Below are 55805 nucleotides of genomic sequence, written 5' to 3'. Positions count from 1 at the left end.
CCGGGGGCGGACCGCCGCTATCGAACCCGACGATCGGCCGAGCGTGGCCGTCCTCGACTGGCTCGACCCGGTGATGGTCGCCGGCCACTGGATGCCCGAAGTGGTCGAAGCGGCCGGCGGCACATACCCGCTGGCCGACACCGGCGACCGCTCGCGCCCGCGCGAGTGGTCGGAGATACAGGCCGCCGACCCGGACGTCCTCGTCGCCGCGCCCTGCGGGTTCGGCCTCGACCAGACGCTCGACACCCGCGACGACCTCACCGAGCGGCCGGGCTTCGCGGACCTGACCGCCGTCGAATCGGACCGGGTCTACGCGATGGACGGTCACCACTACGTCAACCGGCCCGGTCCCCGCCTGGTGGACACGCTGGAGTCTCTCGCCGGCCTGCTCCATCCCGACCGGTTCGAGGCCCCGCCCGCCGAAGTGGCCCGCGATCTGCTCGGCGACGAACCGGTGCGAGCGGGACCGAGCCCCTGACATCCGGCTACCGAGAACTACTTGGAGCCTCCGGGAGACGTTCGGCTGAATGCCCTCCGCAAAACCGTTCCTCGATCCGGCGACGGGCGACCCCGACACTGGCCGGATCCTCTCGGAAGCGGTCCCGCTCGCGAAGCTCATCGGCGTGTTCGTCGCGGTCAGCCTCGTCCCGTTCGGCTTCGCGTTCCTCGCGTTCGGGCACTCGGTCCTCGGCGTGATACTGACGCTGATCGGGTAGTTCGTCCTCGCGGTCGGGGCCGGGATCGTGCTCACGTACGTCGTCGCCCGCGGGATTCAGCTATCCGGCGAGGACGCACCGTGAACTGACCGCCGTCGAATCGGAGCGCGTCTACGCGACGGACGGTCACCACTACGTCGACCGGCCCGGCCCCCGCCTCGTGGACACGTTGGAGTCTCTCGCCGGCCCGCTCCATCCCGACCGGTTCGACGCGCCGCCGTCGCATTCGAAACTCCACGGTCACCGAAGGTACTCCCGTGTCACGAACCAACGAACGACCGGAGGACCAATGGCGACGACAGTCACACACCGCGACCGACGGGACTCGCAACCGGACGAACAGCCCTCCGATATCCGGACCACTGCCCGACGATACGGAGCTTTCAACCTCGTCGCGGGAGCGCTCGGGCTCGTCGGCCCGCTGGTCTGGGGGAACGACGACGACCTGATAAATCTCGGTGCGGGGCTGTTCCTGGGACGGATCGCGGTCAACAGCCCGCACGCTGCGCTCCACGCGGTCCACGGGCTCCACGGTATCCGCGCCGGCAGGGACGCCGAGTCGGCCCGGCGATACATGGGTGTGAGCGGCGCGTTCTTCGCGCTGTTCGCGGCGGTGGGAATCGGAAAGTTCGGCTTCGAACGCGGCGTCCACCACGTCGCGGGGCTCGCCGTCGACGGGTACGGGAATGCCGGGCACGCCGTACTCTCGGCGTTCAGCGTCCTCGCGCTGTCCCGCAACGACTGACCGCCGTCGCGGTCGTTCTAGCGGACGGCGGGACCGACGGCGACGCTCGCGAGCACGACGGGCCGTCCGGACCCGAGTCTGCTCTCGCCCCTGTCCGTCGTTGCTCCGGGGACGTAGGCCTCGGTCGAGACGTACCGTGAGCAGAGTGACGCGAACCGTCGGCGTCGACTGACCGCTCGGGTCGGCCCGGGCAGGAAACAGTGGAGGGGTGGTGGGTGGGGAGTGACCCCGAACGAAGTGGATGGCTTCGTTGACCCGTGTGTGCGGGCATGTTCTCGATTACCCGCAGTTGGTATCAAGATTGGGCCAATTTACTTAGGTAGTCCCGGCGGCTGCACGCCGTCGGCCGATTCTGAAGCGTCGAAGCGCGCCCTCTCAGGCGCCCGCGACGGCGGCCAGTCCGACGTAGACGTTCGTGAGGACGACGGCGGTACCGAGGGCGATGACGGCGAGGAACCACGCGCGCCAGCCGGGCACGCGCTCGACGGCCGACCGGCACTCCAGTAACACGACGCCGGCGTAGAGGACGACGGCGGCCTTCAGCGCGACCATCAGCATCGGGTCGTGGGCGAGCAGGAGGCGGATCCAGGGGTTCGCTTCCAGCGACGGCCCGGCGAACGCCGCCGCGACCAGCGTCGACGCGGCGTCGCCGAATCCCCAGACGACGACCAGCGAAAACACGAGTTCGACGTAGCCGGGCGCTTCGAGGCGTATCTCCGAGAGGTCCAGCGCGTCGGTGAGCGTCTCTGTCATGGTGTCGAAAGCGGGTGCCACTCCACGCACACCTCTCAGTTTGTCCGACATAAAACCTCGCGACGGAGTATCACCGCTGAGAGTCGCCTCGGCGGTGGAAACTGCCGCCCGTACCGATTCGGTTCAGTCCGCCCGTACCGAACCGGCTCAGTCCGCCCGCACGGCGCAGCTCTCGGCGTACTCCACGTCTCGCACGGACTCGATGGGGTCGTCGCCGCAGACGGGGCAGTCGGGGTTCCGGCGGACGGTCACCTCGTCGAAGGTCATCTCGGCGGCGTCGTAGACGACCATCCGACCGTCGAGCGACTCGCCGACTCCGACGAAGTGTTTGACCGTCTCAGTGGCCTGAATCGCGCCCACCGTTCCGGGCAGGACGCCCAGCACGCCGGTCGTCGCGCAGTCGGGCACGGCTCCCTCGGGAGGGGCCTCCGGGAAGAGACAGCGGTAGCACGGGCCGTCGCCGGTGAAGGTGGTCACCTGCCCCTCGAAGCGGTAGATGGCGCCGTGGGAGAACGGGACGCCGGCGAGTGTGCAGTAGTCGTTGAGCAGGAACCGCGTGGGGAAGTTGTCCGATGCGTCGACGACGAAGTCGTACCCGTCGACGAGGTCGGCGACCGTCTCGGGCGAGACGGCGGTCTCGTGGGTCTCGACGGTCACGTCGGGGTTGCGTTCGCGGACGAACTCGGCGGCGCTGTCGACTTTCGGGCGGCCCACGTCAGCGTCGCCGTGGACGACCTGCCGCTGGAGGTTCGAGCGTTCGACGACGTCGTGGTCGGCGATCCCGATGGTTCCCACGCCCGCGGCGGCGAGGTACTGGAGGACGGGCGAGCCGAGGCCGCCCGCGCCGACGACGAGGACGCTCGCGTCGAGGAGGTTCGCCTGCCCCTCGGGGCCCACGTCGTCCATGATGATGTGCCGGGAGTACCGATCGAGTTGCTCGGGGTCCAGGTCCGGCGCGCTCATACCCCCGAGTACCGGACCGAGCGGAATAAGCGGTCCGCTCCCGCTCGCGGCAGTGACGGAAAACTTATCGTCTCGTCGTCATCAATCTGGGTATGGCGCCCTCCACCCCGCTCGTCGACCCCGGTACCTACTTCCGCCGCCACGATCGCCCGTCGCTGGCCGTCGCGGCCGGCGTCGTCTCGGTCCAGGCCGCTGCGATATCCGTCGCGATGTGGTTGTTCCTCCAGCGCGTGATCGCACACGTCGAGGCGCCGCCCGAAGAGAAAGCGCAGGCCCAGGGCGCGCTCGTCGGTGCGACCGTCGGCGTCTTCGTCGCCGTCTTCTTCGGCTGGCTCGTCCTCGCCGCGATCCTGCACGCGTTCGTCTGGTTCGCGGGCGGCAGCCGCGGGTTCGGGACGACGCTCGCGGTCACCGGCGAGGCCGAACTGACCGGACTCGTCCTGCTGCCGCTGACCGCGGTCGGTCTGTTCACCCTGCTCGGACAGGCCCCGTCGGACCCCGCCGCGTTCACGGACTTCTTCGAGCGGGCGACCTCGTTCAGTTCCCCGGTGTTGCTCGTCTCGTCGCTCCTCGGGATGCTCTGGACGGCAGCCATCCAGGGGTTCGGGCTCGCCGAGGCCCACGACCTCCCCGTCGAGAAGATGCTCGCGCTGGCGTTCGTCGTCGGTGGCGTCGGGTTCCTGCTGAACCTGCTCTGAGGTGGCGCCCGGGCGGTCGAGAGCGCGAGCGCGTCCGGTCTCAGTCGTCGACGAGTTCTTCGACCGCCTCGTTGATGTCGGTCACCTGGTCGGTCTGGTCGTCGGCTTCCCGGGCGATCTCGGCGGTCGAGTCGGCGATCTCCTCGGCCGCGGTGGTCGACTGATCGACCATCGACGCGACCTCTTCGGTGGAGGCCGCCTGCTCGTCGGTGGCGGCGGCGACCTCCTGGATGCCGTCGTTGACCTCCTCGACGGCCCGGTGGATGTCTTCGAGCACGCCGATGGCCTCCTCGACCATCTCGATGCCCTCCTCGATCTGCTCGTTCGACTCCTCGATGGTCTCGACGGCGCTCGCCGTGTCGTTCTGGATGCCGGCCACCATCTCCTCGATCGTCCCGGCCTGGCTCTGGGACTCCTCGGCGAGGCTCTTGACCTCGTCGGCGACGACGGCGAAGCCCTCGCCGGCCTCGCCGGCGCGGGCGGCCTCGATGGAGGCGTTGAGGGCCAGCATGTTCGTCTGGTCGGCGATGTCGTTGATCACCTCGACGATGTCGTCGATCTCGCTGACGCCGTCCTGGATCGTCAACACGTCGTCGGCGACGCTCTCGGAGGCGCCCTGGATGTTCTCCATCGCCGCGGAGATGTCGGCCGCCGACTCCTGGCCCTCTTCGGCGAGGTCGCGAGCCGTCGTGCTCGCCGAGGAGACCTCCTCCGAGGAGGAAGCGATCTCCTCGACCGCGGCGCTCAGGTTCGACACCTCGTCGGCGACCTGGGACATGCCCTCGTACTGCTCGGCGGCGTGCTCGCGGATCGCGTCTATCTCCTGGGCGATCTCGACCGACGAGCCCTGCAACTCGGCCAGCGAGGTCTGGATCTCGCTCGCCGCCGCGGAGTCGTACCCCTCGTCGCGGTCGATCCCCTCCGCGATGTCGTCCTGGATGTCCCTGTCGATGTCCTCGTCGATACCGCCGTCGGAATCGAGCGCTACCTCCGCGGCGCTGGTGCCCGGATCTACCATAGTACTCGGACCGCAGGAGTACGCCCTCTAAAAAGTACGCACCCGATTATTGGGTGTGAAAACGACCGCCCCTCAGAGGTCGTACAGCGCGCCGAACTTCTCGTTCGCGTAGTCGAGGAAGTAGTCGGCGGTGAACGACTCGCCGGTGGCCTCGCGGACGAGATCGTCGGTCTCGTAGCGACAGCCGTGACGGTGGACGTTCTCGGTGAGCCACTCGTGCAGCGGGTCGAACTCGCCGGCGCGGACCTTCCCGCCGAGGTCCGCGATCTCGTCCTCGGCGCTGGCGTATAGCTGTGCGGCCATCACGCTGCCCAGCGAGTACGTGGGGAAGTACCCGAGCGAGCCGTGGGTCCAGTGGATGTCCTGCAGGCAGCCCTCGCTGTCGGTCTCGGGGCGCACGCCGAGGTACTCCTCCATCTTGTCGTTCCACACCTGGGGGACTTCCTCTACGTCGAGATCGCCGGCGATCAGGTCGCGCTCGATCTCGAACCGGAGGATGATGTGCATGTGGTAGGTCAGCTCGTCGGCCTCCACGCGGATGAGGTTGTCCGGGTAGATCTGGTTTGCGGCCTCGTAGTACTCCCGCGGCGAGGCGTCGACGCCCAGCTTCTCGTTCACGGTGTCGGCGAACAGGTCCCAGAAGGGCCGCGACCGGCCGACGTGGTTCTCCCACAGGCGCGACTGTGACTCGTGGACCGAGAGGTCGCGGGACTGGCCAAGCGGCGTCCCGTAGTGCTCGTCGGGGAGCCCGAGCGTGTAGGTGGCGTGGCCGAACTCGTGGATCGTCGAGCCGATGGCGCCCATCGGGTCCTCGGGGTCGAAGCGCGTCGTGACGCGCGCGTCGAACTGCGTCCCCGTCGAGAACGGGTGTGCTGCGGTGTCAAGCCGCCCGCGGTCCCAGTTATATCCGAGCGTGTCGAGCGCCGCCCGCACCGTCTCCTCCTGCGCCTCGGGGTCGTACTCGCCCTCCGCGAAGGGGTCGGCCAGCGCCGCGTCGCTGTCCTCGATCTCGTCGATGAGCGGGACGAGTTCGTCGCGCAGGCGCTCCAGCACCCGCTCGGCGGTGTCCAACCCCAGGTAGGGTTCGTACTCCTCGAACAGCACCTCGTAGGGGTCTCGGTCGGGGTCGATCGCCTCGGCGTACTCCCGCTTGAGGTCGATCATCTTCTCCAGCGTCGGCGCGAAGGCGTCGAAGTCGTCCTCGGCCCTGGCCTCCTCCCAGACGGGCAGGGCGTTCGAGGACGTCTCGGAGATCTCCGAGACCAGTTCCTCGGGCACCTCGACGGCGCGCTCGTGCTCGCGGCGGATCTCGCGGACCACCGCCGCTCTGCCCGCGTCGAGGTCGGCGTCGTCGAGTTCGTCGAGCCACTCGCCGACGCGGTCGTCGGTCAACCGCTCGTGGGTGACCGCCGACAGCGCCGAGGACTGCTTCGACCGCGCGGGCGTGCCGCCCTCGGGCATCGTCACCTGCTGGTCCCAGCCCAGCACCGACCCGGCGTCGCTGAGATAGGTGAGTTGCTCGACGTGCGCCTCGAACTCCTCGTAGGCCTCGGGTACTTCGGAGGATTCGGTCGCCATGGTCCACGATTAGACGCCGCGGCGTATCAAAGCCATCTTTCCGCGACCGCCTTTTCGGCCGGAGGTCGCCCACTGCGTTCGCGGCCCCCCAGCCAAAAACACGGTCTCGCCGAGTTCGCACGGAGGGCGAGTTCGGTGTCCAGAGCGGCCACGGTGACCGACTGCGCGCTCGTCAGATCGCCGCGCTGACGGTGAACAGGGGCCTTCGGCATCGGATGCTCGGCCGGGGATATAACAACCGGGCGTCCCATTGACACGTATGGATTGGGCCCCTAGAGTTCGGAAAGACGTCCCGCCTTGGGTAGTGACAGTCGTACTGGTCGTCGCGATCCTCACGATCGCCGGTCTACAGTATCTCGGTATTATATAGGGGCGCTGTCGGTGAGACGTATCGAGCGGTATCGGCGTGTCCCTTGCGGACTGAACGGACGAGGCCCGGTCGGGATCGCTGTCCTCGGACTTCGAATCGGCTTCGCTTCACGACGGTATCCGCCGAAACTGTGACTCGGGTCCCAGCGTAAAATTACGCGGCTCTCACAGCTCGAACTGCAACACGTCGCCTTCCTCGACGCCCCGCTCGGTCGTCCAGCCCTTGTTCACTTCCAGGACGTACTGGCCGCGGCCGGGGTAGGTCTGGTCCTCGCCGTCCTCGTTCGGGCCGGGTGCGGGCGCGTGGTGGATGCGCGTGATCGTCCCCTCGTCGTCCGCGTAGACGATGTCGAGGCCGAAGTCCATCTCGCGCATCACGTACGTGTGGTCGCCGACCTCGTCGTAGACGAACAGCATCCCCCGGTCCTCGGGCAGGCTCTCGGTGTCGCTCAGCCCCGTGTACCGCAGCGACTGCGTGTCGGCGATGGCCGCCGAAACTGAGCCCAACTCCTCGCCCTCGGGCGTCGTCACCCGGACGTCGGTGGTCTCGTACCCGGGGAACAGCGGCGTGCCCGTCTCCGTCGACGGGGTGGGCTCGGGCGTGGCCGTCGGCGATGGCGTCGCCGTCGACGTCTCCCTCTCCGTCGGCGTTTCGGTGGCTGTGGCCGTCTGCGTCGTCGCCCGCCCGGAAGGCTCGGTCGTCGTCGCGGCGCCGGGACCGGCGGTGCTGTCGGACTCGGTCCCGTTCCCCAGACAGCCCCCTACGCCGGTGACGGCACACGCCGCGAGAAACGCTCGACGTCGCATACCCGCCGGTACGAGTCATCGACTGATAAGGACGGCGGGAGAACCGTCCGGACGCCGTCCCCGCCGGCGGGGGAGGGGCGTCGCTCACCCGCTCCAGGACTCCGCCACGTCGCGGTAGATCTCGTAACACCGGTCGAGCGCGGCGAGCGAGACGCTCTCCGTGGCGGTGTGGGCCTCGCCGGGTTCCGCGGGGCCGCAGACCACGCACGTCGTCCCCGCGTCGGCGAGCCACCCGGCGTCGGTGGCGTGCGGTTTGACGACGTGCTCCGGCGTCCCGTCGCCCGGCGCGGCGGCGTCTTCCTCGGCCTGCGCGTCCCGAGCGGCGGTCAGCACGGCGTCGGCGAACGCGGCGTCGTCGCAGGCCATCGGCGGCAGGTCCTGGTCGACGGTCCAGGTGACGCCCGCGACCTCCTCGGTCCGTTCCAGCGGCGCGCGCTCGCCGGGCACCGTCCGCTCGTCGACGGTCACCTCGCAGCGCTCGGGGATCACGTTCCACGCGGATCCGCCCTCGATCTCGGTCACGGCGACGCTCCCCGACAGCTGGCGGCCCATGACCTCGGTCTCGGGGAATTCGAGGTCGCGCACGACGTCGACGGCGTCGCTGGCGCGGTAGATGGCGTTCGCGCCGGCCTCGGGTTCGCTGGCGTGAGCGGCGCTGCCCTCGGCGACGAGCGTCGACCCGCGGCGGCCCTTGTGCGCGACGGCCACGTCGGTGACGCCCGGCGCGGAGTAGCCCGTCGACCCCTCGCCGACGACGGCGAAGTCGGGGGCGAACCCGCGGTCGACGGCCGCCCGCGCGCCCACGCCGCCGACTTCCTCGCCGACGAACGACGCGAAGACCAGTTCCGCGCCGTCCGGGGGATCCGCGTCGCGGAACGCGCACAGCGCCGCGGCGACGGCCCCCTTCATGTCCGCGCTCCCGCGCCCGCGGAGCCGGCCGTCGGACTCCCGGACGACGTAGCCGCCGTCGTCGACCTGCGAGTCGTCCGGCGGGACCACGTCGTGGTGGCCGACGAGCGCGAGCGACGTCCCGCCCGCGCCCTTCCGGGCGACGACGTTCCCGCCCCGGCCCTCCTGGGCGCCCGCGCCGTCGCGCGTCACGGTCGCGTCTGTGTGCTCACGGAGCCACTCCTCGACGAAATCGCCCGCCGCGGCCTCGCGCTCGTGGCTCGGGATCGAGACGAGGTCGCGGGCGACGTCGGCCACCTCCATACACCGATCGTCGGACGGCGAGGACTTCAACCCTCCCGGCGGCCGAGGCCCGCGTCTCGACCCGTCCCGATTTCGGCCGGCATCGAAAAGACGCGTTCGTTTCATTGCACCAACTTATTACGGAAGTATTTCAGTAAGATTTACATTACCACGTGACTCAATCGCAGATGGGATGGTATCACACGAGTCCGAAGCGTCGCCCGGGACAACGCGGTCAGGGGGGTTCCGACGCGGTCGCTCCGTCGACGCGACGGGCGACAGCGCCGGTGACAGTATCCCGGTACCGTCGATCCGTGCGACGCGCGGGCTCCGAAGCCATTCCGAACCCACACCCATTCCGAACCCACTTCCGTTCCGAATCCGACCCACTCCGAATCCACACCCGCTCCGAACCTGACCCGTTCCGGACGCGGACGAGGTCCGGGCCCACCCCCCGGACCTGTCGGTCGCCGGATCGGTACGCGTACATCGATCGGCCGCGGCCGTCCGAGGCCGGCCGGGGCCATTCGACGCCAGACTCCACAAGAGACTTCCGGACCATAGACGAACGTATATTTCAATGACAACGGCCCCAGACAGGGCGCGCGACGAGGTGACGCTCCGCGAGTCGGTCCCGCCGCTCCACGAGTGGGCGAAGACGTTTCTCGTCGGCCTGTTCATGGGCACCGCCGACGGGGTCCCCGGCGTCTCCGGCGGCACCATCGCCCTCATTGCCGGCATCTACGAGCGCCTCATCGCGGCGATCAACGCGGTCACGCCCCGCCGCTTCTTCGACGGGGTCCGTGCGCTCACGCCGCTGGACGGCGGCGTCTCGCTCGACCGCGCCGCCGCCGTCCTCGAAGAGGTCGACGGCTGGTTCCTCCTCGCGCTCGTCGCCGGCGTGGGGACCGCCGTCGTGCTCGTCGGCCAGGCCGTCGAGTGGGCCGCGGCGGACTATCCGGTCCTGCTGTTCGGCCTCTTCTTCGGCCTCATTGGTGCCTCGGCGGTCATCCTCCTGCGAGCGGTCGCGATCCGGACCGTCCCAGAACTGGTCGCGGCCGTCGTCGGCGTCGTCCTCGCCTTCTTCGCCTCCGGACACTCCGAGTCGCTGCTTGGCACCGGGGGTCTCCCGACCGTCTTCCTCGCCGGGTCCGTCGCCGTCAGCGCGATGATACTCCCGGGCCTGTCCGGGTCGCTCCTGCTCGTGATCCTCGGCCAGTACACCTACATGTACAGACAGTTGGGGAACTTCCTCGAAGGGATCGCCTCGGTCGCGACCGGCGGATCGTTCGCCGACCTCGCCGGCCCCGCGAGCGTCGTGGTGACGTTCATCCTCGGTGGCCTCGTCGGACTGTTCACGATAGCGCGGGTCATCCGCAGGGCGCTCGACGTCAACCGCGAGGTGACCTACGCTTTCCTCGTCGCCCTCGTGCTGGGCGCGCTCCGGGCGCCGATCACGGCACTGAACGACGCCTCGGAGTACCCGTCGGTCGTCTGGAACACCCCGACCATTCAGGCGTTCGCCACCGCTGCCCTCGTCGGCGCAGTCATCGTCTTCGTCCTCGACTGGTACGCCGTCGACATCGATCTGGACGCGGTCTGATCGACCGAACCGGCGGCGCTGTCGAACGTCGTTCTCGCCCTCCGATCAAACGACCGTTTGATAGTCCGACAGGTTATCCCCTTCATCCGCTGACTTTCGGCCATGCGCACCGCATTCGCCGCCCTGGTGGCCCTCGTCCTCCTCGCCGGCTGTCAGGGGATCCTGGGTGAGCGACTCGTCGACGACCCGGCCGAACCAGCGTACCCCGACGACGCCGACACGGTGTCCGTCGAGTATCGAAACGGCCTCTGTGACGGCAACTGCCCGGCGTTCTCGGTCGAAATCTGCGGGAACGGGACGGTGTTCTACACCGGGTTCGCGAACGTGAACGCGACCGGCCTCCACCGCTACAGCGTTCCGCAGTCGAACGCGACCGCGATCCTCAACGCCTCCTACCGCGCCGATTTCTTCGCGCTGAACGAGAGCTACCCCGCGCAGGCGGACGGCGCCTCCTCGCAGTGGACGCGAGTCACCGTCGGGAACGAGTCCCACAGCGTCACCGACCACGGCTCGGCGTGGGGGACCGCCCCCGAGCGGCTCGGCGAGTTCCAGTCGACGCTCCTCGAACGCGCGGCAGTCGGGCCGCTGATCCGCGGCGGTGACGGCGATATCGACGACGAACGGTACGACGAGCTCGAAGCGCGTCGGCCGTTCTGCAGGTGACCGGCGCTCAGCTCAGGAACAGCCGCCGCTCGGCCCGCTCGTGCTCGGCCGAGCGCACGTCGACCAGCGGCGCGAACGGCGTCATGTCGTCGAGCGAGCGGTCGGCGCTCTCCTCGACGGCGTCGACCATCGCGGGCCGGAGGTCGTCGAGGACGCGCTGGACGTCGGTGTGTCCCAATCGGAGCAGCCGCTGGGCAGCGGCCAGCTGCGCCGTCGCGAACTCGTGGCAGGCCAGCAGGCACGCCTCGCGGACGGGCACGTCTGCGAGTGCGGTGACGGCGCCGAGCGCGACCGCGTAGTTTCCCGGCGCTTCGCCGGCGTCGACGGCCTCGCCGTAGGCTTCCAGCAGGTCCTCCTCGCGGAGCTCCCGCTGGAGGGCCAGCAGTCGGTTCCCCGTCCGCTCGGAGCTCTCGCGGAACTCCGCGGGGAGCGTGACGGCGGTGAGCCGCCGGTCCGCGCGCTCGACCGCGGCCAGATCCCCCTCGGTCGCCGCGTCGTGGGCTGCCCGTAGCGCGACCAGATCCGCCTGGCCGTGCTGGCGCCGGAGGACCGTCTCGCCGTGCGTCCGCAGATCGTCGGCGTCAGCGACGCTGTCGGCCGCGACGAACTGCTCCAGTGCGTAGGAGACGCTGTCGGTCCCCACCGGGAGGAACGAGTCGGCCAGTCGGAGCGATTCGAGGGTCGCCTCGTCGCTCACGGCTCCTCACCTCCGTGGGAGTCGGCCCCCGATTTCGGGTCGAGCGACCGCACGCCGTGGCCGTGACTGTGGGAATGGCTCTCGCCGCCGCCGTGAGAGTGGTCGGCCTCGCCGTGACTGTGCGAGTGGTCGGCAGCGTCGCCCTCGTCGAACAGCGTCGGCGGGACCTCGTCGTACTCGACCGTCGCGCCGTCCGGGAGATGGAGTTCGACGGTCGCTTCCATCCGCTCGCGGCTGTCGGCCAGCGGCAGGTAGGCGCGCTGGCCGTCGACCGCCAGATCCCAGTGGCGGTTCCCGACGGCGTGACCGAGTTCGAGCGCCGTCGTCACCGCCACCCTGTCGGGGTTCCCGACGCCGCCGAAGTCGAGCGCCATCGCCTCGACCGCTTCGAGGGAGACGACGACCAGTCGCTCGCCCGTCGAGAGGACGTCGCCGTCCCGTAACTCGCGGGCGACGACGACGCCCAGTTCGGTGCCGTCTGCGGCCGTCGTGCGGAACCGTGAACGGCGGCGCTCGGTCTCGTCGACGGCGACGGTGAGTGGGTCGCCGGACTCGACGCGCTCGGCGACTTCCTCGTCGTCCAGCGTTCCCACGAACTCCTCTGCGACCAGCATCAGGGCCTCCTGGAGTCGGGGGCGCCGACTCCGAGCAGTTCGATTCTCGCCTCGTCCCACGCCGCGCGGAGTGCGGCGGTCACCGTCTCCGCGCGGTGGCCGAGGGCGCGCACGGCGACGCCCGCGTCGTTCGGCAGGCGCGTCGCGCTCGCGCGGACCGTTTCGCCGTCCTCGTCGCCGCGACCGTCCGAGTCTGTTTCGGCGTTCGTGACCTCGTGAAGCCGGTCGCTCAGTTCGGCGTCGTCTGAGGTGTCACCGCTCGCGGGCGTCAGGACGTACAGCGTCCCGAGGACGGCGAACTCGCCCATGACGCCCGGTGCGGAGGGATCGGCGTCGGCGGGTCGGAGGTGGGTGGCGTCGTCGACGAGCAGTTCCCTCTCACGCCGGACGCGCAGGCGCGAGAGGTACCGCTCGAAGTCGAAGCGCTCGCCGCGGGCCAGTCGGCCGGGGACGACGACCTCGCCGACGACGGCGCTCGCGTCCGGGGCCAGTTCGAGCGTGACCGATTGGCAGAACCGGGAGTCCCCGTGGAGGATCGTCGGTTCGGGCACGTAGTCGAGGTGGCCACCGCTCCCGACGGAGAGCGAGACGTCGGCGGCGGCGTAGTTGCGCGCCATCGAGAGCACCTTCTGTGAGCTCTGGGTGGAGACGTGGGCGACGGCGTCGGCGCCGACTTCGATGTCGACCGCGTGACGGTCGCCCTGCGCGACGCCGCCGGTCGGCGACTGGACGTAGACCGTCTCCGCCTCGGGGAGCGGATCGTGGCCGAGCGTGCCGCTGACGTGGAACGGCGCCCGGACGAGGTCCCGGACGAGGTTCGTCTCGCCGTTCCCGTCGACCTCGAACCGGAGTTCGAGGCGGCCGTCCTTGCCGGGCGAACCGACCGCCGCGGCGGGGACCGACTCGGTCGCGTACTCGGCGAACGCCGGGTGCGGCGGTTCGTCGGCAGTCTCGTCGCGGCGGCTCGGTGGCGCCGGAGGTCCGTCGGGCGGCTCTTCTCCGGGATCCGGGCTGTCGGCCGCCATCTCAGGCGAACAGCACGCCGTCGCTGACGTGCTCCTGTACCTCGTCGATCCCCTCGCCGGCCTTGCAGTTCGTGAAGACGAACGGACCCTCCCGCACATCGTCGGCGTCGGCCTCCAGTACGTCCAGATCCACGTCGACGTGGGGGGCGAGGTCGGTCTTGTTGATCACGAGCAGGTCACAGTCGACGACGCCGGGGCCGCGCTTGCGCGGGATGTCCTCGCCCTCGGCCACGCTGATGACGTACAGCGAGTAGTCCGCGAGTTCGGGGTTGAAGGTCGCCGCGAGGTTGTCGCCGCCGCTCTCGACGATGACGATATCGAGGTCGGGGTGGTCGGCGAGGAAGTCGTCGATCTGCGCGAGGTTCATCGACGGGTCCTCGCGGATGCCGGTGTGTGGGCAGGCGCCGGTCTCGACGCCGGCCACGAGGTCCGCGGGGACGACGCCCGCGAAGCGCTCGCGCAGGGCGTCGGCGTCCTCCTGGGTGAGCACGTCGTTGGCGATGACGCCCACGTCCAGGCCCGCGTCGCGCAGTCGCGGGACGAGTTCCGTCACGAGCGCGGTCTTGCCGGAGCCGACGGGGCCGCCGATGCCGACCGTCGCCACGTCGCGGTGGGTGAGGCTCACGAGTCGGCCTCCTCCGGGGAGTCGCTGGACGAATCTGCCGCGTCCGTCGACCGGATGGGGTCGTGGACGGTCACGAGCTTCGTGCCGTCGGGGAAGACGGGTTCGACCTGGATCATGTCGACCATCTCGGGGACGCCGGGCATCACGTCCTCGGGGTCCAGCAACTGGGTGGCCTCGGCGCGGATATCTGCCACGTCCCAGCCGTCGCGGGCGCGCTCGACGCACCAGTCGGAGATGTACGCGACAGCCTCGGGGTGGTTCAGCCTGACGCCGCGCTCGCGGCGGCGCCGGGCGAGCTCTGCGGCCATGAAGACCGTCAACCGCTCCTCTTCTTTCGGTGTTACGTTCATGATAGGTGTCCGTTAGAGCATGTACCGCTGCGCGAGGGGGACCTCCTCGCTCGGTTCGCAGGCGACGACCTCGCCGTCGACCGTCACCTCGAACGTCTCGGGGTCGATCTCGATGTCGTCGGGACAGTAGTCGTTGTAGTGCATGTCGTCCTTCCCGGTCGTCCGAGCGCCCGAGACGGGGACGACGGGCGTGTCGAGCCCGTACTCCTCGCCGACCCCCGCCTCGGCGGCGACGGGGCTCACGAACGACAGCGAGAGGGCGTGTTTCGCGTTCCCGATGGCGCCGGCCCGGGGCCGCTGCTTGATCGGTTCGCAGGTCATCAGCGAGCCGTTGGCTTCGCCCATCTCGGAGTAGGCGGGGAACCCGCCCTTGAACGTCATCGCGGGCTTGATTCCGAAAAAGGCCGGATCCCACAGCACCACGTCGGCGAGCTTGCCGGGTTCGAGCGTGCCGACGTACTCGTCGATGCCCGCCGAGATGGCGGGGTTGACGGTGTACTTCGCCAGGTAGCGTTTGACGCGGAAGTTGTCGGCGTCGTCGTGCGTGTCCGCGGCCTCGTCCTCGGGGAGGGGGCCGCGCTGGGACTTCATCTTCGAGGCGGTCTGCCAGGTGCGGGAGATGACCTCCGCCTGCCGGCCCATCGCCTGGGAGTCCGACGTCATCATCGAGATGGCGCCCTCGTCGTGGAGCACGTCCTCGGCGCCGATGGTCTCCGCACGGACGCGGGATTCGGCGAAGGCCACGTCCTCCGGCACGTCCGGGTTGAGGTGGTGACAGACCATCACCATGTCCAGGTGCTCGTCGAAGGTGTTCACCGTGTACGGCATCGAGGGGTTCGTCGACGAGGGCAGCATGTTGGCCTGGCCGACCATCTCCATGATGTCCGGCGCGTGGCCGCCGCCCGCGCCCTCGATGTGGAACAGGTGCATCGTCCGCCCGTCGACGGCGGCGAAGGTGTTCTCGACGAACCCGGCCTCGTTGAGCGTGTCCGTGTGCATGCACACCTGCACGTCCTCTTCCTCGGCGACGTCGAGGCAGGTATCGATGGCCGCGGGCATCGACCCCCAGTCCTCGTGGAGCTTCAGCCCGCAGGCGCCGGCTTCGAGTTGCTCGCGGAGCGGGCCGGGCTTCGAGGCGTTGCCCTTCCCGTAGAAGCCGACGTTGACCGGCCACTCGTCGGCGGCCTGCAGGAACCGCTTCACGTTCTCCGGGCCCGTCGTGCAGGTCGTCGCGCCGCCGCCGTAGCCGCCGCCGAGCATCGTCGTGATCCCGGAGGCGAGGGCGTGTTCGGGCAGTTGCGCCGAGTTGAAGTGGACGTGGATGTCCAGCCCGCCCGCGGTCGCGATCTTCCCCTCCGCGGGGTAGACGTCGGTGGACGGGCCGACGACCATGTCGACGCCGTCCATCGTGTCGGGGTTGCCGGCCTTGCCGATCCCCGCGATCTCGCCGTCGCGGATGCCGACGTCGGCGGCGACGATGCCCAGCACGGGGTCCATGACGAGCGCGTTCGTCAGCACCCAGTCCAGGGCGCCCTCTTCCTGGGTGGTGCCCGGGGACTGCCCGAGGCCGTCACGGAGGGTCTTCCCGCCACCGAAGACCGCCTCGTCGCCCGGCGTCCGGAGGTCCTCCTCGACTTCGACGAACAGTTCGGTGTCGCCGAGGCGGACCCGGTCGCCCTCGGTCGGCCCGTACAGTTCGGCGTAGGCCTCGCGGTCGACCTCGCGGGTCACGGCTCGTCACCCCCGGTGGAACCGTCTCCGTCGTCCAGTTTCCCGGCCTGGCTCGGGATGCCTCCGAACCCCTGTCGCTCTGCGCGCTCGACCGCCGCGGCGGCGTCGCCGTCGACGCTGCCGTTCACGAGGCCGTTCATGCCGTGAGCGACGCGCTTGCCGCCGATGGCGACGAGTTCGACGGTCTGCTCGTCGCCGGGTTCGAACCGGACCGCCGTGCCGGCGGGGATGTTCAGGCGCTTGCCGAAGGCGGCCTCGCGGTCGAACTCCAGCGCGGCGTTGGCCTCGAAGAAGTGGAAGTGCGACCCGACCTGCACCGGGCGGTCACCCGCGTTGCCGACCGTCACCTCCGCCGTCTCGCGACCCTCGTTTATCGTCACGGGCTCCTCGCCGGGGATCACCTCCCCGGGGACGGCGTCGTCATCCATGCCGTACCACGTCCGTCGATAGTTGCGCCTGATAGTCGATCATCTGCGCGATTATTTGGCGACCCACCTCAAGCCGGTTCCCTTCGGTGCAAATAGCACCGGGCGATCTCGGATTCTACCCCGATCGTACGATTTTCCGAAAGACAATCCGAAGTTCGATCAGATACCGTCGTCGCCGAACCGCTCGCGGGCCGCCGCGACGGTCAGCGGCACGTCGTCGGCCAGCCCGTCGAACAGGCGGACGACCTGCGGGGGCCGCAGGTCGCAGTCGGTCAGCAACTCGACGTCGGTGAGGATCTCGCGGGTCGGGCCGGTCGCGGCGACCCGGCCGGCGGCGTCGAGCAGGACCACGCGGTCGGCGACGTGCGGGACGAGTTCCGTCTCGGGCGTCGAGACGACGAGCGTGACCCCTTCGGCGGACAGGTCGTCGAGCAGGTCGAGGATCGTCGCCCGGTTGGCGGCGTCGACGTTGCTCACCGGCTCGTCGAGCAACAGCGCGTCCGGTTCGACGGTCAGCGCGCTCGCGAGGGCCGCCCGCCGCTGTTCGCCGCCGCTGAGCCGGAAGGGCGGTTTCTCCAGCAGTTCCCCCAGGTCGAGCAGGTCGGCGACGCGCTCGACGCGCCGGTCGGCCTCGCCGTCGGGCAGGTCCTGCTGGGACGGGCCGTAGGCGAGGTCTTCGCGGACGGTCGGGTTGAAGAGGTAGTCCGCCGGGTCCTGCGTGAGGACGCTCAGCCGGTCGCGGACGGCGTCGGCGTCGTCGGTCCCTCCGAAGTACCGGACCGTCCCCGCGTCGGGCTCGATCAGTCCGCCGAGGATCTGGAGGAGCGTGCTCTTGCCGGCGCCGTTCGGCCCGAGCAGCGCGACGCGCTCGCCGTCACCGACGGTCACGTCCACGCCGTCGACCGCGGGCGTCCCGTCCGGGTAGGCGTAGCGGAGGCCGCTCGCCTCGATGGCCGGCGCCGGGTCGCCGTCCGCATCGGTCACGCGAGGACCACTCCCAGCACGGCGCCCGCGACGACCAGCGCGAAAGCGGCGTCGGGGGCGCCCGGCGTGGCTCGGGCGCGGACCGGCGTCGTGCCGCCACCGCCGCGAGCCCGCGCGGCGCGCTGGACTCGTTCGCCCCGCTCGACGCTCCGCAGGAGGAAGGTCCCGAGGAAGTTCCCCGAGTCGCGCCACGTCCGCCGCAGGTCCGGGTCGGTCACCGTCCGGCCCCGCCGCGCTCGAACCATCCGTTCGAGTTCGGCGAAAAAGAGGTGGAGGTAGCGGTAGGTGATCGCGAGCAGCGAGACGGCGATGGTCGGGGCGCGCAGCCGGCGGAGGCCCGCGAGCACGTCCGCGAACGGCGTCGTCAGCAGGAGCAGGGAGAGGAAGCCGACGCAGGCCGCGACGCGGACGGTGAAGACGGCGACGTACTCGACGCCGGCGGCCGACAGCGGAGTCGATCCGAGCGTCGGACCGCCCATCAGCAGCGCCTGCGGTGCCACGGCGACCAGCGCGAACGCCGGCGGGCCGACGAGCCGACCGGCGAAGGTCCGCGCGGGGACCCGAGAGACGGCGGCGAGCGCGACGGCGAGGCCGGCCATCGCCGCGACCGTCGGCAGGTCCCGGTGGGTGACTGTCAGCGCGACGAGTGCGAGGAGGCCGACGAGCTTGACGCTCGGTGCGACCGCCTGCAGGAAGCCCGGCCGCTGGGGGACGTCCTCGGCGAGCAGGAACCAGCGGGCGCTGTCGGCCAGCGCGGCGAGCGTCCGGTCGAGGGGGTCGACGCGGGCCATCGGGATCGAGCGTCAGCGCGTCCCGTCGGCGTCGGTCCCGAGCAGGCGGCCGAGACCGAGCGCGACCAGCAGCGTCAGTCCGGTCCCGACGACCGCGGAGACGAACGTGCCCGCGGCGCCCCCGAGCACGGGGACGCCGTAGTCCGGGAACGGCGCGGCGCCGACCGACTCGGCGCGGTCGGTCGCGCCGGTCGCCTCGGCGGCGTTTTCGAGGGGTTCGGCGTAGCCGACCTGTTCCGCCGCCCAGCCGAACACCGGCGCGAGCAGCGCGAGGACGAGCAGGGCGGCGAGCGCGCGCGGGAGCCACTCGGGCGCCCACTCCGGCGCCATCAGGCGCTCACCTCCGGGGTCGTCGCGGGCCGCAGGTCCGGCCGGGCGTCGACCAGGTAGCGGTAGACGACGGCGGTGATCGCTCCCTCGACGAGACCGAGGACGAGGTGGCCGCCGCCCATGATCGCGAGCGTGGTGAGGATCTGGTACTGGAACGCCGAGGAGAGGCCGAGCTGGAGGCCGGCGGTGAGCGCGCCCGCGGTGATGCCGAGCCAGCCGGCGGCGAAGGCGGCGCGGAACTCGCCGTAGGGGGCGACGGCTCGGTAGACCGCGTAGCCGACGTACACCTCGACCACGGCCATGTTGAACACGTTCGCGCCGAGGACGACGAGGCCGCCGTCGCCGAACACGAGCGCCTGGATCGTCACGACGGTCGCCACGCAGAGCGCGCCGAGGTGGGGGCCGAGCAGGATCGCGGCGAACGCGCCGCCGACGAAGTGAGCGCTCGTCCCGCCGGGGATCGGCCAGTCGAGCATCTGCGCGGCGAATATCCCCGCGGCGACGACGCCGAGAAGCGGCGCCCGCGCGTCCGAGATCTCGCCGCCGACGCGCCGCGCGGCCACGCTCAGGACCGCGATCGAGAGCGCGCCGAACAGCAGCGCGAGCGGCAGGTCGACGTATCCGTCCGGGATGTGCATACGTGTCCGCTCCCCGCCGCGACGGATAATATTTTCTCATCGTGCAGTATTACTCGGTGCGGTCCGGGCGGCGGGCTCGCACTTCGCGCGCCGCGACGGCGGGTGGCCAGTCATATTACGCGGTCTGTCGTAGCCGGGGGCATGGGAGACGACATCGACCGCATCAGCCTGACGCTCCCGTCGTCGATGGTCGAGCGCCTCGACGGCATCGTCGACGACTGGGAGTACGACAGCCGGTCGGAGGCGATCCGCGACTCGCTGCGGGACTTCTTCGCCGACTACGAGTGGGAACGCGGCGGCGACGCCCGCCACCACGGCACGATCGTGATCGTCCACGACCACCACGTCGACGGCATCGCCGACGAACTCCAGACCGTCCAGCACGAGATGGCCGAGGCGATCACCTCGGTCCAGCACATCCACCTCTCCCACGACACGTGCATGGAGACGCTCGTCGTCGAGGGCTCGGCCGGCGACATCACCGAACTCGCCAACCGCCTGCGGGCCATCGGGGGCGTCCAGCAGGTGAAGGTCGTCGTCGTCGACGAGTGATCGCCCGGATCTCCGTCAGATCGAATCTGTCCGTTCGTTCTGATCGTCCGTTCATTGTCACTTCCGGCCGCGGACCGCTTCGCGACTGCGATCCCGTCTCGATCTCCGCGGGTATCCGGAAAACGCCACGTTCAAAATATTCTGCTGTATGCTATTCGAATATCAACTAATTTCGCCCTGTCCTAACATATCCTAATATCCAAGGCAAGGGTATTGGACATCTATAATACGCGAGTGCAAACCCTTATTTGGTATCTGCGAAATCGAAGGTACGTACGAATATGATGGACGCTCGTGCGGGTATATTCCGGTACAGTGGCGGAAATAATGTGGTCGCGGCCGAGTTTGGAAACGATCGTAACTTCGGGGGTGCGGGCGAATGAGCGGCGACGGGATCAGTCGCCGGCAGTTCGTGACCGCCGCCGGGGCGGCGACGGTCACCGGGCTGGCCGGCTGTTCGGAGACCGGGGGCGCGACGACCGATACCGCGAGCAGTTCGGACACGATCAAGATCGGCGTACTGGAGGACCAGTCGGGCAACTTCGCGCTGAACGGCACGCCGAAGTACCGGGCGTCGATGCTCGCCATCCAGGAGATCAACAACGACGGCGGCATCGACGGCAAGCAGATCGAACCGGTGACGCGTGACCCTCAATCGGACAACCAGCGTTACCAGGAACTCACTCGGCAGTTCATCAACGAGGAGAACGTCGACGCCCTCTGGGCGGGCTACTCCTCGGCGACCCGCGAGGCGATCCGGCCGATCATCAACCGCCACGAACAGCTGTACTTCTACACGACCCAGTACGAGGGCGGCGTCTGCGACAAGACGACCTTCGCGATGGGACCGACGGCCCGCCAGCAGCTCGGGGCCGTCCTCCCGTACCTGCGCGAGGAGTACGGGCCGGAGATATACGTCATCGCCGCCGACTACAACTTCGGCCAGCTGTCGGCCGACTGGGTCGAGGTACTCGCCGACGAACACGACGCCGAGATCGTCGCCGATCCCGAGTTCATCCCGCTCAGCGAGTCCAGTTTCGGCTCGGTCATCAACAACATCCAGGACGCCGACCCCGACTTCGTGATGTCCATGCTCGTCGGCGCGAACCACACGTCGTTCTACGAGCAGAAGGCCTCCGCGGGCCTGGAGATCCCGATCGGCACCTCGACGGCGATGGCCCAGGGCTACGAGCACAAGCGCATCGACCCGCCGGCGATGGCCAACATCTACGCCGGCGTCAACTACATGGAGGAGGGAGGGTGTCATAGAAAGCCTCACACACGAGGACGCAGGGTGTTGGAACTGTGTCTACGAGCGCCAGCACCCTGCAAGAAGAGGGTTCTATCGACGAGTTCTTCAATGTCGTGGCTACCGAGACGCTCGCGTTGTTCGAGCATCTTGAGTTCGACTTTTTCAGCGAGTTCGACGTGTTCGCCCCCGCTCGCCGGGGGCGAACACGAGACCACCACCCACCAGAACTCTTCCGAGCGTTCCTCCACTGCTACTACAAGGACATCTACGGCATTCGCCCGGTCACACGAGAACTCCAGAACACGGTCGTCTGGCTCAGCTGTGGCTTCGATCGACCGCCCTCAAGAGACGCGGTCGATCGCTTCCTCACCGACCTCGAACACGTCGTCGACGAAGTCTTCGACCACCTCGTCGAGCAGGCCGCCGCCCGCGGCCTGCTCGACATGACCTACCGAATCGATTCGACGGACGTGCGAGCGATGCCATCCGACCCAGATGCGTCGAAGAACTACGACCCAACCGCTGAGGAGTACTATTACGGCTACGGCTGTACGATCGTCTCAACCGGCGCAAAGATCCCGATTGCAGCCGAGTTCACCGAGAGCAAACAAGCCGCAGAAGAGACGGCGATGCGCGTCACCCGTGACGCGCTCGCCGTCGCCCAGCCGATCTGGATGCTCGGTGACAGCGCCTACGACACGCTCGACTGGCACGACCTCCTGCTGACCGCAGGAGTCGTGCCAATCGCCCCGTACAACCCGCGAAACACCGACGATCCGCTCAATATCAAGTACAGAGTCGAAGACCGCATCGAGAAACACAGTGACGAGATTCAGCTCAAACAGTCGATCCTAGACGAGACGTACAACCGCCGGAGTCAGGTCGAGCGAACGAACGATGCGGTCAAGGACTGCGGCCTCGGGACGCTACGCGCCCGAGGCCGCGTCCACGCCCGAGCGCAGGTGTTCCTTGCGCTCTGCGTTCGACTCGTCGTCGCCGTCACCAACTACGAACGAGGTGACAATCCGGGAAGCACCGTCATCACGGTATGAGATGGATTCTATGACACCCTCTTCTATAATAATACTCATATCAACACTTTATGCTCAGGTTGCACCGCGGCAAACTGGCTGTGACTGTTTCTATGACACGCTATTAACGGCTACCACCAGAACACCTTGTTTAGAGCAAGTGGGTTGGCTGGTTCAACCCCCAGATTTCGTGTGGAACGACGTTCCGGGATCGAAGCTGGTGAGATCGTCAATCCGAGCTTCTAATTCCTCGATTTCCTGCTGAAGCTCTTCAGTATCTTCGTCCGTGGCGGCAATCCGATCTTTTAGCCCTTGGAGTCGAGACGCTTTCTGTTCCTCATCTACCTCGGCCTTTCGGACGTATTCACTCTCCTCAATCTCGTACACAGCAGATTCAGCAAGTTCGGTGACGTCCAGTGCTTCATCGACCTTGCCAGCGTCTACGGTCGTCACACGCTCGCGGTCGATACCCGCGTCTTCCAACATTTCGAGAACCTCCTCTTCGTCTTTGAGTGAGCGATTCCGCCGAGACGTGCGTTGGACAGAACCGTACTGGCCGCTGACGGGCTGGTCGTGGTGGAGTCGATCAAGCAGTATGCCACGTACGTCTTGCCGGAGGTCATTAGCGTTCCGTTGCACATCCGAGAGAAGCGTATAGAGATTGACCAGCGCGGGTGTCTCCATGCCTTCCAGGTCGGTCGGATCGTGACGTTCGAGCGCGTCAATCAACAGGAGTGCGTCGGCGTAGACAGGGATGTTCGGCTCCTCTCGCTCGCCAGTCTCGGTGTCTACGTCATGAGCGTCAACCAACGGTGAGCCTGTCGGCGTCTCTGTCTCCGTCAGTGTTCCCTCTCGGTCGTCAAGCTCAAACCGGGGATGCAGACTCAGTACAGTCGCGTATGGTTCGGCGTCCGGTGGCAGTCGGTCAAGGTCGAAGCCGTCGTGGGCGTCTGTCACACGCTGAAACAGCGTCTCAAACTGGTCACGCTGGAGTGGGACGGTGCTGTCGTCGTCACGATACTGGATAAGAATCCGATGTTCTTGAACGTCGGTCAGACGGAAGGGCTTGCGCGACAGGGGCGTGAATAATGTTGCATCAGACGGTAGCTCCTCGGCATTGTCGAGAAGAGTATGCCAACGTGCACTAAACGGCATACGTCGTCTTCAGCAGCACAGGGCAAAACTCCACGGGCGACTGAGCAGAACCGAGCGGGAGGTGATTCGAGAGGGAGTAGTAGTCAGGGCCACCCCTCGTTGTGAGTGGTCAAGGCTCATCTCGCACCCTCACAGTGACAAGTCACACGCACACGTCACAGTCACACATCACAATCGGATCGCCATCAGTATCCCACTCGATTCTGCCGCTGCGCGAAATCTCGATGACCGGATCATCGCACACGCAATCCTTCTCAACGAAGAAGACGACTAACCCAGCACTCGCCGACACCCCTCAGTGTGAGCAGGTTAGGTGTTCCCAGAGGTTTATCAGTGACTGGTGGGCATTTCACCCAGACCCCCACCTTTGGTAAGAACACATGTGGGTGAATAATCGATCTTTACCTCACAACCTTAAATCAACGTGGGGAATAGATACAAATACAATATGACAGAAACAAATCAATCCTCCGCATCAGAAGAAGCTATCGAAACACTGAATCAATGCAAGCAAACCGGTGACAAAGTCAAAACCAGCGAAGATGCACTCGATGCCATCGGCATCGACCATAACACCCGAGTCGCCAAATGGGGACGCAACAGCCTCCCAATCACCTACAACCTGCACCGCAAACACGGAGTATGGCTACTCATCGAGACACACACGAACCAGCTGGGCCCAGAACGCACAATCCACTACATCACCGCCGGGAACCCATCGGTCGAACACGAAGAACTCGATCTCGATGCCGCCCGGGAAATCCTCGAAACCGCCGAACACTGGACAGCAAACACCGACCAAACTATCGATGCCATCGAAAAACGGCAGATGAGCATCGGCGAATGGTGGCTTGACGGCGTCATCGACGGCGGTCTTGCCGTGATCGGAGGCGAAAATCGGATGCACTTCACTGCACCCACCACCACAATCGAGTACCACGGTGCACCGGAGCTCAATCGCACCGAGAGAAGCATCCTGCACGATGCACTATCGGCAACACACCCGATTGTCGGCGACCACGTCCAAGGGTACCAGCATCCCTTCAACGTTGAATTCTCCGTTGAAGTGACCTGGGACACAGACCGACTGAACCCAGAAGAACTCGTCGAGCAACACACGGCCTAACCCACTTATGAATCCAGTCTGGACAGTTGGTATACCAGAGTACCACTCGTTTTTTAAGTAAAATGAGAGTCAGCGAGAGCGGGATACCCCGCTATCGATTTGTTCCGATGCCGAATCAATCGTCGCCGCGGTGATGACCGAACATCCGTTCCGTTTGCTCGACGCTGGAGACGTGCCGACGCAGAATTTCCTCAGTACTCTTCCCGTGCTCCTCCCTAATCGCATCCACATCTAGCAATTCCTCAATCGTCTCTTGCGACGCGATACTCCCCTCGGCCAACTCAACAAGAGCTTCCCGTATCTCAGGGGCACCATCGATCATTACTCAGCAATACGCTCCGACCGGCAATAATCCCAGGTGCGTCGGGAACCACGAGAAGAACTAACCCCGAACACACCAACGACAACACATGGCCCAGATCCCGAAAACACAGTTCACAATGCTCCAAGGAATCCTCGCCCACCCGAACGAGTCACCATCGATTATCCAGCTTGACGAGATGAACCCCCGTCTGGAGCAAGAAGAGATTCAGGAACATCTGCAACATCTCGTCGACGTGAACATCGTAGAGCAAACCAATGACCGAGATCCCACAACGAGATACAGACTGACCGGCAATGGACGCGGCGAACTAATGGGAACTGGTCTCTTCGATGCCGAAGCCACTCTCAAAAACTACTACCAGAACACTTCGTCACCGACTCGCTAACTTCCCTGCTGAACAGAACTATTGTACTCGACTCTCCATCCCCAGCATGACACTAAACGAGTTGACCGACATCCTCGACGAAAATCCGGCAGTAGAGGACTACGACGTCAAGGATGATGGAGTCCGGTTCTGGGTCGGTGTCCGAGCATACAAGGAGGCGAAACAGGCAGTCGTCGATGACATCGAAGCTCTCGATGGTGTGGAACTCACGCGTGAGAAGAACGAAAACGACTGGCTGTGGTATTCTGCCTCAGTCCCCCAGTAACACCAGGAGTCAGAACTCGTCGAGCGTCTTGTGCTCCGCGTCTTCCGGCCAGTCGTCCAGTACTGTTAATCCGGGACTGGGTTCTTCGCGCTCGCCGACATCCAGTCCATCGGAGAAATCGTCGTAGAAGACATCCGCCAGTTCACGCACGGCGATAGCCAGGTCTTTCTGGTTCTCGATTTCCTTCTGAGTCCGGAACTGCACGCCCTCAAGCGTGTCGTGACTCGTGTACAATTTGGCAATCGCCCAGACATCTTCAGTGACATCGAAAAGCCCCTCGCTGTTCGCGGGTGGGCACACGTCGATCATCCCCGAGAGAGACTCGTGCTCGAAACAAGCGTACCGAGCAGTGCGCATGGCCATGCCCGGGTTCCGGTTCCAATCGCCTGGGAGCATTGCAGTATCGTTCATCTTACCTGAAGATACGAGACACCCGCGTATAAACCTGGAGAGCAGGTGAGCTGGTCTTGTCCTTTATCACTAGACCTTGAGGAGTACTAGCCGACCGGGCGGGCGCCCGACAGTAGTCGGGTAGTGCGTCGGGCACCCGCCCCAGAAAAACACCAATGAGAATGCAATCACTCCGCAATCCGCTCAGTCGCTTCCGAGAAGCCATCACACGCGAACGTCACAGTCACACGTCACAGTCACACGTCACACCCATCGAACCCAGTGACGCAATCGAAATCCTGTCTTGTGCACGTCGCAGGTGGGCCGTCGAATATCTGGCCGACCAGCCAGCAGACGACCCAGTCACGATTTCCGATCTAGCCGAACACGTCGGCGCACGCGAAGCCGACTGTTCGGTGAAGGAACTGTCCTCGAAACAGAGAGAACGAGTGTACGTCGCGCTCTACCAAACCCACTTGATGACCATGAACTCGATTATCGATTACGACAGAGACAGGGGAACAATCACACCGACGGAAGCGCCCGAACATCTCTGGAATGCCTACCGTGCCTTCCAACAGTCGCTGAACGGATAGCACTGCATGTGAAACGCGCTGTGCTGGTCGTTATTAAAAGGTCTTGACGAACCCTTTTAAGCGAGATATGGGCGTATAAACTCGGATGTCCTACCAACAAGCAGACAGCGACGAAGCATACCGCATCTGGACGGAATCAATCACAGGCAACATACTGGTCGCAGAATACGACGATGGCGACTACCTGATCTACAACCAATCACGGAATCCCTGGGATGGAGTGCTCCTCGAACCACCACAAATGCAGGCACTCCTCAAATTCACCCTTGAGGTCGAGATGTCGGGAAAAGCCTGCCTCGGTGAAGACATCCAGAATGGCAAACTGTTTGTCCGCTACCGGGATGGTGCGTACACGCTCAATCCAGAAGATCTGAATATCACCCCGACTCTCTCCGAGCAGCAGATGGACGAAATCACGAGCTTGGTGAAGAAGATGCAGACCCTGATGCAGGACTACGATGAATATATGGAACCAACGGAGAGACACAGTCAGTTGTAGCTTCTGACACGAATTAGCGCGTACAAAACAGCAGTCGTGCTGGTGCGAGGTTTTATATTAGTTCGCGCGACAGCCACTGTCGGCTCTACGGAAACCGCATGACTGCACAGACCACCAATTGCGCGACGATTGAAATCGACCCCACACCGGGCGCGAAAGCAACGCGAAACCCGTCGCTGTGTAGCGATTACAGTCGGCACCAAAATGGGGGCAGCGGGAAGTGGGCCGGCGCGAATTCGAATCGCGGTTACGGCCACCCGAAGGCCGAAGGATACCAAGCTACCCCACCGGCCCGTGCTGGTAGCAAGTGAACGAAGACACTGGCCGGTTTTAATCCTTCCGAACCGCGGTCATCGCCCGACCGCAGTGCGAACGGGTGTCGAACCGGCGGTCAGTACCGCTCGAACCCGTGGGTGTCGAGGTAGTTGTGCGCTACCGTGATCGCGTGGTCGGCGTGCAACGCCTCTGGGCCCAGACGGACCCGCTCGTCGGCAGTCTCGGCCAGTAGGTCGGCCTCGCGCTCCGCGAAGTCGCGGTGGTCCGAGAGCACGAACACGGGATCCTCCGGCGGTTCGACGTCGACGACGGGGTCGCCGTCCTCGTGGAGTTGGACGACGGTGCCGTTCCGGGCTGCGTCGTCGAGCGTCGGCTCGAACCCGCGGCGGGTGAGCGAGACGCCGGGCGAGGTCTCGACGGGCTGGTGGCCGATGGCCTCCTCGCGCTCCGCGAGGGCGTTGCGGACGAGCGCGGCCGTCGAGCGCTCGTCGGGATTGAGCCGCCGGAGCCGACTGCCGTCGAAGGTCACCGTGAACTCGTCGCGCAGGACGAGGTGGACGCGGACGGCCTCGCGGATGTCGTGCGAGAGGAAGAAGGCGGAGGTGACGCAGCGACAGAGGACGTCGAGGCGGCCGGCGCCGCCGGCGATGTCGTCGAGCGCGAAGTCGTCGGTCGTCGGCGCCTCGTGCCCGAGGACGATGAACTGGCGCATGGACGATCCGACGAGCGATCGGGATAAACCTCCGTCGAAGCCGACGCGAGCGCGAAACCGTTATTTCGGCGGGCCGCTCACTCCGGGGCGTGCATCCGCTGGTACGAGTCGTCGGCGTCGTCGCGCTCCTCGGTGCGGTGGTCGGTCTCGGCGTCCACTACGACGCGGCGGAAGGCGGCCACGATCCGTATCCGGAGAACGAGGACCTCGCGACCGACTACGAGTCCCACGTCGGCGAGGAGGCATTCGTCACCGGAATCGTACAGCACGTCGACACGAGTGCCGACCGCGCGACGATCACCGTCGAGTCCGACCGGGGAGACTTCGAGATGACCGTGGAGGGATTCACCGAGCGCGTCCAGCCCGGCGGAGTCGTGCAGATCCACGGGACGCTTCAGACGGGCCACACCATCGCCGCCGCGAACGTCGAGGTCGTCAACCCGGCCGGCGGGTCGAAGCTCTACAAGTACGCGGTCTCCTCCGTCGGCGCGGTCCTCGTCCTCGCGTTGTTCTTCAGGCGGTGGCGGTTCGATCCCGAGGCGCTCGCCTTCGAGACGAGAGCGAAAGCGGCCAGTCCTGAAGGAGGAATGAGAACCGACGGAGACACCGAGGTGAAGACGGATGGCTGATCTACTGACCCACGTCCTCGCAGTGTACGTCCTGCTCACGGTGGTGGGCTGGCGGATCGAGGCGATCACGCCGCGCTGGGTCGCCGTCGGGATGGGGGGCGGTGCGATCCCGGATCTGGTCAAGACTGAACTCGTCCTCGACTCGGCTGTCGTCGAGGGGGTCCTCGGAGCTCCGTTCAGCTACGCTCCCGTCAGCACACTGGGCGGCGTGTTACTGATCGCCGCGGCGATAACGCTCGCGTTCGCCCGTCGACACTGGCGGCGCGCCTACGTCTCCCTGGTCGCCGGCGGCGTCATCTCGCTCGTTCTCGACGGCCTCCGGGTCTACGCCGACGGCCGCGCCGGCCCGTGGCTCTATCCGTTCACCTGGTGGCGGCCACCGACGCCGAGCCTCTACGTCACCTCCGATCCGCGGGTCCTCGTCCTCGCCGTCGCCGTCGCCGGCGTCGTGTTCGCCGTCGACCGGAAGCGAGAGGAGAACGGGAGCGAGCGCGAGAGCCGACCCGTCCACCGGAGTCCGTGACCGGAACGGCTTTTCCCCTCCATCCGATTCGGTCTACAGATGACCGACGGAGGGGCTCTCGACGAGTTCACAGACGATCCCGACCAGCGGGCCGCGCTGGCGGCCGTCCTCGAAGTGGACGACGCGTCCGACACGTGGGCGTTCGAGGACGTCCCCGTAGACACGGGACGGTTCGGGCGGTTCGTCGATCGAGGAGTCGTCGAGGAAACCGGAGGCGGGTATCGCCTCACCGATCCCGACGCTGTCAGGCGAGCGGTCGGGAACGGGCGGGCAGCGAGCGGCGACGCGACCGAGTCCTCGCCCGCGAGACCGTGGCACAGGTTCATTGAGGACACCGATCCGAACGAGGTCTCGACCGGTCGGTTGCCGGCCGTCGCACTCGCGCTCGCTATCGTCGCGCTGTTCGTGTGGACGCGGGCCTACATCTACCCCGGCGTGTTTCGCGGCCGAGATATCGTGCTGACGGCGAACGATCCGTACTACTATCGTTTTGCACTGGAGCGGCTGCTCGCCGTCTCTGGCGGCCCATTTGATCTGACCACGCTGACCCAATTAGAGGGAGTACCGGGACGGGACGGGCCGATTCTCGCTGGACGCGGCGAACCGTTCTACCTCGCGACGCTGTGGATGGGGGCCAGTCTTCTCGGCGGCGACGAGACGGCGGCCGGAATCGTTCTCGCGTGGTATCCCGTCGTGGCTGCACTGCTCACCGCCGGGCTCGTATACCTCGTCTGCGCACGGATCATGGAAGACCGTCGGGTCGGACTCGTGGCGGCCGTCTCGCTCGCGCTGGTCCCGGGGTTCGCCTTCCGGACGTCGCTCGGGTTCGGTGACCACCACGCGTTCGACTACGTCTGGCTGATGGCGACCGTCGCCTCGCTGCTCTGGGTCGTGGCGCTCGACCCGGAGGACCCGTTCGCGCGACCGGTGACGTGGGCCGCCGGCGCGCTGGGGGTCGCCGTCGCGGGACAGACGCTCGCCTGGGAAGGGAGTCCGCTCATTCTGCTCGCGCTCGCGGGCTACTTCGCGGTGAAAGTCCCGCTCGACGTCGTGGCTGAACGGTCCCCGCTGCGGGAGAACGCACCGGTCCTGCTCGCCATCGGAATCGCCGCCGCGCTCACGCTGGGCTGCCACCTGGCGCTGGGGTGGCACTCCATCGACGTCGCCGTCGTGCCGACGCTGTTGCTCGTCGGCGGTGTGGGTCTGGCGACCGCCGGTGAAATCGTTCGAGATCGAGAACTGGGCGTCGAGACGCTGCTCGGCCTCGAAGTCGGGGGCCCGCTGGTCGGACTGCTCGTCCTCTTCCTGGTCGTCCCCGGCACCGTTACGCGACTGCTCGGGGGGCTGAGCTTCCTCCTCTTCCGGTCGAGCATCGGGGAGAAGGAGCCGACGTTCGCGCTCGACACCGCGCTCGGGCTGGAACTGCTCGGGCCGTTCGTCCTGCTGGGAGTGCCCGTCATGGTCTGGGGGCTGCGCCGCGCGGCCGCGGGCGACCGCCAGTGGCTGGCGCTGAGCGCCTTCGGCTGGTGGTTGCTCTTCCTGACCGCGCTACAGATCCGCTTTGCCGCACACCTCGCGACGCTCCTCGTCGTGTTCTCCGGAATCGGCGTCGTCTGGATCCTCGCGCGGGCCGACCTGACGGCACTCCCCACTCCGGTCCAGCGCGCCCGAGGCGATACCGACCGGAATGCCGGCGGCGAGAACCGGCAGAGTCGCGAGAGCCGGTCACACGCCGGTGGAGCCCGGTGGGTCGATCCCGACTCGCGGACCGTCCGGTCGGGCGTCACTACGCTCCTCGTCGTCGCGCTGGTCGTCGGCGTCAGCGGGTTCTACCTCCCGGGCGAGGTCGAGGGCGGTGTCATCGAGGACGAGACCTATCACACGGCGACCTGGATGGACGGGTACGGCGAGGAACGGGGGTGGACCTGGCCGAACGACTACGTCTTCAGCCGGTGGAGTACCAACCGGGTGTACAACTACTTCGTCAGCGGCGTCTCCCAGAACTATTCGCAGGCGTACCACAACTACTCGAGATTCATCTACAACGACTCGGCGGCGAGCGCGGCGTGGTACGACCGATTGCAGAACGACACGGGATTCGTCGTCATCGAACCGCTGCCTCGCCGCGCCGGTACTATCCAGCAGCACCTGTACGTAACGTACGGAAGCCGGTGGGAGAAGGGGGGTTACAAGGCCGTCTCGCACTACCGGGCGGTATACGCGTCCTCGTCGACGCGGAAGAAGGTCTTCACGCTCGTCCCCGGGGCGACGGTCGCGGGCACCGCGCCCGCGAACGTGACCGTCGAAGCGCGTACGACGGTGGAGATACCGAACGAGACGTTCCTGTACCGGCAGCAGGCAACGACGGGCACGCACGGCGAGTACGAACTCGTCGTTCCCTATCCCGGGGAGTACGAACTCGCCGGTGGGAACCGGACGTGGAACGTAACGGTACCCGAGACGGCGGTCCGAAACGGAACGCGAGTGGGCATCGGTAGCAGTCAGCGAGGAGGTGGGCCGCGCGCTCTGGGGCCCGTCACCACGTCAGCCCTTCGTAGGTGATCCCCTCGCGGCGCTCGACGATGTGGCGGCCGTCGACCACGACCGGGTTCGCCATCGCGTCGAACTCCGTATCGAGCGCCGCGAACTCGTCCCAGTCGGTGACCGCGACCGCCGCGTGGGCGCCGTCGAGCGCCTCGGCCGCCGAATCGGCGTACTCGACCTCGACGTCCTCGTAGTACTCGTCGAAGCTCTCGGTCGCGACGGGGTCGTAGGCGACTACGTCCGCGCCGCGCGCCTGGAGGCCTTCGATGACCGGGACGGCGCGCGTCCCGCGCACGTCGTCGGTCCCCGGCTTGAACGACAGGCCGAGTACGGCGACGCGCTTGCCGGCCACGTCGGCGTGGTCGTCGAGCAGCGAGAGCAGGCGCTCGGGCTGACCGTCGTTCACCTCGACGGCGGCCTCCAGCACGGGCGGCTCATAGCCGGCCTCCTGAGCGGCCGCGATGATCGCGTTCGTGTCTTTTGGGAAACATGAACCACCCCACCCGAGACCGGACCGCAGGAACTTCCCGCCGATGCGGTCGTCCAGGGCGATGGCGTCGGCGACCTCGTAGGCGTCGACGTCGAACTCCTTGCAGATGTTACCGATGTCGTTGATGAGCGAAACCTTCGCGGCGAGGAAGCCGTTGTTGGCGTACTTGATCATCTCGGCCTCGCGGATCCCGGTCTCGACGACGGCGGCGTCGGTCGACTCGACGAGCGGATCGAACAGTTCGCCCAGCGTCTCGTAGGCGTCCGCCTCGCGGGCGCCGAAGACGATCTTCTGGGGATCGAGAAAGTCCTCGACGGCGGTCCCCATCCGGAGGAACTCGGGGTTCATCGCCACGTGGAAGCCCTCGCCGGCGGTCTTTCCGGAGGTCTCCTCGATGGCCGGCGCGACGACGTCCTCGGTCGAGCCGGGAACGACGGTGCTCTTGACGACGACGAGGTGGTCGCCGTCTTTCTCGGCGAGTGCCTCGCCGAGCGAGGCGGCGCCGGCCTCCATGTAGGTGAGGTCGATCGCGCCGTCGTCCTCGGAGGGGGTCGGGAGCGCGAGGAACGTCACGTCCGTCTCGCGGACGGCGTCGTAGTCGGTCGTCGCCCGGAGTCGGTCGCCGGCGTGTTCGCCGATCAGTTCGTCCAGGCCGGGTTCGTGGATCGGCGTGTCGCCGTCGTTGATGGTCGCGACGACGTCCTCGTCGACGTCGACGTTCGTCACGTCGTGCCCCAGGTCGGCGAGACAGGCGGCGACGGTCGTCCCGACGTAGCCGCTGCCCACGATACTGACGTGCATTGGCGGAGTGGTTCGCCGCCACCGGCCTTCAGGATTCGGATCGGTGGCGTCCGACCGGAACGGCCGCTCCGAGAGTCAACCGTCTTCGGGCGAGCGATCCGGTCCGCCCGGACCGGCGTCACTATTCTCCCGTTGATCACCCGGACCGGTCCCGCTCTCGCCCGGTACGTCGGTCGGAACCGGGCCCTCGTCCTGCGGGTCGGCGCCGATCGACTCGCCCAGCGTCGCGGTAGTCGTCAGTCGCTCGCCGTGGAGGAGCTCCGGGAGGACGATCCGGACGGCTTCGAGCATCACGATGAGAACGATCGGGAGCAGGAAGAAGCCGTACCAGCCGAAGAGGATCGGTCCGAGGAGGTACGCGAACATGAGCATCATCCCGTCGAGGTCCCGACCGGAGATGTACGGCTGCAGGAACGTCTGCGGGAGGAAATCGAGGACGAAGAAGTAGACGACCGCGACGCCGCCGACGAGCGACAGCGACAGCCCGCCGGGCCGGGTCGCCTGGAGCGCGAGGTAGCCCAGGACCGGGACGTAGATGATCTTCCCGACGACGATGGGGATCAGGCTGGCGACGCCGGTGAGAAAGCCGAGGACGAGGACCATCGGGATCGTGGCAGCGGGCGGGACGAGCCAGTTCGTCGCCGCGTAGGACGCGCTCGCGAGGACGAACATGACGACGACGAACAGGAAGTTCCCGAAGAAGACCGATTCGAGGTCGGCGTCGAGAGCGGTCGCGTAGGCGTAGGCCGTCGTGTCGCGGCCGCCGAACAGGCGTTCGAGCGCGGCCGAGAGCACGTCGTCGTTCTCCAGCAGGAAAAACGAGAGCGTGATCGCCATCGCGACGAACAGCAGCGTCTGCGCGACCAAGGTGATCACCGTCGCCCCCCGCTGGAAGAGCGTCTGTGCGGTCTGTCGCGGGTTCTCGACGAACTGCCGCGGATTCTGGAGGGCGTCGCGAAGCAGTTCCTGTTCGTTGGCGGGGACCTCGCCGAGACCGAAGTACTGGGCGACCAGCGAGAGGGGTTCGACGGACCCCCCGAGCAGGTCAGCCAGTCCGGTGACGAACTGGAACCCGGCGTAGAGCGTGAGGGCGATGATCGGGACCAGGACGGCCAGGACCGTGATACCGGCCGCGACGGCGTCGGCGTCGATCACCCGGTCGACGCGGTCGTTGATCGGGCGTATCGCGTAGTAGCCGAAGATGCCGGTGGCGAGCAGTCCGACGAACGAGTAGGCGAGATAGGCCGCCGCGACGACGAGCAGCCCGACGAACAGCCACCATCCGACTCGCGAGCGGTCCGTGGGCCAGAGGCGTCCGGAGTCGTCCATCGTGACCGCAGATACGGGCTGGAGCCCGAAACGATTGGTGCCGGCAGCGGCCGGTGGCGCCCAGGCGGGGCTGAGCAGGGCAGGCCGGTGGCGCCGACTCGTTCGGCAGACCCGTTCGGCCTTCGACAAGAGTTATGCCCGATGATACACGAGTCAGGTGCATGCAAGCAGTCGTACTCGCCGCCGGTGAGGGGACGCGGTTGCGCCCGCTCACCGAGGACAAGCCGAAGGGCATGGTCGAAGTCGCCGGCAAGCCCATCCTCACGCACTGTTTCGAGCAGCTTGTCGATCTGGGCGCCGACGAACTGCTGGTCGTCGTCGGCTACAAGAAACAGGCGATCATCAACCACTTCGAGGACGAGTTCGAGGGCGTCCCGATCACCTACGCCCACCAGCGCGAGCAGAAGGGGCTGGCCCACGCCCTGCTGACCGTCGAGGAGCACATCGACGACGACTTCATGCTGATGCTCGGCGACAACATCTTCCAGGCCAACCTGCAGGACGTCGTCAACAGACAGGCCGAGTCCCGCGCCGACGCGGCCTTCCTCGTCGAAGAAGTCCCCTGGGAGGAAGCGAGTCGCTACGGCGTCTGCAACACCAACAAGTACGGCGAGATCACGGAGGTCGTCGAGAAGCCCGAGGACCCGCCCTCGAACCTCGTGATGACCGGCTTCTACACGTTCACTCCCGAGATACTCCACGCCTGCCACCTCGTCCAGCCTTCCAACCGCGGCGAGTACGAGATCAGCGACGCCATCGACCTGCTCATCCACTCCGGTCGCACCATCGACGCCATCCGGATGGACGGCTGGCGCACCGACGTCGGCTACCCCGAGGACCGCGATTCCGCCGAGAAACGACTCCGAGAAGCGGGCGTCGTCGACGCCGAAGACGAAGTCGATCAGGCCGACGCGACCGCGGAATGACGCCTCGACCGATGCCGGACGGCTCGGCATCGGACAGGGCGTGACGATGCCTTTTTCTCCCGGCAGGTGAGCGATACTATCAATGAACATCCTGGTCACGGGTGGCGCCGGGTTCATCGGCGGTCACCTCGCGGAGGCGTTCGCCCGCGACGGCCACGACGTGGTCGCGCTGGACAACTTCGACCCCTACTACGACCGGCGGATCAAGGAACACAACGTCGAGGCCGGCCGCGGGGCCGCAGCGAACAGCGACGGCAGCTACGAACTCGTCGAGGGCGACGTGCGCGACGCCGACGTCGTCGACGACCTCGTCGCCGACGCCGACTACGTCTACCACCAGGCCGCGCAGGCCGGCGTACGAGCCGACATCAGCCCCCGGAAGTACGACGAGGTCAACGTCGACGGCACGCTCAACGCCCTCGACGCCGCCCGCGAACACGGCGTCGAGCGATTCGTGCTCGCGAGTTCCTCGTCGGTGTACGGCAAGCCGCGCTATCTTCCCTACGACGAGGACCACCTGACGACGCCGGTCAGCCCCTACGGCGCGTCGAAACTCGCCTCCGAGCGCTACGCGATGGTCTACGGCGAGCGCTACGACATCCCCGCGGTCGCGCTGCGGTACTTCACGGTGTACGGCCCGCGGATGCGGCCGAACATGGCTATCTCGAACTTCGTCTCGCGGTGTATCAACGGCGATCCGCCGGTCATCTACGGCGACGGCCAGCAGACGCGCGATTTCACGTACGTCGAGGACATCCTCGCGGCGAACCGGACGCTGCTCTCGACCGACGCCGCCGACTGCGAGGTGATGAACGTCGGCAGCACGGACAACATCGCCATCGAGACGCTCGCCGAGGAGATCCGCGACCAGCTCGCGCCCGACCTCGACCTGGAGTACACGGAAGGCTACGACGTCGACGCCGACCACACCCACGCGAGCATCGAGAAAGCGAACGAGCTGATCGGCTACGAGCCGACCCACACCATCCGCGAGGGCGTCAGTGCGTTCATCGACTGGTATCGCGACAACCGCGAGTGGTACGAGCCGCTCGTCCGCGAGTGAGCGACGTCCGCGAGGAGACCACAACCGTCGGCGCTCCGAAGTGCGGCGCAACGCTCGACCACCTCTCAACGGACGTGACTCCCGGAGAACGTTCGTCACTGGCGAGAAACCGACGCGGCAGGTCGCCGGTCAGTTCCGGAGATAGGAGGCGACCCCGGCGATCACGTCGATGACGACGATACCGGGGACGAACAGCGGGAAGCCGGATTCGCTGCCGCCCTCCGCCTGAGTGCGGCAGCGAGATTCTCCCTCTGGAACGGTACGGTCTGCTCGTCAGCACGAGGGCGGTGATGGGATCTCCGCGTCCGACGGCACGCAGTCGACGACCGCGTCAGCGGCGTCGTCGCCTTTGAGGACCTGCGGTCGGTGTCGCACGTGCCTACGATGATACCGTTTCCACCGAATGCGGGAGCGCCTTAGCCCCCGCCGAGATTGTTTCCGCTAGTTCCCTCGTTTCCCCTCGTTGCCGTTGTTCCCCCCGTTTCTCTCGTCATCCTCGTCGTCGTCCTCGTCATCATCCTCGTCGTGCTTGTCACCTTTGTCGTCTCCCTTGTCGTCACCTTTGTCTCCCTTATCGTCGCCTTTGTCGTCGCCTTTGTCGCCTTTGTCGTCTCCCTTGTCGTCACCTTTGTCACCTTTGTCATCGCCTTTGTCGCCCTTGTCGCCGTCCTTGCCGTCGTCATCGTCCTCGTCGCGCTCCTCGGTGATCTCCAGCTGGCCGGTCTGCATGGCCATCTCCTGGCTTCCGTTGCCGACGGCGATGTACGCCCAGCGGTAGTCACCGGTCGACCAGTTTCCGAAGGTCTGGACTTCGATCGTCGTGTCTCCGCTCGTTCGGCTCACCGCCGTCATGGACGCGTCGAGAACGACGTCGTCGTTCGAGATGTCGACCGTCGCCGAGGCGTTGGGACCGGCTTCTTCGCCGACGAAGTCCATCAGCGACCCCATGCGGGCCGTCCGAGCGACCTGTCCATCGCCGATCGAGACGTCCATCGCACTGACGGAGTCTTCGAGGGAAGCGACCCCGTTGACGCCGTCGATGGTCGTCTCCAGGCTGGTGTCCGAGTTGAGATCGAAGTCCGAGCCGACGTTCTCTCCGACGTCGAGGACGAAGCTCTGTCTGACGAACTTCTCCTCGTCGTAGAGGACGATCGCCTGTCGCACCGTCTCCCCCTCGATGGAAGAGGCGTTGACGTCGAAGGTCACCGTCTCCCCGCGGGCGACCTCGTCCGGGTGCGAGACGGATCCCGCCGACTTCCGGACCGCCAGTTGTTCCATCCCGATGATGGTCACGTCGCTGTCGACGCGCATCTCGCCGTCCCCGCCGCTACTGTCGGCACCGCTCACGGTGAACCCGTCTCCCGATTCCTTCATCGCGACCACGTAGAAGTAGTGACCGCTCTCGGGGATCGTATCCTCGAAGGAGAGGTCACCGTTCGCGTCGAGGGTCGCCGAGTCGTCGATCTCCTTGAACTCCGCGTTCTCGCTCGCGTTCTCCCGCGTGAGCACGTCTAACGCGCCCGAGAACGTGTCGGGAACGGGCTGATCGCGGTTCTCATCGAGGTGCACGCGCAGAATTTCGACTTCCTGGTTCCCGAAGGTGTCCGAGTTGCCGTTGGCGTCTGAGAGGTCGAACGTCAGGTTCACCGACGACCCGGGCTCGTAGACCGCGATCGGGTCCCGGTTGAGGCTGGTCTCCTGTCCGTCGGGCGACCGCACTCGCCAGTCCGCGTTCGGGATCGTCTCGACCGCGTTGTCGGTGTCGGCTCGAAGCGGGAGGAACGAACGTTCCCAGGCGCTGACCCGATCGGTGACTTCGAACGTCTGGTCGTCCGGTGGCGGTGCTGCTTGACCACTCGCCGCAGCGAGGGGCACTTGGAACATCGATACGACAACCAACAGCGCCAGGAGGCTGGCACCGACTCGTTGTCTGTTGCTCGATATCATATTTTCCAGTTCATGTAACAGGAACTTAATTTTTCGGCCGGCAGCTGAGATCACCCGCCTCGTTACGACAAGGGGTTCGAAATTGCGGTGCTCGTTACGACGGTACTGACGAGCGGGAGATCGAGTAACAATGGACACCAGCCTGACTACTTCGACGAGTTCGATCGAGCGGCAGCGAAAGTCGCTTCGCCGCCGTCTCAGGACACGAAGCGGCTGATTACGACGATATCGGTCTTCGTCGCGTTCGGCGTTTCGCTGCTGTTCGTCGCCGTCTGGTTCGGCGGTTCGAGTCCATCCTCTGGCCGTTCGTTACGCCGCTGCTCGTACTCGGTTATTCCATTACACGTTCGAGGCGGCAGGATCGTGAACTCCTGAGACGAATTGATAGTAGCTGTACACGCCCTGTACCGGCTGTGTATTGAGTGAATTCGTGTTTCGAGGTGGGCGGCTGTGTCCACCGAGTATCTGCGCTCGTTTCGTTCTGTCGAGGGTTGTGATCGCACTGTCGGCGCGTTACGCTGACGTAACACAGGGCCGTCCGAACACCTGCAGATGAACTTTCTCACGAACACCGAACGGGAGGAACGACCACAGGCGACGCCTCCCCCGAAGGCCAAGTGCTGAACCGACGTATACCGCACACAAACGAGCGTAATTGGATCACGAAACGACGTAAACCTATCCGATTTGGCAGTAATACTGTCAAAGTGATACAAAAGACGTATACGGACAGCGAGAGCAAAGACTGCAATCAATGGCCGAGCCGGACGGAGGCGGGGCAGAGGGGGGCGAGACACCGGCTGTCGTCCGCGGGGTCGACCTCGTCCGGGAGTACGACCGGGGAGCGGGGGGGATCCTCCGGGGCGGATCGACTCCGAGCGTACGGGCCCTGGACGGTGTCTCCATCGCGGTCCACTCCGGGGAGTTCGTCGGGATCGCGGGACCGAGCGGGAGCGGGAAATCGACGCTGTTGCACCTGCTAGCCGGGCTCGACGTCCCGACGGCCGGCGCGGTCGAACTCGCCGGCGAGGACATCGAATCGTACGGAGAACGGGGACGGGCGCGGCTCCGACTGGAGCACGTCGGCATCGTCTTCCAGCGGTTCCACCTCCTCCCCGCGCTCTCCGCGCGGGCGAACGTCGCCCTGCCGCTCGTCGAACTCGGCCGCTCCAAAGCCGAGCGCCGCGAGCGAGCGAGCGCGCTCCTCGAGGAGGTCGGGCTCGGCGACCGGATGACCCACAAGCCGGGTCAGCTCTCCGGCGGCGAGCAACAGCGGGTCGCCATCGCCCGCGCGCTCGTGACCGAACCCGAACTCGTCGTCGCCGACGAACCCACGGGCGAACTCGACTCGGAGACGAGCGCGCGCGTCCTCTCGACGCTCGACGACATCGCCGACGAGCGCGCTGTCGTGCTCGCCTCCCACGACCCCCAGGCGCTCGAGACCTGTGACCGACTGGTCCGGCTCCGCGACGGGACCCGGCGCCGCGAACGAGCGGAAACGGAGTTACGCTGACGGATGCCGGCGATTCGCCGCACACTCGCGCTGTCGGGGCTCGCCGTCCGCCGGACGGTCGGGCGATTGCGCGCGTCGCCACAGCGGCTGGTGTTGAGCGTCTTCGGGGTCGTCCTCGCCGTCGGGCTGATGGTCGCCGTCACCGGTGTCTCCCTCGGGCTCGCGTCCGAATCGGTCATTTCCAGCGACGAGACGGACTACTGGATCGTTCCCGAGGAGTCGAACGTACAGTCGGTCGTCGTGTCGACCGGCGGCGTTCAGCTCAGTGAGGTACACGAAACGAGCGCACGGATAGCGGCGGACGAGCGGGTCGACTACTCGCTCCCCGTGTTACTCGAGTTGCTCCCCGTGCGGGACGCGGTCACCGGGGAGCGCACGTACCTCCTCGCGGTCGGGGTCGTCGCCCAGCCCGACGCCGTGATCCTCGGGCTGTCGACGGAGGGGTTGACACCGGGCGATCCCCATTACGCGAACGGGAGTTACGACGGGCGGTGGACCGGAGAGGCGATCATGAACGACGCCGCAGCTCAGACGATCAACGCCTCGACGGGAACGACGCTGGAATCGGGCCGGGCGTCGGCCAACCAGTCGCTGACGGTCGCGAACGTGACGAGCGTCGACTCCGCGACCGCGATGGGACAGCTCCCGGTCGCGCTCGTCCACCTGAGCGAGCTACAGGCCATCACGGGCGCCGAGAGCGACGATCAGGCCGACCAGATCCTCGTTTCGACGAACGATCCGGCCGTGAAACAGCGGTTGCAGGGGATCTACCCGCGGACGACCGTCGTCGAGCGCAACGGGCTGGCCGCCCAGCAGGTGTCCACGTCGAACCTGCCGCTCGCGATCGCCGTGAGCGCGGTCGTGACGGCGGTCGTCGTCGGCGTGCTCTTCGTCACGACGCTGATGGGGCTGGAGGTGACCGCCGACCGCGAACACCTCGGGACGCTCACGGCGATCGGCGTCAGCCGGCGGTCGCAGTCCATCGTCGTCGCCGTCGAGACGGTCACCGTCGCCGTCGTCGGTGGCATCGGCGGGCTGCTCGTCGGACTGGTCGTCATCCTCGGGATCAACGCCGCCGGACGCGAGTTCCTCGGGCTCGATCCCATCGCGACGTTCGACCCGCTGCTCGTCGGGTACGCGATGGTGATCGCCCTCGTGATCGGACTCGTCGGTGCGGTGTACCCGGTGCTTTTGAGTCGACGGACGGACGCGCTGGAGGTGATTCTGTGAGGGCGCCGTCCCGGTTCCGAGCGCTGGTCGGGATAGCGCTCGCACATCTGCGCCACGAGCGAGTGCGGACGGTGATCACGATCTGCGGCGTGGCGATGGCCGTACTCGCGGCGGTCTTGCTCGCGAGCGTCGGACTCGGCGTGATCGACACCGGCCAGCAGAAGTTCGCCGAGTCGCAGCAGGACCTGTGGATCACCGGTGGCCCGATCGAACTCCAGCCCGGGACCGTCGGCGGGTTTCAGAACTCGGTGGTCGATTCGCATCAGCTCTCCAGAGAGATAACGGGGCGGGACGACGTCGTCACCGCGGCGCCCATGATTTTCCAGTCCGTGTACGCGGGGCGTAACGCGTCGGAGTTACAGACGATCGTCGGCGTCGGCGCGCCGGACAGCGGGAAACTCATCTCCCTGTCCGCGGGGCGGCTGTTCAGTAGTTACGACGTCCACTACGCGAACGGGAGCTACGACGGGCCGATGACGCGGGAGGCGATCATCGACAGCCGAACCGCCGAGCTGTTAGACGTCGGAGTGAACGACACGATCCACCTCGGCGGAACGGTCGCGACGGCCCGCCAGCAGGAGTTCACGGTGGTCGGGATCTCGCCGACCTACTCCCAGTTCGTCGGCGCGCCGACGGTCGTCCTCCAGCCGAGCGAACTCCAGGAGATCACCGGCACGACCGCGAGCGACCGGGCGTCGTTCGTGCTGGTCCGCGCCACCGAGGGGACGAACGTCACGCGCCTCGAATCGGAGCTCTCGGAGACCTATCCCCAGTACACGATCCGGACCAACCAGGAACAGCTGCGGTCGATACTGGAGCGGCAAGCGGTGGTCCTCGCGAGCGGCGGAAGCCTGCTCGTGCTCGCCGTGATCGCGGGCGTCCTCCTCGTGATGAACATCCAGCTCTCCTTCGTGTTTCGCCTCCGCGAGTCGTTCGCCGCGATCACCGCGCTCGGGTTCTCGCGGCGGTCGCTCACGACGGTCGTGTTCCTCTACACGCTCTGTGTGGGCGTCCTGGGCGGCCTGCTCGGCAGCGGGCTGGCCGTCCTCGGCGTCCGCATCGTCAACGCGATCACCGAAGCGCTGACCGGCTTCGAAGACGTCGCGTCGCTCTCGCCGCGGCTCGTCGGCGGCGGTTTAGTCCTCGCCGTCGTCGTGAGCGGCATCGGCGGGGTCGCGGCCAGCCTCTACCTCGCCAGACTCAATCCGCTGGACAGTCTGCGCTGACCCGCGATCGCGTTCCACCCCGACGGGTCTCCCGTCGTTTCACGAGGCGGTCACCGCAGCGGATTCGAAACACTGTGAAAAGCAGTATCTCCCGTCGAATACGGTCCTTACGGGCCCGCAGACAGACCAACGGTTCGGTCCGAACACCCCCTTTCGCGTTCGTTTCGCCAACCTGTAGGACATCCATACTTATCCAATAGGCAACCACACGTCACACCATGCGCCTCCAGTCGACAGCGGTAGTCGCCTTGATCGCGATAACCGTCCTCGCCGCCGTCCCGTCGTCGCTCGCCGCCGCCGACGGCTACCAGATACGTTCGAGCGACGCCGACTCGATGCCGGAGCGGACGGTCGAGTTCCAGGACAGCACGTTCACTATCGACTCGCTGATCACCGCCGACCCCGGTGACGAGATCGGCGTCGACGTCTCGGCACCCGACGAGGTGTACCGCGTCTACGTGTACAACTCGGAGGAGCAGATCGTCGCTTCGAAGCGGGGCAACGGGAGCCAGAGCTTCTCGTTCGACCTCAGCGGCTACGAGCCCGGTTCGTATCCGATCGCCGCCTATCACGACGGCGACTACGAGGCGGTCCAGCCGCTCGTCGTCGAGGGGTACGACGTGAGCGTCGACGCCCCGTCGAGCGTCACGCACGGCGAGTCGGCGACGATCGAGATCGAGGTCGAGCAGACCGCCGCGAGTTCGTCGCCAGCGCACGTGCGCGCCGTCATCGCGAACGACGAGGAACATCTGGTGGTCAACGCGTCCGAATCGGGCGGCACCTACGTCGCCACGTTCGACGGCGACGAACTGTCCACCGGCTCCTACACCGTCTACGGGGCCGCGCAGAACTCCAACACGATCATGGGCCGCAACGAACTGCTCGGCGTGAGTAGCCAGTCGTCGCTGTCGGTCGAGAAAGCCTCGACGGCGACCGCGACGCCAACGCCCGACAACGGCAGTGACGGCGACGGCGACGACGGCAACGATGGCGGTAACGACGGCGACGGCGGCGACGGCGACGACGAAACCGACACGCCGACGCCCACTGCGACCGCCACGCCGGAGCCCGGATCGACGGACGCCAGTCCGACGACGACGGCGACCGCGACGGACACGCCGCGCGACGACACGGCGACCGCCCAACCCACCGACAGCACCAGCACGGACGAGATGACGAGCAGCCAGACGCAGACGGCCACGGTCACGCCGACGGCCGAACAGACGGACGATTCGATCGATCCGGTGACCGCGGAGACGCCCGCAGGCACTGCGGAAGAGGCCCAGACGGGGACCGCTGACTCGGGTCCCGGCTTCACGTTCGTCGGCGCCGGACTGGCCGTCCTCGCGGGCGCTCTCCTGTTGATCAGGCGAGAGTAAGCGCCACCGTTCGGCTGATCCTGTCGGGTGGGACTCGCGGACCGCTGCTTTTCATCCCGCTCGCGCCGTTGATTCGCGGGACGGCACTCTTACGTCGATAGAGCGCCTGAAATGCGTGTGAACGGTTGCCGTCAGATGACGTCGGCGCATCTGTGCACGCCTCTCTCGCGGCTAGCGGGGACCGACAGAGCCGCGGCCGGCATCGGCGCCGGGACAGCGTTATCCGTCACACGTATATTTATGAACACGACCGCGGAACAGGGACGTAATCCGGTTACATGAACTCGATCACCGAACAGGTCGGGGCGTCGATCCATTCGGGCGACAACCTGCTCGTCATGTGCCCGTCGTTCATGGGCGACGAGTCGCGGGTGTGTCTGGAGTTGCTGACGCCGGCGCCGCCGGCGGAAGTGTACGCGCTCTCGGTCCTGTTCACGCAGTCCCCCGGCGACCACCTCGACGCCTGGCAGCGCAGCGTCGGGTCGCTACCGGCCCGAAGCCGCATCGTGAGCGTCGACGCCGACGCGCGGTCGAGCACGACGGAACGCGACGCGGACGACCCGACCGTCGAGCGCGTCACGTCGCCCCAGAACCTGACGCGACTGGGCGTCAGGATCACCGACTGTCTCGACGAGTGGGGCGAGACGGCGCCGGACCGGCAGGTGTCGGTCTGCTTCCAGTCGGTCTCGACGCTGTTGCAGTACGTCGAACTGGAGCAGGTGTTCAAGTTCCTGGACGTGCTCACCGAGCGCTGTCGCGCGAGCGGTGCCATCTCCCACTACCACCTCGATCCGCAGGCCCACGACGACCAGACGATCGAGCGCCTCGTCGGGCTGTTCGACGGGGTGTTCGAGTACGCGGACGACGAGTGGTCGTACCGGCAACCCGGCGACGGGTGAAACGACCGGGTCGAAACGGGAGACGCGCAGGAGTCACCGCGAGAACCAGATTTATTGTCACTAGCCGAACTACCTCACCTCGTGGACGAAACTCCGACCGCAATCGACGAGGACCTCAGTCCCCTGACCCGCGCAGTGCTACGACTGCGCTGGGGGGTCGGAAACCTCCCCGCGGACCTCGCCGCGGTCGTGGCCGTCGTGCTCGTGACGGACGTCGCCGCGCTCGCGCCCGTGGTCCGCGAGACGCCGCTCAGAATCGGCGTCGGACTCGCGTTCGTCCTCTTCGTGCCCGGATACGCGTTCATCGCCGCGCTCTTCCCGGAACGGAGCGTCTCGCCGCTGCTGATCGAGGGCGACGAGGAAGGGGTCGCGGGCGCCGACCGCGGCATCGACGGACTCGAACGCGTCGCGCTCTCGTTCGGGCTGAGCATCGCGATCACGCCGCTCGTCGGCCTCGTGCTCAACTTCACGCCGTGGGGCATCCGGCTGGTCCCGACCCTCGCGAGCGTCAGCGGGTTCACCCTCATCGCGATCGGCGTCGCCGCCTATCGCCGGTGGGAACTACCCCCGGAGGAGCGCTTCCGGGTGCCCTACCGCGAGTGGGCCGCCGTCGGCCGTGCAGAGCTGTTCGAGCCCGCGACGCGGACCGACGCCGTCCTGAACGTCGCGCTCGTCGCGAGCGTCCTCCTCGCCACCTCCAGCGTGGGATACGCCGTGCTGATCCCCCAGGACGGCGAGCGGTTCAGTGAGTTCTACCTCCTGACCGAGACCGACGACGGCGAACTGGTCGCCGACAACTACCCCACCGAGTTCACGGTGGGCGAGGGCCGCCCGCTCGTCGTCGGCATCGGCAACGAGGAACACCAGCGGACCGACTACACCGTCGTCTCGCAGCTCCAGCGCGTCGCGGTGTCGAACAACTCCACGACGGTGTTGCGCTCCGAGCGACTGTCGACGTTCGGCCAGACGCTCGGCCACAACGAGACGTGGCACACTAACCGGACCGTGACGCCCACTTTCGAAGGGAGGAACCTGCGGCTGCTGTTCCTGCTGTACCGCGGATCGGCGCCGGACAGCCCGACTATCGACAACGCCTACCGCGAGACGCACCTCTGGATCAACGTCACCGCCTGACTGAACCGGTAGCTCCGCCGCGCCGACCGCAGTTCGGGCGTAGAATCGGGCGAGCGCGCGTCGTCGAGAACTCCAGCACGCCACCGAGACTGTGATCTGCCGTTACTGTCCAGGAACTCGCGTACCGAAACGCCGCTGAACACGTAACGAAACAGTCGGCAAGCGAAACACTGCGCGTTACATTCTCCGCGTGACGTCCGTTCGGGTACTGCCTCGTCCAAAACTCGTCCGGAGGGCCTCTGGAGAGCGCGGCCGGCGTTCAGTCGTCCGACGCGGACGACCACCGCAGGTCGACGGTCGTGATCAGCCGGTCCGCGTCCGGAGCGGTGGAATGCTCTCCGAACTCGACGGCCTCGTACGCTTCGACGAGGTCGCGGACGGCGTCGAGGCGCTCGCCGTTCATCCCGTCGGCGCGACAGCGCTCGTAGAACTCCCAGTGCGTGTCCGAGTCGGCGGCACCGACGTCGGCGGCCACGTGGCCGCGGAGGTGCTGGTAGGCGAACCGGACGGCCGCCGCCCGGTCGCCCGCCGCGAGAAGGGATTCCGCGGGGGCGAAATCGAGCCCGTCGTCCGGGGATGGGCCCTCTCCGTCGGTCGCCGACGCGGCCGCCGGCCCGGCTTCCGGATCCGCGTCGGCCGCGGCGTCGTCGTCCGGTTCTGGCGGGTCGGCGGGAGGCGCCGACGGATCGTCGCCGTCCCCGCCAGCGTAGCGCCGCCGTAGCACGAGGAGGACGGCGAGCAACACGACGAGCGCCGCCAGCCCGGCGAGCACCGCGGGCGAGACATCTCCGAACGGAAGGCGGTCCGAAACCAGCGATCTGAGCGTCTCGGGCGCACCGGAGGCGCCGGTCTGATTCCGGAAGGCGACGGTCGTCGTCGCGCTCGCTTCTTCGAGGTTCGTCCCGTTCCCGCCGAAGTGCGCTCGAACGGAGACGGTCGCCCCGCCCGACACGCCGAGCTGGCCCCCGTCGACAGCGAGGTCGTACGAACCGTTCGGTCCCGTCCGGACTGTCTCCGTGACGGCGTCGCCGACCGAGACCTCGACCGGCTGGGAGTCGATTGCCAGCCCGTCGGCCGTCGTCAGCGTTCCGTTGACAGCGATGGTCTCGCCCGTCGTCTGCGCGGCGGCGACAGTCAGGTTCGTCGGGGTCGATCGCACTACCACCGGCTGTGAAACGGGTTCGGCGGTGACGGCCGCGTTCGGCCCGCCCGCCGAGAGCGTCAGCGACCGATTCCCGTCGGGAACGCCGGCCGGGAGCCGACCGCGTACCGCCGCGGTCCCCGACCTGTCGGTGAGTGCCTGGCCGAGTTGCGTGTCGCCGACGGCGGCGTGGATGGGGACGCCACGGATCTCCCGGTCGCCGATTGTGAGCCGAGCAGTCGCGTCGACTCGGTCGCCGAACGCGGCCGCGTCCGTCGCGCGCTCGACCGACAGCGTCGCCACGACCTGTTCGACGTCGACGGCGACGCTGTCGTTGGACGCGAGGTACTCCGACGCGTTCTCGGGGACGTACCGGACGCGGAGCGACGACCGGTCGGTCCGGATCGTGCGCGGACGGTACGTGACCCGGAAGCGGCCATCTCCGTCGGTCTCCGCGGTGTACGTCCTGTTCGCGATCCGGAGGGGGATCTCGCGGTCCGCGACGGGGTCGCCGTTCTCCGTGGTGAGCCGCCCGGTGGCGACCAGCGGGTCGGTGTATGAGATGGTGGTCGAGTCGGCCGAAACGGTGAGGTTCGTCCCGGTGAACAGCCGCTCGTCGACGCGCTGCTGGCGCTCGGTGACGTTCTCCGTGACGTTCTCGATGCTCGTGGTCGCCGGCGTCAGATCGGTTCCGGTCCGGTTTTCGAGGGTCTCGTACTGCCCGACGACGGTCCGATTGAGCCGTCGCACGTCCGAGGCGATCCGCTGGAGCTGCCGGGCGTGTTCGCGCGCTTCCGCCTCGTCGCCCTCCGCGACGGCCTCCTGGTAATCGTCGTAGGTCTGCTCGTAGCGCTGGACGCGCTCGGTGAGGTTGCGCTGGCTTCGCTGGGCCCGCTGGAAGGCGTCGGCGCTGTCGTCGTCGCTCTCGCTTTCGGTCTCGCCGATCACGTCGACGAACTGCTCGAGACGGGAGTTGTACTCGTCGCCCACGAGCGAGCGCGCCTGCTCGTACTGGCCCTGGTCGAGTTCGACGGCGCCGGTCGACAGCCGGTCGAGCATCCGGTTCGACAGCCACTGGCGGACCCCGATTAGGTCGCCCTTCTCGGAGACCTTCGCGGGGTTGTCGTGCTGGCGCGTCGAGTTGTTCTCCTGTAGGGCGAGCGACGTGGCCGCCGCATCGACGCCGAGACCGTCGGATCCGCCGGACGCCGACGGGCCGCTCGGCTGTGTCGCGGTGGCGACAGCTCCGGAGGCCGGGAGCCCGCCGGCGACGACGAGGAGCGCGAGACCGAGTGTGGCCAGCGCTCGGTGTCGACCGACCATAATCCGATCTGAACGGTGTCAACATGTGGATAAAACAGTTCCGCTTACACTGCAACCGGCGGCGAAATCGCAACGCGTACAGGGTGTTCGTCGGGTTCGCGCGGATTACGTTTCGGCGGCCGACGGTGTTCGGACGGGGCACGTCCACCGGTATCCTGAACTGCGCGGGCGCCGAGCACCGAACCGATGCGACCCACGAGGCGGTTCTGGGTGCTCGCGGCACTCGCAGTCGTCGCCGGCGCCTGGGCGGTCACGATCGGCCGCCCTGCCCTGCTCGTCGGCGTCTGCGGCGTCTGTGCGTGGCTGCTCGCCCAGCAGTACCGCTTTCTCGTCGCGCTCCGTGGAACGGCGGCGTCGCTAGAGGTGTCACAGCGCTGTTCGACGGCGCGGACGGTAACCGACGCGGCGACGTATTTCACTGTCACCGCGCGGGCGGAGTCTGCGGGCTCGCTCGCGCTCACCGTGGACGCGGATCCGCCCGTCGCGGCCGACGGGAGCGTCGAACCGCTGCGGCTGGAACCGGGCGGGGCGGAAGCGCGGGGCACGTTCGAGTTCAGTTGGCCCGTCGCCGGGACGTTCGGTTTCGGGGCGCCGACGGTGACGGCCCGCGACCGGCTCGGGCTGTTCGAACAGCGGCTTCGACCCTCCGCCGAGCGGCCGACCGTGACCGTCGAGGCGCGGCGGCCCCAGACCGTCCACGTCGGCGAGGGCGGCGACCCCATCACTGCGGGCTTCGGCGACCACGAGAGCGGGCAGGCCGGCCGGGGCCTGGAGCCGGCGGAGGTCCGGAAGTACGTCGCCGGCGACGCCGTCCGCCGGATCGACTGGAAGGCGACCGCTCGGCTCAACGAGACGCACGTCCGGGAGTTCACCAGCCAGACCGACCGCGAGACGCACCTGTTCGTCGACCATCGCGCGGGGACGGCCGACGGATCGCCCGGCGAGTCGAACCTCGACTACGCCCGCCACGTCGCGCTCGCGTTCGTCGACCACGCCGAGGAGTCCTCCGAGCGGGTCGGCTGCCAGACCGTCGGCGACGAGGGGCTCACCGGCGTGTTCGAACCGCGCGCCGACATGGAGCACCTGCGGCAGATCCGCCGACATCTGAACGCCGTCACGCCGACCGGGGCCGCCGAATCCGAGGCGGTCGGCGACCGGAACGCGGGCCGTGTCCGCGCACCGCAGACGCCGACGGCCCCCGAGCGCGTGCGAGCGACCAGCCAGCGCCTCGCGGGCGACGGATCGGCGTTCGCCTCCCGGCTCGGCCCCTTCTTCGACCGCCCGGACGCGTACGTCAGGGCGATCAGCGACCGGCCGCTGTTCCGCGCCGTAGACGCCGAACCGCCGCGGATGGCCGGTGTTCAGTGGACCGTGATCGTCACCGACGACGAGCGCCGGACCGAACTGCGGGAGACCGTCAAACGAGCGAGCGACCGCGGCCCGGTGCTCGTGTTCCTGACGCCGACGGCGCTGTTCGAACCGGGCGGCCTCGACGACATCGACGCGGCCTACGACGCGTACCTCGACTTCGAGGAGTTCCGCCGCGACCTGTCCACGCTGTCCGGCGTGACCGCGTTCGAGGTAGGCCCCGCCGATCGACTCTCGACCGTCCTGGCGAACGCACCCGACCGACGAGCGGTGAGACAACAATGAGTCGAACGAACACCCGAACTGGCGGTGACCGAGTGAGCGCGGACACGATAGAACGCGGCTGGACCGACGGCCGCTGGCGTTCTTGGGTCGACGCGCTCGTCCTCGTGGCGGTCGGCGCCGCGTTCTGGCTGGTCGCGGGCGCCACCGGCGTCGCTGCGGCCGGCGCGCTCGCGCTCGCCTGGCTCGTCTCGCCGAACGTCGCCGTGTTCGTCGCCGGCGTCGTCGCGACGGTCGCGCTCGTTCCCGAAGGGGCGCCCCGGTCGTCGACAGTCTTGCCCCTGGCCCCGCTGGGCGGGCTTCTGCTCACGGCGACGATCACCGGCGACCGGTTGCGCGATCCGCTGGCAGTGATCATAGCGTTCGCGCTCGTCGGCGCCGTCGCCGCCGCGGCGTACAGCCTCACGAACGTCCTCTGGGTGGCGGTGGTCGCGGTGCTGGTCGCGAGCGCCGCGGGGTTCGTATCCCTGGATTTAATCGCCCTCTCCGAGTTCGGTGAGAACAGATGAGCGGCGACGACGTGCGCGGCGACGGCGCCGAGCCCCCGACCGGACGCGCGAGCGACAGCGGTCGCCGTGATAGGTCGCAGTTGGCGGCCAGCGGGACGCCGACAGACGCCGGCGATACCGATGGAGCGCTGGCGGCCGCCGACGATTCGGACGGCTCGACGACGCCTTCCGCTTCCGACGATCTGACCGAACGCTCACGGGACGAACTGATCGTCGAACTGGAGCGGCTACGCGAGCGCAACCGGCGACTGCAGGCCACCTACGAGCGGGCGCGGACGGCCCAGTACCGGCGCACGGCGGTCGGGCTGGCTGCGCTCGGCTTCATCGGCGTGGCCTGGGCCGCGATGTTACCGAGCCTCCGGGACGTCCTCTTGGTGCTCGGCTCGATCGGGCTGTTCGGCGGCCTGCTCACGTTCTACCTGACGCCCGAGCGGTTCGTCGCCGCGGACGTCGGTCGCGGCGTGTTCGAGACGATGGCCGACGACCGCGCGGCGCTGGTCGCCGAACTCGGGCTCACCGAGCAGCGCGTCTACGCGCCCGTCGGCGACGCGGGCGAACGAGTGCGGCTGTACGTTCCGCAGTACGAGGATTACGAGTTGCCCGACAGAGACGCGCTGACGGAGTCGCTGGTCGTCCCCCGCGACGAAGCGGGCCGCGGCGCGACGTTCGCGCCGACGGGTCGCCCCCTCTACGAGTCGTTCACGGAGGCACTTCCCGGCCAGCCGCCGGGCCAGCCCGGCCCGCTGGCCGAGCAGGTGGGCGACGCCCTCGTCGAGCAGTTCGAACTGCTCGACCGGACGCGCGTCGACGCGAGCGAGACGGGGCGGCTCACGGTCGGCCTCAACGAAACGGTCTACGGGCCCGCCGACCGCTTCGACAACCCCGCCGTCTCGCTGTACGCCGTCGCGCTCGCTCGCGCGCTGGACGAGGCCGTGACCGTCGAGGTCGACGCCGTCGAGGAGGGCCGCGACGCGCACCTGCTCACCGTCCGGTGGAGCGACGGCGTGTCGGCGACCGACGACGTGTAAGCGGCGGCGATTCTACGGAGACACACCTTACGGATTAGAGACTCCACACTCGGGCGCAGTGATCTAGTCCAGTGTGAGTACAATTGCGGGCCGGCCAGACGAGCAGACGTTCCGGTGAGTTAAGGGGTATGACCGCTTCTGTGGTACCAGAGGACGATTCAGTGCCGACGAGTCCAGGTCGTACGGAGACGAACACAAGACAGCCTCTGGATCGTGGCTGTCGCCCGTGTACGGCAGTAAGGAAGAGGGGAGTTCAGTCCTGTTCGACGGGTTCTGCTTCCGCGGCCGACTGCTCCCCGCCAGGGGGGACGACGGAGTCCAGCACGTCATCGACGATCGCCGCGCGGTCGGCCTCGCCGAGTTCCGCCTCGGTGCTCAGGATGAGTCGGTGGACGAGGATAGGTTCCGCCATCGCCTTCACGTCGTCGGGGATGACGTAGTCGCGCCCGGCGATGGCCGCGCGGGCCTTCGCGGTGTTGAGGAACGCGAGCGTCGCGCGCGGCGAGGCCCCGTGGGAGACGTCCGGGTGGTCGCGCGTCGCGCCGACGACGTCGACGATGTACTCCTCGACGCTCTCGTCGACGTGGATGTCGGCGACGATCTCGCGCGCCCGCTGGAGGTCCGCGCGACCGACGACCTGTTCGACGTCGTCCGGCGTCAGCGTCGGATCGTCGTGGAACCGCTCGATGAGCGAGAGTTCGTCGTCGCGGGAGGGGAGGTTGACCATAACCTTTACCTGGAAGCGATCGCGCTGGGCTTCCGGGAGTTCGAACACCCCCTCCATTTCGATCGGATTCTGCGTCGCAACGACCATGAACATCTCTGGGAGCGGATAGGTGTCGCCCTCGATGGTCACCTGATTCTCCTCCATGGCTTCGAGGAGCGCCGACTGTGTCTTCGGCGTCGCGCGGTTGATCTCGTCGGCGACGACGACGTTGGCGAAGACGGGGCCGCGCTGGGCCTCGAAGTGGCCCGTCTGTTCGCGATAGACCTTCGTGCCCGTGATGTCGGCCGGGAGCGTGTCGGGCGTCATCTGGATGCGGTTGTAGTCCAGGCCGGTCGCCGTCGCGAAGACGTTGGCCAGTGACGTCTTCGCGACCCCCGGAACGCCCTCCAGGAGGACGTGACCGCGAGTCAGCGCCGCGATCGTCAGCAACTCGATCTGCTCTTCCATGCCGATGAGGAGCGTCCCGATCTCGGCTTCGACGTCGGCGTACAGCTCCGACGGGTCAGTCATCGGTTCCTCCTTCCGCTGTCTCGTTGATAACGCTGTCCGTCACTCGCACCACGCGCTCGGGGTCCCAGTCGGGGTGGCGCTCGCGGATCCACGCTTCGAGTGCCGATCGATCGGCGCCCTCCAGCCGCTCGGGTAGCGCGGTTCGATCGAGGTCGGTCGCGGGCCGGCCAGGAGTGAGTCGCCGCCGAAGCGCACTTGCCAGGCTCGCCGCTTGGCTCAGGTACACGACGAGGACGACCAGCGAGAAACCGACAGCGGTCTGCAAGACTGGTGTGTCTCGTAGTACGAACTGCGCGCGGACGAGCGGTGGTAGCGTATCGAGGTGGGAGGTATCGACGAGTCGAACGCTGTGCGCGGCGAGCAGGTTGCGGGCGAACTGCCGGTTGCCCGGCCGTTCGAGCATCGCGTTGATGAACAGACTCGGGTCGCCGACGGCGACCACTTCACCGCCGCCGAGCTGCTCGACCGTGGCGACCGGGTACTGCTGCATCGTCTCGCTGTCGTCGAGTCCCCCGTTCTGGTTCGCGTCGACGTAGCTGTAGTTCGTCGTCGTCGCGAGGACGGTCGCGTTTCCGGGCTCGACCGGGGTTCCGCGATTGAGCGTCAGCCGATCGACGTCAGCAGTGTAAGGGTGTTCGGTGAGGTTGTTAGCGAGCGGGAACGTCGGCGTAACGTCGTAACGGTGTTCGTCACGGAGCAGACCGCCACCGAAACGCGCCTGTGCGCCGACGTCAGCGAGAAGCGCGTTCGACCCGGGACCGAAGTCTTCGGCGACGACGAGCGTGCCTCCGGCACGGACGAACGACTCGACGCGCTGGGCGTCCCGCGTGTCGTACGAGCCGTCGGGCGAGAGGACGAAACTGACCGACTCGTTCGGCGAGTGATCTGCGTAGGCGCGCGTGTTCCGGACGAAGACCGTCTCGCCATCGCCCTGGTTTGTGAGGTCTCTGAGATCGGCTGCACCGTCCCACGCCGAGTTGTAGGCGCCGAACGCCGTGGTCGACGTGATCCCGCCGTAGAGGAGCGTTACTGTGAGAACGAGCGCGAGGGAGATGGCGAGCACACGAGGGTGAGAGATGTTCCGCCACGGCGGTGCCATCTAGATCACCCCCGGCGGCAGGATCGCGAGGATCCTGCGGACGGCGATATAACCGAAGACGAGTAGCCCGAGGGCGACGAGCCAGCGGAGGCGTCGGCGCCAGTGCGGCGTGACTGCCACTGGGGTTACGAGTTCGATCGTCACGAGGAAGCCGACGAGCGAGACGACGAAGAACAGCTCGAGCGTGAGGGCGTCGAGAAGTGCGAGTGCGAACGCTGTGGCGAGCATCCAGGCGAGGTTTCCGTGGACGAAGCGTTGACGACGGTTCAGACTCATCTGTTTCGCGACTCCGAAGGTCGTAATGAAATTGCCGCAGCCACGTATAAATAAGCCCCCAATAGCAGTTTGTTTCGCCCGTCCGTTCCAAACTCGAATTACCGTGACCGAGTCGTTTCGCGCGTTCTGTAGCTACGACTCGATCAACGATTCCTGTGTGATCGGATCCGGTTCGACCGACTGACTGTCGTCGAGCAACGCGTAGTATCTGTCGACAGAGTGATCCTCCGTGAAATACGATTCGAACGCTTCTCTCGCATTCGTTCCCTGGTCGTCGACGAGAGACAAGTCAGCCGTCCAGGTTCGGATCGCCGAGACAACAGCGTCGCTGTCTCCTTGTGCCGCCTGAATCCCCGCATCACAGGCATCGACGATCCGGGCTTCGTCGTCGTGTTCCTGTGAGATGACGAGGATTGGTTGCCCGGCCGCAAGAGCCGTATACAGCTTACTGGAGACACACACTCCTTCCATCCCCTCCTGAACAGTGACGATCGATACGTCCCCAGCGGTGAGCGAATACGGGAGATCGTCGAGTGGCTGATACGGGAGGAATTTGATCCGTGACCCACGTAAGCCGTGCCGCTCGGCCAGTGAGACGATATCCGCTTTTTTGTCACCTTCACCGATGATGAGAAGCGTGACGTCGTCTGTCTCGTCGAGACGCGCCGCCGCCTCAACTACAGTTTCGAGGTCGTGATTCTCGCCGATGTTCCCCGAGTAGAGAAGGGTGAATGTATCGACCAGGTCGTGTTCCTGGCTGAACCAGTTGTTCGACTTCGCTCGCGGCTCGATGAAGTTCTCGTCTTCCCAGTTGTGAATGATAGCGATCTTCGACGGATCGAAGTCCGGCCCAGCGGACTTCGCGATCCGTTCTCGCATGACGGGGCCAAGTGCGACGACGTGTTTCGCTCCCCCGAAAGCGTACTCGTTGAGCGTACTCCACAGAGTGTGAACTGCCCCTCCTTCGGAGAAGTATCCCGTTTCGACGGTGAAATCGGGATACAGATCGTAGACGATGTACGTGTAATCCCACCCCCGAAGTGTGCAGACGAGCCACATGGCAACGGGTAAAAACGGTGGGTTGGAAACGAACACGACCTCTCGCTCACGGCGTGGCTGGGAGAGAAGCAGAGCGAAGAACATCCACGCTGTGAACACCACCCAGTTGAATCCACGTCTGACGAACGACGACTGGCGGACCTGCGGCGCCCGGATCCGTTTGACCAGTACTCCTTCGTGCGTCGATATCGGCGGCTGTTTTTCGTTGTCGCCGCTGTGGTAGTTCGGCTGCCCAGTATAGACGGTCATATCGAGGCCACGCTCCTGCAGCCCGACGGCGAGATCAGTCATGAGCTGGCCGGTCGATGCCGTCTCGGGGTGAAAGTACTCCGTAACGAGAACGTACTCTTTCTCCTGCGAAGACATAGATACGAGTGAGCGGGAATTACCGCTCGTGAAGTAACGTTTCGAGGTTCTCCTGAACGTACTCTTTGTTGCGATTCTCCACGTACCAGTCGAGAGTCGCCTCAATCCCCTCTTCGAGGGAATACTGCGGTTCCCAGCCGAGGAGTTCCTCCGCGCGCGTCGTATCTGCGGCGCGGTGACGGACGCCGACCGGCTTGTCCGTCATGTGATTGATCTCGTCAGGATGCCAGTCCAGCCTGTCGAAGATGGCATCGGCCACCTCGTTGATAGTGATGTAATCGCGGATTCCGGCATTGACCGGCGTCGCATCGGTGATGTTCTCCGATGCGAGGCGGAGCGCCCGAGTGATGTCCTTTACGTAGGTGAAGTTACGGGTCTGTTCGCCGTCACCCCAGATCTGATAGGGGTCCTGTTCAGCGTACGCCTTGGCCATGAGTGCGACGATCGCGTGCGTCTCGTTCTCGCGAGGCCCGTAGGCAGTGAAGATACGCACCATACTCGCATCGATGTCGTATTGCTCGTGATAGGCCCGCAACGAACGCTCGCCCATGAGTTTGGCCCATCCGTAGACTTCGTCTGCGTACGCACCGCCGCGTTCGTCGA

The 55805-nt window shown here is 66.7% G+C and carries 57 protein-coding genes, 1 tRNA gene and 2 pseudogenes (2 of these 60 cut by a window edge); 29 read left to right on the top strand and 31 right to left on the bottom strand.

Features of this window, described 5'->3' with window-relative positions:
* The 4 genes and pseudogenes from PSC72_RS12430 to PSC72_RS12415 form a co-directional block, all read left to right on the top strand.
* Positions 1–478: the 3' portion of an ABC transporter substrate-binding protein gene (locus tag PSC72_RS12430; protein ID WP_274321731.1), read on the top strand. 464 nt of this gene lie to the left of the window's left edge; 478 of the gene's 942 nt are visible here — the last part of the coding sequence; the start codon falls outside the window, past its left edge; its stop codon occupies positions 476–478.
* A gap of 49 nt (positions 479–527) precedes the next feature.
* Positions 528–716 (top strand): hypothetical protein, encoded by a 189-nt coding sequence (locus PSC72_RS12425; protein WP_274321730.1) that lies wholly within the window; start codon positions 528–530, stop codon positions 714–716.
* An 82-nt stretch (positions 717–798) separates the two neighbouring features.
* Positions 799–936: pseudogene (locus PSC72_RS12420) on the top strand (cobalamin-binding protein); the annotation flags it as partial.
* Between the two features lie 69 nt (positions 937–1005).
* Entirely contained in the window at positions 1006–1461 is a 456-nt protein-coding gene (locus PSC72_RS12415; RefSeq protein WP_274321729.1) for a DUF4383 domain-containing protein, read from the top strand.
* 375 nt (positions 1462–1836) lie between these two features.
* Here the strand turns inward: PSC72_RS12415 and PSC72_RS12410 are convergent, their stop codons facing one another.
* Complete coding sequence (locus PSC72_RS12410; RefSeq protein WP_274326171.1) at positions 1837–2214, bottom strand: hypothetical protein; 378 nt, start codon at positions 2212–2214, stop codon at positions 1837–1839.
* A 147-nt stretch (positions 2215–2361) separates the two neighbouring features.
* Positions 2362–3177 carry an SAMP-activating enzyme E1 gene (gene ubaA / locus PSC72_RS12405; protein ID WP_274321728.1) on the bottom strand — a complete coding sequence of 272 codons (816 nt, stop codon included), beginning with the start codon at positions 3175–3177 and terminating at the stop codon, positions 2362–2364.
* A gap of 92 nt (positions 3178–3269) precedes the next feature.
* Here ubaA and PSC72_RS12400 point away from each other — a divergent pair, with 92 nt between their 5' ends.
* Entirely contained in the window at positions 3270–3875 is a 606-nt protein-coding gene (locus tag PSC72_RS12400; RefSeq protein WP_274321727.1) for a YIP1 family protein, read from the top strand.
* 40 nt (positions 3876–3915) lie between these two features.
* On the opposite strand, the gene PSC72_RS12395 is transcribed toward PSC72_RS12400, so the two are convergent.
* From PSC72_RS12395 to PSC72_RS12380, 4 genes are all read right to left on the bottom strand, one after another.
* On the bottom strand, positions 3916–4893 hold the full coding sequence (locus PSC72_RS12395) for a methyl-accepting chemotaxis protein (protein WP_274321726.1): 978 nt from the start codon (positions 4891–4893) through the stop codon (positions 3916–3918).
* A 72-nt stretch (positions 4894–4965) separates the two neighbouring features.
* Positions 4966–6471, bottom strand: coding sequence for a carboxypeptidase M32 (locus tag PSC72_RS12390; protein ID WP_274321725.1), 1506 nt, complete (start codon positions 6469–6471; stop codon positions 4966–4968).
* Positions 6472–7005: 534 nt separating this feature from the next.
* Positions 7006–7647, bottom strand: coding sequence for a DUF192 domain-containing protein (locus tag PSC72_RS12385; RefSeq protein ID WP_274321724.1), 642 nt, complete (start codon positions 7645–7647; stop codon positions 7006–7008).
* 84 nt (positions 7648–7731) lie between these two features.
* Positions 7732–8859: a M20 family metallopeptidase gene (locus PSC72_RS12380; RefSeq protein ID WP_274321723.1), complete on the bottom strand. Its 1128-nt coding sequence runs from the start codon at positions 8857–8859 to the stop codon at positions 7732–7734.
* 559 nt (positions 8860–9418) lie between these two features.
* On the opposite strand from PSC72_RS12380, the gene PSC72_RS12375 reads away from it, so the two are divergent.
* Positions 9419–10441 (top strand): DUF368 domain-containing protein, encoded by a 1023-nt coding sequence (locus PSC72_RS12375; RefSeq protein ID WP_274321722.1) that lies wholly within the window; start codon positions 9419–9421, stop codon positions 10439–10441.
* Between the two features lie 102 nt (positions 10442–10543).
* Positions 10544–11104 carry a DUF6438 domain-containing protein gene (locus PSC72_RS12370; RefSeq protein ID WP_274321721.1) on the top strand — a complete coding sequence of 187 codons (561 nt, stop codon included), beginning with the start codon at positions 10544–10546 and terminating at the stop codon, positions 11102–11104.
* A gap of 7 nt (positions 11105–11111) precedes the next feature.
* On the opposite strand, the gene PSC72_RS12365 is transcribed toward PSC72_RS12370, so the two are convergent.
* The 11 genes from PSC72_RS12365 to PSC72_RS12315 all read right to left on the bottom strand — a co-directional run bounded on the left by PSC72_RS12365 (position 11112) and on the right by PSC72_RS12315 (position 19317).
* Positions 11112–11801, bottom strand: coding sequence for an urease accessory protein UreF (locus PSC72_RS12365; RefSeq protein WP_274321720.1), 690 nt, complete (start codon positions 11799–11801; stop codon positions 11112–11114).
* Positions 11798–12415, bottom strand: a complete 618-nt coding sequence (locus PSC72_RS12360) for an urease accessory protein UreE (protein ID WP_274321719.1) — start codon at positions 12413–12415, stop codon at positions 11798–11800. Before PSC72_RS12360 ends, PSC72_RS12365 begins: the two co-directional genes overlap by 4 nt.
* Positions 12415–13440 (bottom strand): urease accessory protein UreD, encoded by a 1026-nt coding sequence (locus PSC72_RS12355; RefSeq protein ID WP_274321718.1) that lies wholly within the window; start codon positions 13438–13440, stop codon positions 12415–12417. The genes PSC72_RS12360 and PSC72_RS12355 overlap by 1 nt, the downstream gene beginning before the upstream one ends.
* A gap of 1 nt (position 13441) precedes the next feature.
* Positions 13442–14065, bottom strand: coding sequence for an urease accessory protein UreG (ureG, locus tag PSC72_RS12350; RefSeq protein WP_274321717.1), 624 nt, complete (start codon positions 14063–14065; stop codon positions 13442–13444).
* A complete protein-coding gene (locus PSC72_RS12345) occupies positions 14062–14415 on the bottom strand; it encodes an urease subunit gamma (protein WP_274321716.1) in 354 nt (117 codons plus the stop codon). Before PSC72_RS12345 ends, ureG begins: the two co-directional genes overlap by 4 nt.
* Before the next feature lie 12 nt (positions 14416–14427).
* A complete protein-coding gene (gene ureC, locus PSC72_RS12340; protein WP_274321715.1) occupies positions 14428–16146 on the bottom strand; it encodes an urease subunit alpha in 1719 nt (572 codons plus the stop codon).
* Positions 16143–16574: an urease subunit beta gene (locus PSC72_RS12335; protein WP_274321714.1), complete on the bottom strand. Its 432-nt coding sequence runs from the start codon at positions 16572–16574 to the stop codon at positions 16143–16145. Before PSC72_RS12335 ends, ureC begins: the two co-directional genes overlap by 4 nt.
* A 159-nt stretch (positions 16575–16733) precedes the next feature.
* Positions 16734–17558, bottom strand: a complete 825-nt coding sequence (locus PSC72_RS12330) for an energy-coupling factor ABC transporter ATP-binding protein (protein WP_274321713.1) — start codon at positions 17556–17558, stop codon at positions 16734–16736.
* Positions 17555–18349: a cobalt ECF transporter T component CbiQ gene (gene cbiQ / locus PSC72_RS12325; protein ID WP_274321712.1), complete on the bottom strand. Its 795-nt coding sequence runs from the start codon at positions 18347–18349 to the stop codon at positions 17555–17557. Before cbiQ ends, PSC72_RS12330 begins: the two co-directional genes overlap by 4 nt.
* A gap of 12 nt (positions 18350–18361) precedes the next feature.
* Positions 18362–18679 carry a PDGLE domain-containing protein gene (locus tag PSC72_RS12320; RefSeq protein WP_274321711.1) on the bottom strand — a complete coding sequence of 106 codons (318 nt, stop codon included), beginning with the start codon at positions 18677–18679 and terminating at the stop codon, positions 18362–18364.
* Positions 18679–19317, bottom strand: a complete 639-nt coding sequence (locus PSC72_RS12315; RefSeq protein WP_274321710.1) for an energy-coupling factor ABC transporter permease — start codon at positions 19315–19317, stop codon at positions 18679–18681. Before PSC72_RS12315 ends, PSC72_RS12320 begins: the two co-directional genes overlap by 1 nt.
* Before the next feature lie 141 nt (positions 19318–19458).
* On the opposite strand from PSC72_RS12315, the gene nikR reads away from it, so the two are divergent.
* The 3 genes and pseudogenes from nikR (at position 19459) to PSC72_RS12300 (ending at position 22173) form a co-directional block, all read left to right on the top strand.
* Positions 19459–19869 (top strand): nickel-responsive transcriptional regulator NikR, encoded by a 411-nt coding sequence (gene nikR, locus PSC72_RS12310; protein ID WP_274321709.1) that lies wholly within the window; start codon positions 19459–19461, stop codon positions 19867–19869.
* 379 nt (positions 19870–20248) lie between these two features.
* Positions 20249–21124: pseudogene (locus PSC72_RS12305) on the top strand (ABC transporter substrate-binding protein); the annotation flags it as partial.
* Positions 21125–21174: 50 nt separating this feature from the next.
* On the top strand, positions 21175–22173 hold the full coding sequence (locus tag PSC72_RS12300; protein ID WP_274321708.1) for a transposase: 999 nt from the start codon (positions 21175–21177) through the stop codon (positions 22171–22173).
* A gap of 153 nt (positions 22174–22326) precedes the next feature.
* On the opposite strand, the gene PSC72_RS12295 is transcribed toward PSC72_RS12300, so the two are convergent.
* Complete coding sequence (locus PSC72_RS12295) at positions 22327–23307, bottom strand: hypothetical protein (protein ID WP_274321707.1); 981 nt, start codon at positions 23305–23307, stop codon at positions 22327–22329.
* Between the two features lie 448 nt (positions 23308–23755).
* On the opposite strand from PSC72_RS12295, the gene PSC72_RS12290 reads away from it, so the two are divergent.
* Positions 23756–24433, top strand: coding sequence for a hypothetical protein (locus PSC72_RS12290; protein WP_274321706.1), 678 nt, complete (start codon positions 23756–23758; stop codon positions 24431–24433).
* Between the two features lie 115 nt (positions 24434–24548).
* On the opposite strand, the gene PSC72_RS12285 is transcribed toward PSC72_RS12290, so the two are convergent.
* Positions 24549–24755, bottom strand: a complete 207-nt coding sequence (locus tag PSC72_RS12285) for a hypothetical protein (RefSeq protein ID WP_274321705.1) — start codon at positions 24753–24755, stop codon at positions 24549–24551.
* An 88-nt stretch (positions 24756–24843) separates the two neighbouring features.
* On the opposite strand from PSC72_RS12285, the gene PSC72_RS12280 reads away from it, so the two are divergent.
* Together PSC72_RS12280 and PSC72_RS12275 are read left to right on the top strand one after the other, a co-directional pair.
* A complete protein-coding gene (locus PSC72_RS12280) occupies positions 24844–25143 on the top strand; it encodes a hypothetical protein (RefSeq protein WP_274321704.1) in 300 nt (99 codons plus the stop codon).
* Between the two features lie 46 nt (positions 25144–25189).
* A complete protein-coding gene (locus PSC72_RS12275) occupies positions 25190–25408 on the top strand; it encodes a hypothetical protein (protein ID WP_274321703.1) in 219 nt (72 codons plus the stop codon).
* A gap of 9 nt (positions 25409–25417) precedes the next feature.
* Here the strand turns inward: PSC72_RS12275 and PSC72_RS12270 are convergent, their stop codons facing one another.
* Positions 25418–25819 (bottom strand): hypothetical protein, encoded by a 402-nt coding sequence (locus PSC72_RS12270; protein WP_274321702.1) that lies wholly within the window; start codon positions 25817–25819, stop codon positions 25418–25420.
* A gap of 155 nt (positions 25820–25974) precedes the next feature.
* Between PSC72_RS12270 and PSC72_RS25730 the strand changes: the two genes are divergently transcribed.
* Positions 25975–26394, top strand: coding sequence for a DUF7344 domain-containing protein (locus PSC72_RS25730; protein ID WP_456071263.1), 420 nt, complete (start codon positions 25975–25977; stop codon positions 26392–26394).
* 85 nt (positions 26395–26479) lie between these two features.
* On the top strand, positions 26480–26893 hold the full coding sequence (locus PSC72_RS12265) for a hypothetical protein (RefSeq protein WP_274321701.1): 414 nt from the start codon (positions 26480–26482) through the stop codon (positions 26891–26893).
* A 221-nt stretch (positions 26894–27114) separates the two neighbouring features.
* On the opposite strand, the gene PSC72_RS12260 is transcribed toward PSC72_RS12265, so the two are convergent.
* Positions 27115–27187 (bottom strand) — tRNA-Pro (locus tag PSC72_RS12260).
* Between the two features lie 97 nt (positions 27188–27284).
* Positions 27285–27881, bottom strand: coding sequence for a tRNA (pseudouridine(54)-N(1))-methyltransferase TrmY (gene trmY / locus PSC72_RS12255; protein WP_274321700.1), 597 nt, complete (start codon positions 27879–27881; stop codon positions 27285–27287).
* An 89-nt stretch (positions 27882–27970) separates the two neighbouring features.
* Between trmY and PSC72_RS12250 the strand changes: the two genes are divergently transcribed.
* From PSC72_RS12250 to PSC72_RS12240, 3 genes are read left to right on the top strand one after another with little or no spacing between them, the layout of a single operon-like run.
* Complete coding sequence (locus PSC72_RS12250) at positions 27971–28510, top strand: hypothetical protein (protein ID WP_274321699.1); 540 nt, start codon at positions 27971–27973, stop codon at positions 28508–28510.
* A complete protein-coding gene (locus PSC72_RS12245) occupies positions 28503–29033 on the top strand; it encodes a metal-dependent hydrolase (protein ID WP_274321698.1) in 531 nt (176 codons plus the stop codon). Before PSC72_RS12250 ends, PSC72_RS12245 begins: the two co-directional genes overlap by 8 nt.
* Positions 29034–29072: 39 nt before the next feature.
* Positions 29073–31595 (top strand): STT3 domain-containing protein, encoded by a 2523-nt coding sequence (locus PSC72_RS12240; RefSeq protein ID WP_274321697.1) that lies wholly within the window; start codon positions 29073–29075, stop codon positions 31593–31595.
* Here PSC72_RS12240 and aglM read toward each other — a convergent pair.
* The gene (gene aglM / locus PSC72_RS12235; protein ID WP_274321696.1) at positions 31570–32868 is read right to left on the bottom strand and encodes a UDP-glucose 6-dehydrogenase AglM; all 1299 of its coding nucleotides are present in this window, start codon (positions 32866–32868) and stop codon (positions 31570–31572) included. The two genes, PSC72_RS12240 and aglM, sit on opposite strands and share 26 nt — an antisense overlap.
* A gap of 75 nt (positions 32869–32943) precedes the next feature.
* On the bottom strand, positions 32944–34197 hold the full coding sequence (locus tag PSC72_RS12230; RefSeq protein WP_274321695.1) for an AI-2E family transporter: 1254 nt from the start codon (positions 34195–34197) through the stop codon (positions 32944–32946).
* A 161-nt stretch (positions 34198–34358) separates the two neighbouring features.
* Between PSC72_RS12230 and aglF the strand changes: the two genes are divergently transcribed.
* Together aglF and PSC72_RS12220 are read left to right on the top strand one after the other, a co-directional pair.
* Positions 34359–35123 carry a UTP--glucose-1-phosphate uridylyltransferase AglF gene (aglF, locus tag PSC72_RS12225; protein ID WP_274321694.1) on the top strand — a complete coding sequence of 255 codons (765 nt, stop codon included), beginning with the start codon at positions 34359–34361 and terminating at the stop codon, positions 35121–35123.
* 82 nt (positions 35124–35205) lie between these two features.
* Positions 35206–36186, top strand: a complete 981-nt coding sequence (locus PSC72_RS12220) for an NAD-dependent epimerase/dehydratase family protein (protein ID WP_274321693.1) — start codon at positions 35206–35208, stop codon at positions 36184–36186.
* A 441-nt stretch (positions 36187–36627) separates the two neighbouring features.
* On the opposite strand, the gene PSC72_RS12215 is transcribed toward PSC72_RS12220, so the two are convergent.
* Complete coding sequence (locus tag PSC72_RS12215) at positions 36628–38133, bottom strand: hypothetical protein (RefSeq protein WP_274321692.1); 1506 nt, start codon at positions 38131–38133, stop codon at positions 36628–36630.
* Between the two features lie 754 nt (positions 38134–38887).
* Here PSC72_RS12215 and PSC72_RS12210 point away from each other — a divergent pair.
* The 6 genes from PSC72_RS12210 (at position 38888) to PSC72_RS12185 (ending at position 45514) form a co-directional block, all read left to right on the top strand.
* Positions 38888–39646 carry an ABC transporter ATP-binding protein gene (locus tag PSC72_RS12210; RefSeq protein WP_274321691.1) on the top strand — a complete coding sequence of 253 codons (759 nt, stop codon included), beginning with the start codon at positions 38888–38890 and terminating at the stop codon, positions 39644–39646.
* Between the two features lie 3 nt (positions 39647–39649).
* Positions 39650–40876, top strand: coding sequence for an FtsX-like permease family protein (locus PSC72_RS12205; RefSeq protein ID WP_274321690.1), 1227 nt, complete (start codon positions 39650–39652; stop codon positions 40874–40876).
* Positions 40873–42102 carry an ABC transporter permease gene (locus PSC72_RS12200; RefSeq protein ID WP_274321689.1) on the top strand — a complete coding sequence of 410 codons (1230 nt, stop codon included), beginning with the start codon at positions 40873–40875 and terminating at the stop codon, positions 42100–42102. Before PSC72_RS12205 ends, PSC72_RS12200 begins: the two co-directional genes overlap by 4 nt.
* Before the next feature lie 218 nt (positions 42103–42320).
* Entirely contained in the window at positions 42321–43481 is a 1161-nt protein-coding gene (locus tag PSC72_RS12195; RefSeq protein WP_274321688.1) for a hypothetical protein, read from the top strand.
* Between the two features lie 278 nt (positions 43482–43759).
* Positions 43760–44380 (top strand): DUF7504 family protein, encoded by a 621-nt coding sequence (locus PSC72_RS12190; RefSeq protein WP_274321687.1) that lies wholly within the window; start codon positions 43760–43762, stop codon positions 44378–44380.
* A 123-nt stretch (positions 44381–44503) separates the two neighbouring features.
* Positions 44504–45514: a DUF1616 domain-containing protein gene (locus PSC72_RS12185; protein ID WP_274326170.1), complete on the top strand. Its 1011-nt coding sequence runs from the start codon at positions 44504–44506 to the stop codon at positions 45512–45514.
* Positions 45515–45773: 259 nt separating this feature from the next.
* Here PSC72_RS12185 and PSC72_RS12180 read toward each other — a convergent pair whose 3' ends face one another.
* Positions 45774–47978: a flagellar export protein FliJ gene (locus PSC72_RS12180; protein ID WP_274321686.1), complete on the bottom strand. Its 2205-nt coding sequence runs from the start codon at positions 47976–47978 to the stop codon at positions 45774–45776.
* A gap of 186 nt (positions 47979–48164) precedes the next feature.
* On the opposite strand from PSC72_RS12180, the gene PSC72_RS12175 reads away from it, so the two are divergent.
* The 3 genes from PSC72_RS12175 to PSC72_RS12165 are packed head-to-tail and all read left to right on the top strand — an operon-like array spanning position 48165 to position 51165.
* A complete protein-coding gene (locus PSC72_RS12175; RefSeq protein ID WP_274326141.1) occupies positions 48165–49631 on the top strand; it encodes a DUF58 domain-containing protein in 1467 nt (488 codons plus the stop codon).
* Positions 49628–50137: a hypothetical protein gene (locus tag PSC72_RS12170; RefSeq protein WP_274326140.1), complete on the top strand. Its 510-nt coding sequence runs from the start codon at positions 49628–49630 to the stop codon at positions 50135–50137. Before PSC72_RS12175 ends, PSC72_RS12170 begins: the two co-directional genes overlap by 4 nt.
* Positions 50134–51165, top strand: coding sequence for a hypothetical protein (locus PSC72_RS12165; RefSeq protein WP_274326139.1), 1032 nt, complete (start codon positions 50134–50136; stop codon positions 51163–51165). The genes PSC72_RS12170 and PSC72_RS12165 overlap by 4 nt, the downstream gene beginning before the upstream one ends.
* A 253-nt stretch (positions 51166–51418) precedes the next feature.
* Here the strand turns inward: PSC72_RS12165 and PSC72_RS12160 are convergent, their stop codons facing one another.
* The 5 genes from PSC72_RS12160 to PSC72_RS12140 all read right to left on the bottom strand — a co-directional run.
* Complete coding sequence (locus PSC72_RS12160; RefSeq protein ID WP_274326138.1) at positions 51419–52402, bottom strand: AAA family ATPase; 984 nt, start codon at positions 52400–52402, stop codon at positions 51419–51421.
* Positions 52395–53501 carry a DUF4350 domain-containing protein gene (locus tag PSC72_RS12155; protein WP_274326137.1) on the bottom strand — a complete coding sequence of 369 codons (1107 nt, stop codon included), beginning with the start codon at positions 53499–53501 and terminating at the stop codon, positions 52395–52397. The genes PSC72_RS12160 and PSC72_RS12155 overlap by 8 nt, the downstream gene beginning before the upstream one ends.
* Positions 53502–53777, bottom strand: coding sequence for a hypothetical protein (locus PSC72_RS12150; protein ID WP_274326136.1), 276 nt, complete (start codon positions 53775–53777; stop codon positions 53502–53504).
* A 132-nt stretch (positions 53778–53909) separates the two neighbouring features.
* Entirely contained in the window at positions 53910–55202 is a 1293-nt protein-coding gene (locus PSC72_RS12145) for a glycosyltransferase family 4 protein (protein ID WP_274326135.1), read from the bottom strand.
* Positions 55203–55221: 19 nt separating this feature from the next.
* On the bottom strand, positions 55222–55805 hold the 3' portion of the coding sequence (locus PSC72_RS12140; RefSeq protein ID WP_274326134.1) for an NAD-dependent epimerase/dehydratase family protein. 436 nt of this gene lie beyond the right edge of the window; only the last 584 of its 1020 coding nucleotides appear in the window; its start codon lies off the right edge, out of view — the gene reads right to left on this strand; its stop codon occupies positions 55222–55224.

The sequence above is a fragment of the Halosimplex aquaticum genome, from assembly GCF_028747785.1.
Lineage (GTDB): Archaea > Halobacteriota > Halobacteria > Halobacteriales > Haloarculaceae > Halosimplex > Halosimplex aquaticum.
This window is presented reverse-complemented; position numbering and strand designations above follow the sequence as displayed.

Coding starts and splice junctions, on each gene's coding strand:
- PSC72_RS12425 (WP_274321730.1), top strand. CDS start 528: ATGCCCTCCGCAAAACCGTTCCTCGATCCGGCGACGGGCGACCCCGAC.
- PSC72_RS12415 (WP_274321729.1), top strand. CDS start 1,006: ATGGCGACGACAGTCACACACCGCGACCGACGGGACTCGCAACCGGAC.
- PSC72_RS12410 (WP_274326171.1), bottom strand. CDS start 2,214: ATGACAGAGACGCTCACCGACGCGCTGGACCTCTCGGAGATACGCCTC.
- ubaA (WP_274321728.1), bottom strand. CDS start 3,177: ATGAGCGCGCCGGACCTGGACCCCGAGCAACTCGATCGGTACTCCCGG.
- PSC72_RS12400 (WP_274321727.1), top strand. CDS start 3,270: ATGGCGCCCTCCACCCCGCTCGTCGACCCCGGTACCTACTTCCGCCGC.
- PSC72_RS12395 (WP_274321726.1), bottom strand. CDS start 4,893: ATGGTAGATCCGGGCACCAGCGCCGCGGAGGTAGCGCTCGATTCCGAC.
- PSC72_RS12390 (WP_274321725.1), bottom strand. CDS start 6,471: ATGGCGACCGAATCCTCCGAAGTACCCGAGGCCTACGAGGAGTTCGAG.
- PSC72_RS12385 (WP_274321724.1), bottom strand. CDS start 7,647: ATGCGACGTCGAGCGTTTCTCGCGGCGTGTGCCGTCACCGGCGTAGGG.
- PSC72_RS12380 (WP_274321723.1), bottom strand. CDS start 8,859: ATGGAGGTGGCCGACGTCGCCCGCGACCTCGTCTCGATCCCGAGCCAC.
- PSC72_RS12375 (WP_274321722.1), top strand. CDS start 9,419: ATGACAACGGCCCCAGACAGGGCGCGCGACGAGGTGACGCTCCGCGAG.
- PSC72_RS12370 (WP_274321721.1), top strand. CDS start 10,544: ATGCGCACCGCATTCGCCGCCCTGGTGGCCCTCGTCCTCCTCGCCGGC.
- PSC72_RS12360 (WP_274321719.1), bottom strand. CDS start 12,415: ATGCTGGTCGCAGAGGAGTTCGTGGGAACGCTGGACGACGAGGAAGTC.
- PSC72_RS12355 (WP_274321718.1), bottom strand. CDS start 13,440: ATGGCGGCCGACAGCCCGGATCCCGGAGAAGAGCCGCCCGACGGACCT.
- PSC72_RS12345 (WP_274321716.1), bottom strand. CDS start 14,415: ATGAACGTAACACCGAAAGAAGAGGAGCGGTTGACGGTCTTCATGGCC.
- PSC72_RS12335 (WP_274321714.1), bottom strand. CDS start 16,574: ATGGATGACGACGCCGTCCCCGGGGAGGTGATCCCCGGCGAGGAGCCC.
- cbiQ (WP_274321712.1), bottom strand. CDS start 18,349: ATGGCCCGCGTCGACCCCCTCGACCGGACGCTCGCCGCGCTGGCCGAC.
- PSC72_RS12320 (WP_274321711.1), bottom strand. CDS start 18,679: ATGGCGCCGGAGTGGGCGCCCGAGTGGCTCCCGCGCGCGCTCGCCGCC.
- PSC72_RS12315 (WP_274321710.1), bottom strand. CDS start 19,317: ATGCACATCCCGGACGGATACGTCGACCTGCCGCTCGCGCTGCTGTTC.
- nikR (WP_274321709.1), top strand. CDS start 19,459: ATGGGAGACGACATCGACCGCATCAGCCTGACGCTCCCGTCGTCGATG.
- PSC72_RS12295 (WP_274321707.1), bottom strand. CDS start 23,307: ATGCCGTTTAGTGCACGTTGGCATACTCTTCTCGACAATGCCGAGGAG.
- PSC72_RS12290 (WP_274321706.1), top strand. CDS start 23,756: ATGACAGAAACAAATCAATCCTCCGCATCAGAAGAAGCTATCGAAACA.
- PSC72_RS12285 (WP_274321705.1), bottom strand. CDS start 24,755: ATGATCGATGGTGCCCCTGAGATACGGGAAGCTCTTGTTGAGTTGGCC.
- PSC72_RS12280 (WP_274321704.1), top strand. CDS start 24,844: ATGGCCCAGATCCCGAAAACACAGTTCACAATGCTCCAAGGAATCCTC.
- PSC72_RS12275 (WP_274321703.1), top strand. CDS start 25,190: ATGACACTAAACGAGTTGACCGACATCCTCGACGAAAATCCGGCAGTA.
- PSC72_RS12270 (WP_274321702.1), bottom strand. CDS start 25,819: ATGAACGATACTGCAATGCTCCCAGGCGATTGGAACCGGAACCCGGGC.
- PSC72_RS25730 (WP_456071263.1), top strand. CDS start 25,975: ATGAGAATGCAATCACTCCGCAATCCGCTCAGTCGCTTCCGAGAAGCC.
- PSC72_RS12265 (WP_274321701.1), top strand. CDS start 26,480: ATGTCCTACCAACAAGCAGACAGCGACGAAGCATACCGCATCTGGACG.
- trmY (WP_274321700.1), bottom strand. CDS start 27,881: ATGCGCCAGTTCATCGTCCTCGGGCACGAGGCGCCGACGACCGACGAC.
- PSC72_RS12245 (WP_274321698.1), top strand. CDS start 28,503: ATGGCTGATCTACTGACCCACGTCCTCGCAGTGTACGTCCTGCTCACG.
- PSC72_RS12240 (WP_274321697.1), top strand. CDS start 29,073: ATGACCGACGGAGGGGCTCTCGACGAGTTCACAGACGATCCCGACCAG.
- aglM (WP_274321696.1), bottom strand. CDS start 32,868: ATGCACGTCAGTATCGTGGGCAGCGGCTACGTCGGGACGACCGTCGCC.
- PSC72_RS12230 (WP_274321695.1), bottom strand. CDS start 34,197: ATGGACGACTCCGGACGCCTCTGGCCCACGGACCGCTCGCGAGTCGGA.
- aglF (WP_274321694.1), top strand. CDS start 34,359: ATGCAAGCAGTCGTACTCGCCGCCGGTGAGGGGACGCGGTTGCGCCCG.
- PSC72_RS12220 (WP_274321693.1), top strand. CDS start 35,206: ATGAACATCCTGGTCACGGGTGGCGCCGGGTTCATCGGCGGTCACCTC.
- PSC72_RS12215 (WP_274321692.1), bottom strand. CDS start 38,133: ATGATATCGAGCAACAGACAACGAGTCGGTGCCAGCCTCCTGGCGCTG.
- PSC72_RS12210 (WP_274321691.1), top strand. CDS start 38,888: ATGGCCGAGCCGGACGGAGGCGGGGCAGAGGGGGGCGAGACACCGGCT.
- PSC72_RS12205 (WP_274321690.1), top strand. CDS start 39,650: ATGCCGGCGATTCGCCGCACACTCGCGCTGTCGGGGCTCGCCGTCCGC.
- PSC72_RS12195 (WP_274321688.1), top strand. CDS start 42,321: ATGCGCCTCCAGTCGACAGCGGTAGTCGCCTTGATCGCGATAACCGTC.
- PSC72_RS12190 (WP_274321687.1), top strand. CDS start 43,760: ATGAACTCGATCACCGAACAGGTCGGGGCGTCGATCCATTCGGGCGAC.
- PSC72_RS12180 (WP_274321686.1), bottom strand. CDS start 47,978: ATGGTCGGTCGACACCGAGCGCTGGCCACACTCGGTCTCGCGCTCCTC.
- PSC72_RS12175 (WP_274326141.1), top strand. CDS start 48,165: ATGCGACCCACGAGGCGGTTCTGGGTGCTCGCGGCACTCGCAGTCGTC.
- PSC72_RS12170 (WP_274326140.1), top strand. CDS start 49,628: ATGAGTCGAACGAACACCCGAACTGGCGGTGACCGAGTGAGCGCGGAC.
- PSC72_RS12165 (WP_274326139.1), top strand. CDS start 50,134: ATGAGCGGCGACGACGTGCGCGGCGACGGCGCCGAGCCCCCGACCGGA.
- PSC72_RS12160 (WP_274326138.1), bottom strand. CDS start 52,402: ATGACTGACCCGTCGGAGCTGTACGCCGACGTCGAAGCCGAGATCGGG.
- PSC72_RS12155 (WP_274326137.1), bottom strand. CDS start 53,501: ATGGCACCGCCGTGGCGGAACATCTCTCACCCTCGTGTGCTCGCCATC.
- PSC72_RS12150 (WP_274326136.1), bottom strand. CDS start 53,777: ATGAGTCTGAACCGTCGTCAACGCTTCGTCCACGGAAACCTCGCCTGG.
- PSC72_RS12145 (WP_274326135.1), bottom strand. CDS start 55,202: ATGTCTTCGCAGGAGAAAGAGTACGTTCTCGTTACGGAGTACTTTCAC.